General features: G+C 59.8%; 39 protein-coding genes and 1 tRNA gene (1 of these 40 cut by a window edge). 24 read left to right on the top strand and 16 right to left on the bottom strand.

Going from position 1 to position 57,671, the window contains the following annotated elements:
- Together ACMZ91_RS01910 and ACMZ91_RS01905 are read right to left on the bottom strand one after the other, a co-directional pair.
- On the bottom strand, window positions 1-20 hold the start of the coding sequence (locus ACMZ91_RS01910; protein WP_049462946.1) for a GNAT family N-acetyltransferase. It extends 424 nt beyond the left edge of the window; only the first 20 of its 444 coding nucleotides appear in the window; it begins with the start codon at window positions 18-20; the stop codon falls past the left edge of the window.
- A gap of 250 nt (window positions 21-270) precedes the next feature.
- A complete protein-coding gene (locus ACMZ91_RS01905; protein WP_049462947.1) occupies window positions 271-1,113 on the bottom strand; it encodes a DUF6216 family protein in 843 nt (280 codons plus the stop codon).
- Between the two features lie 889 nt (window positions 1,114-2,002).
- On the opposite strand from ACMZ91_RS01905, the gene ACMZ91_RS01900 reads away from it, so the two are divergent.
- Window positions 2,003-2,743 (top strand): hypothetical protein, encoded by a 741-nt coding sequence (locus ACMZ91_RS01900; RefSeq protein ID WP_279703442.1) that lies wholly within the window; start codon window positions 2,003-2,005, stop codon window positions 2,741-2,743.
- Between the two features lie 406 nt (window positions 2,744-3,149).
- On the opposite strand, the gene ACMZ91_RS01895 is transcribed toward ACMZ91_RS01900, so the two are convergent.
- The 3 genes from ACMZ91_RS01895 to ACMZ91_RS01885 form a co-directional block, all read right to left on the bottom strand.
- Window positions 3,150-3,488 carry a hypothetical protein gene (locus tag ACMZ91_RS01895; protein ID WP_279703441.1) on the bottom strand — a complete coding sequence of 113 codons (339 nt, stop codon included), beginning with the start codon at window positions 3,486-3,488 and terminating at the stop codon, window positions 3,150-3,152.
- Window positions 3,485-3,796 carry a hypothetical protein gene (locus ACMZ91_RS01890; protein WP_279703440.1) on the bottom strand — a complete coding sequence of 104 codons (312 nt, stop codon included), beginning with the start codon at window positions 3,794-3,796 and terminating at the stop codon, window positions 3,485-3,487. Before ACMZ91_RS01890 ends, ACMZ91_RS01895 begins: the two co-directional genes overlap by 4 nt.
- Before the next feature lie 73 nt (window positions 3,797-3,869).
- A complete protein-coding gene (locus tag ACMZ91_RS01885; protein ID WP_279703439.1) occupies window positions 3,870-4,643 on the bottom strand; it encodes a hypothetical protein in 774 nt (257 codons plus the stop codon).
- Window positions 4,644-4,754: 111 nt separating this feature from the next.
- Between ACMZ91_RS01885 and ACMZ91_RS01880 the strand changes: the two genes are divergently transcribed.
- From ACMZ91_RS01880 to ACMZ91_RS01870, 3 genes are all read left to right on the top strand, one after another.
- Complete coding sequence (locus ACMZ91_RS01880; protein WP_088429199.1) at window positions 4,755-5,096, top strand: helix-turn-helix domain-containing protein; 342 nt, start codon at window positions 4,755-4,757, stop codon at window positions 5,094-5,096.
- On the top strand, window positions 5,093-5,344 hold the full coding sequence (locus ACMZ91_RS01875; protein ID WP_088429173.1) for a hypothetical protein: 252 nt from the start codon (window positions 5,093-5,095) through the stop codon (window positions 5,342-5,344). The genes ACMZ91_RS01880 and ACMZ91_RS01875 overlap by 4 nt, the downstream gene beginning before the upstream one ends.
- A 71-nt stretch (window positions 5,345-5,415) precedes the next feature.
- Window positions 5,416-6,471 carry a DUF3800 domain-containing protein gene (locus ACMZ91_RS01870; protein ID WP_414577754.1) on the top strand — a complete coding sequence of 352 codons (1,056 nt, stop codon included), beginning with the start codon at window positions 5,416-5,418 and terminating at the stop codon, window positions 6,469-6,471.
- Here ACMZ91_RS01870 and ACMZ91_RS01865 read toward each other — a convergent pair.
- Both ACMZ91_RS01865 and ACMZ91_RS01860 read right to left on the bottom strand, forming a co-directional pair.
- Window positions 6,468-7,958, bottom strand: a complete 1,491-nt coding sequence (locus tag ACMZ91_RS01865; protein WP_279703435.1) for a hypothetical protein — start codon at window positions 7,956-7,958, stop codon at window positions 6,468-6,470. The two genes, ACMZ91_RS01870 and ACMZ91_RS01865, sit on opposite strands and share 4 nt — an antisense overlap.
- A 102-nt stretch (window positions 7,959-8,060) precedes the next feature.
- Window positions 8,061-9,452 carry a site-specific integrase gene (locus ACMZ91_RS01860; protein ID WP_279703434.1) on the bottom strand — a complete coding sequence of 464 codons (1,392 nt, stop codon included), beginning with the start codon at window positions 9,450-9,452 and terminating at the stop codon, window positions 8,061-8,063.
- A 459-nt stretch (window positions 9,453-9,911) separates the two neighbouring features.
- Between ACMZ91_RS01860 and ACMZ91_RS01855 the strand changes: the two genes are divergently transcribed.
- From ACMZ91_RS01855 to herA, 3 genes are all read left to right on the top strand, one after another.
- Complete coding sequence (locus tag ACMZ91_RS01855) at window positions 9,912-10,079, top strand: hypothetical protein (protein ID WP_167345306.1); 168 nt, start codon at window positions 9,912-9,914, stop codon at window positions 10,077-10,079.
- A gap of 373 nt (window positions 10,080-10,452) precedes the next feature.
- Window positions 10,453-11,754: an SIR2 family anti-phage-associated protein gene (locus ACMZ91_RS01850; RefSeq protein WP_279703433.1), complete on the top strand. Its 1,302-nt coding sequence runs from the start codon at window positions 10,453-10,455 to the stop codon at window positions 11,752-11,754.
- Window positions 11,751-13,520: an anti-phage-associated helicase HerA gene (herA, locus tag ACMZ91_RS01845; RefSeq protein ID WP_341775350.1), complete on the top strand. Its 1,770-nt coding sequence runs from the start codon at window positions 11,751-11,753 to the stop codon at window positions 13,518-13,520. The genes ACMZ91_RS01850 and herA overlap by 4 nt, the downstream gene beginning before the upstream one ends.
- Before the next feature lie 1,278 nt (window positions 13,521-14,798).
- Here herA and ACMZ91_RS01840 read toward each other — a convergent pair.
- Window positions 14,799-15,737, bottom strand: coding sequence for a hypothetical protein (locus ACMZ91_RS01840; RefSeq protein WP_279703431.1), 939 nt, complete (start codon window positions 15,735-15,737; stop codon window positions 14,799-14,801).
- Between the two features lie 251 nt (window positions 15,738-15,988).
- On the opposite strand from ACMZ91_RS01840, the gene ACMZ91_RS01835 reads away from it, so the two are divergent.
- On the top strand, window positions 15,989-17,518 hold the full coding sequence (locus ACMZ91_RS01835) for a MobA/MobL family protein (protein ID WP_049450266.1): 1,530 nt from the start codon (window positions 15,989-15,991) through the stop codon (window positions 17,516-17,518).
- 512 nt (window positions 17,519-18,030) lie between these two features.
- Here ACMZ91_RS01835 and ACMZ91_RS01830 read toward each other — a convergent pair.
- From ACMZ91_RS01830 to ACMZ91_RS01820, 3 genes are all read right to left on the bottom strand, one after another.
- On the bottom strand, window positions 18,031-18,804 hold the full coding sequence (locus tag ACMZ91_RS01830; protein ID WP_279703430.1) for an NYN domain-containing protein: 774 nt from the start codon (window positions 18,802-18,804) through the stop codon (window positions 18,031-18,033).
- An 11-nt stretch (window positions 18,805-18,815) separates the two neighbouring features.
- Window positions 18,816-20,312: a restriction endonuclease gene (locus tag ACMZ91_RS01825; protein ID WP_279703429.1), complete on the bottom strand. Its 1,497-nt coding sequence runs from the start codon at window positions 20,310-20,312 to the stop codon at window positions 18,816-18,818.
- A gap of 201 nt (window positions 20,313-20,513) precedes the next feature.
- Entirely contained in the window at window positions 20,514-21,989 is a 1,476-nt protein-coding gene (locus ACMZ91_RS01820; protein ID WP_279703428.1) for a DUF6538 domain-containing protein, read from the bottom strand.
- 273 nt (window positions 21,990-22,262) lie between these two features.
- On the opposite strand from ACMZ91_RS01820, the gene ACMZ91_RS01815 reads away from it, so the two are divergent.
- The 3 genes from ACMZ91_RS01815 to ACMZ91_RS01805 all read left to right on the top strand — a co-directional run bounded on the left by ACMZ91_RS01815 (window position 22,263) and on the right by ACMZ91_RS01805 (window position 32,439).
- Window positions 22,263-23,501 carry a tyrosine-type recombinase/integrase gene (locus ACMZ91_RS01815; protein ID WP_414577478.1) on the top strand — a complete coding sequence of 413 codons (1,239 nt, stop codon included), beginning with the start codon at window positions 22,263-22,265 and terminating at the stop codon, window positions 23,499-23,501.
- Entirely contained in the window at window positions 23,491-24,651 is a 1,161-nt protein-coding gene (locus tag ACMZ91_RS01810; protein WP_414577476.1) for a hypothetical protein, read from the top strand. Before ACMZ91_RS01815 ends, ACMZ91_RS01810 begins: the two co-directional genes overlap by 11 nt.
- A gap of 96 nt (window positions 24,652-24,747) precedes the next feature.
- On the top strand, window positions 24,748-32,439 hold the full coding sequence (locus ACMZ91_RS01805) for a UvrD-helicase domain-containing protein (RefSeq protein WP_414577474.1): 7,692 nt from the start codon (window positions 24,748-24,750) through the stop codon (window positions 32,437-32,439).
- 108 nt (window positions 32,440-32,547) lie between these two features.
- Here ACMZ91_RS01805 and ACMZ91_RS01800 read toward each other — a convergent pair whose 3' ends face one another.
- On the bottom strand, window positions 32,548-33,831 hold the full coding sequence (locus tag ACMZ91_RS01800) for a YagK/YfjJ domain-containing protein (protein ID WP_414577472.1): 1,284 nt from the start codon (window positions 33,829-33,831) through the stop codon (window positions 32,548-32,550).
- A 159-nt stretch (window positions 33,832-33,990) separates the two neighbouring features.
- Window positions 33,991-34,293 (bottom strand): helix-turn-helix transcriptional regulator, encoded by a 303-nt coding sequence (locus ACMZ91_RS01795; protein WP_414577470.1) that lies wholly within the window; start codon window positions 34,291-34,293, stop codon window positions 33,991-33,993.
- A 936-nt stretch (window positions 34,294-35,229) separates the two neighbouring features.
- Here ACMZ91_RS01795 and ACMZ91_RS01790 point away from each other — a divergent pair.
- The 11 genes from ACMZ91_RS01790 (at window position 35,230) to ACMZ91_RS01740 (ending at window position 52,944) form a co-directional block, all read left to right on the top strand.
- On the top strand, window positions 35,230-36,186 hold the full coding sequence (locus ACMZ91_RS01790) for a DUF932 domain-containing protein (RefSeq protein ID WP_414577468.1): 957 nt from the start codon (window positions 35,230-35,232) through the stop codon (window positions 36,184-36,186).
- A 72-nt stretch (window positions 36,187-36,258) separates the two neighbouring features.
- On the top strand, window positions 36,259-37,245 hold the full coding sequence (locus ACMZ91_RS01785) for a YqaJ viral recombinase family nuclease (protein WP_414577466.1): 987 nt from the start codon (window positions 36,259-36,261) through the stop codon (window positions 37,243-37,245).
- Window positions 37,246-37,256: 11 nt separating this feature from the next.
- A complete protein-coding gene (locus ACMZ91_RS01780) occupies window positions 37,257-38,153 on the top strand; it encodes a recombination directionality factor (RefSeq protein WP_414577464.1) in 897 nt (298 codons plus the stop codon).
- Between the two features lie 98 nt (window positions 38,154-38,251).
- The gene (gene radC, locus ACMZ91_RS01775) at window positions 38,252-38,749 is read left to right on the top strand and encodes a RadC family protein (protein ID WP_414577463.1); all 498 of its coding nucleotides are present in this window, start codon (window positions 38,252-38,254) and stop codon (window positions 38,747-38,749) included.
- A gap of 463 nt (window positions 38,750-39,212) precedes the next feature.
- Window positions 39,213-40,121: a WYL domain-containing transcriptional regulator gene (locus ACMZ91_RS01770; RefSeq protein WP_043033692.1), complete on the top strand. Its 909-nt coding sequence runs from the start codon at window positions 39,213-39,215 to the stop codon at window positions 40,119-40,121.
- Between the two features lie 12 nt (window positions 40,122-40,133).
- Window positions 40,134-43,367, top strand: coding sequence for a helicase-related protein (locus ACMZ91_RS01765; protein WP_414577461.1), 3,234 nt, complete (start codon window positions 40,134-40,136; stop codon window positions 43,365-43,367).
- 14 nt (window positions 43,368-43,381) lie between these two features.
- Window positions 43,382-45,169 (top strand): GmrSD restriction endonuclease domain-containing protein, encoded by a 1,788-nt coding sequence (locus ACMZ91_RS01760; protein WP_414577459.1) that lies wholly within the window; start codon window positions 43,382-43,384, stop codon window positions 45,167-45,169.
- Window positions 45,166-45,975 (top strand): DUF4391 domain-containing protein, encoded by an 810-nt coding sequence (locus ACMZ91_RS01755; RefSeq protein ID WP_043033689.1) that lies wholly within the window; start codon window positions 45,166-45,168, stop codon window positions 45,973-45,975. Before ACMZ91_RS01760 ends, ACMZ91_RS01755 begins: the two co-directional genes overlap by 4 nt.
- A 26-nt stretch (window positions 45,976-46,001) precedes the next feature.
- Window positions 46,002-47,987: a site-specific DNA-methyltransferase gene (locus ACMZ91_RS01750; protein ID WP_414577457.1), complete on the top strand. Its 1,986-nt coding sequence runs from the start codon at window positions 46,002-46,004 to the stop codon at window positions 47,985-47,987.
- Window positions 47,988-47,998: 11 nt separating this feature from the next.
- Window positions 47,999-51,004, top strand: coding sequence for a type III restriction-modification system endonuclease (locus ACMZ91_RS01745; RefSeq protein WP_414577455.1), 3,006 nt, complete (start codon window positions 47,999-48,001; stop codon window positions 51,002-51,004).
- A gap of 56 nt (window positions 51,005-51,060) precedes the next feature.
- Window positions 51,061-52,944 (top strand): ATP-dependent nuclease, encoded by a 1,884-nt coding sequence (locus ACMZ91_RS01740; protein ID WP_414577453.1) that lies wholly within the window; start codon window positions 51,061-51,063, stop codon window positions 52,942-52,944.
- A gap of 53 nt (window positions 52,945-52,997) precedes the next feature.
- On the opposite strand, the gene ACMZ91_RS01735 is transcribed toward ACMZ91_RS01740, so the two are convergent.
- The 3 genes from ACMZ91_RS01735 to ACMZ91_RS01725 all read right to left on the bottom strand — a co-directional run bounded on the left by ACMZ91_RS01735 (window position 52,998) and on the right by ACMZ91_RS01725 (window position 55,287).
- Entirely contained in the window at window positions 52,998-54,410 is a 1,413-nt protein-coding gene (locus ACMZ91_RS01735; RefSeq protein ID WP_414577483.1) for a YfjI family protein, read from the bottom strand.
- A gap of 50 nt (window positions 54,411-54,460) precedes the next feature.
- Complete coding sequence (locus ACMZ91_RS01730) at window positions 54,461-54,802, bottom strand: hypothetical protein (protein WP_049407008.1); 342 nt, start codon at window positions 54,800-54,802, stop codon at window positions 54,461-54,463.
- 392 nt (window positions 54,803-55,194) lie between these two features.
- Window positions 55,195-55,287: transfer RNA gene (locus ACMZ91_RS01725), tRNA-Ser, on the bottom strand.
- 144 nt (window positions 55,288-55,431) lie between these two features.
- Between ACMZ91_RS01725 and dnaX the strand changes: the two genes are divergently transcribed.
- Entirely contained in the window at window positions 55,432-57,486 is a 2,055-nt protein-coding gene (dnaX, locus tag ACMZ91_RS01720; RefSeq protein WP_414577451.1) for a DNA polymerase III subunit gamma/tau, read from the top strand.
- A 6-nt stretch (window positions 57,487-57,492) separates the two neighbouring features.
- On the top strand, window positions 57,493-57,671 hold a 179-nt coding region (locus tag ACMZ91_RS01715), incomplete at its 3' end, for a YbaB/EbfC family nucleoid-associated protein (protein WP_495497642.1).

The following is a 57,671-nucleotide window of genomic DNA, read 5'->3' as shown; positions in this document are numbered from 1 at the left end:
CGGTAGAGGCGGAGGTTCATGGGCCCACGATAGACGATCGTCAGTAGATCCACGCTACACGTGGATTCATGGGCCCGATGTCGTGCGTGTATACCTTACGCCGAAATACCGGTCAGATTCACTGGCTTGCCTTTTGCCTCCGACGTCCAACAGCATTCCCCTGTGAACTCATCCTTCGACTTGATACTTTTGCCATGAGTAGACCTGAATAATATCCAGTGATGGCGCCGGGGATTGGTGCTATTGCCTGGTCATAACAGAAGTTGTTTATCACTTGTTCTTTTCAATAGGCTTTGGGTCGGACTCTATCGTGTCTTTTTTGACTTCTTCCAAGAGGTCTCGAAGTTCTCTCTGGGCAAGCCACTCACGAAGAAGTGAAAAGCTCATAAATGCGTACCACGCAAAGATGGCTGCTGCTACAAGAAATGTGATTCGTTGCTCAGGTAGTTCTTTGGAGAAGTGCTTTTCAAGCGCTGGATCAGACCAAAGTTCGCAAAGAATTTTGCGGTCATCTTTATGAAAGCCAACTGGAGGCTCGGCAGCGTCTTGCTCTTTATCGCAAGAGGCTTTGTTGATTACGGCTCTGTCGCCGAAAGGTCGAACTGCGCGAGCGTCCTCTTGGGAGAGCCACAGCCAAGTGTCAGTGGCTTTCAACGAGACGAGCAGCTTGCTGCTCGCTGCCACTGCCGAGAAGCCAGCGGTCGAGAGTATCAGAACAAACAAGAGTATCCCTGGAAGAGCGAGCCATGCTCCGTGAGGCACCCGGCTGGGATTTAGGGAGAGAGTTTTTAAATTGAATGCCCAGCCAGATCTTCCTATCAGATCGAGCGGAATGTTGGTTCTGTCAGAGAATTGCGACAGGTTTTGCGCGTCGCGAATCGTCCTTGCTTTCACGCCGTGTGTCATTCTAAAGCTGACCAGCGCCGTTTGATCTGCAATGCTCTTCTTGATGATGGGATCTTCGATCTCATCCTTTGCGATAAAGAATCGCAGTAGGCGAACGTTGACCGGATGGAACGAGCCGACACGCCAGCAGATTATAAGTGCCGCTGCCGAGATGCCTAGGATGGACCCAATCGCAACATCGCGGGTCAAAAAACTAATCCAGTCCATGGAGTGCTTTCCTTCTAGTATTGGATGGTAGTACGTCCGCTGAGAGTGCCATCCGGTTCATGGGTGCGATGAAGCGTCAGGTCGTGCCGACCTGTTCCCTTGGCCAAAGGTTCGATGAGCGCGTCCACATCCTTACCTTAGTGGTGATCTCGTTCATTGGCAGCCCCGAACTGCGTTCAAGATCTCAGCATAGCGCGATGCCAAGATGATGCCTGCAAATGGGCTTGGCACAGATGCGTGGTTTACAGACTTCGTTTGATGCCCATCTGGTCCAGCTTGGCATGGAAATCGGAGGAGACTCGCCGGCGGAAGTGCCAATAGCCGGTGGGAGAGCGGAAGAGGTGATGGGAAATTCACATTGGATTGTGTCCCGATTTGTGTCCCGTCTGACGCTCCTCCAGAAAGGCAAAACCCCCGCGTTAACAGGGGTTTGCGTAATCTGGCGGAGAGAGTGGGGTTGTCGGGTGCATCCATGCCCCGATCCCGATGCGCGTTGCACCTCGGGACCCGCCTGCGGCGGTCCGGTTCTGCTCCTGCAGAACCGTCGAACCCCGGCGTGGCTTCTCACCACCCATCCCATCCGCCAGACAAACGCAAAAGGGCCACCCTGTGGGCGGCCTTTTTGCGTTTGTCTGGCGGAGAGAGGGGGATCGGATCGACCCACACCTAACCTCTTGACCCTGCAGCAGATCGCAAACCGGACGTGTGTCCTGTGTTGTGTCCCGCGATCTTATCACCCTAGTCCACATTCCTACTGGACAGATGGGTGTCTCGAACAAAAATCTCCAAGCAATCACGCTATTCTTAGCCTTAAGGATCACGGGTTACCGAAGCCCCGTCTCGCCGGCGACGGGGCGGCGTTTATTGGCCAACGGAAGGGGCGATAAAGTTGAGTAATGAACTGATTGCTGATTTTCAGAAAGAGCACTTCGATGGAAGCAGCTGTGTTGTCGAGGGGCTAACTTCTGAGGTCAAAGCGGCTCTGGGATGCGAGCTGGATGATGAACTGGTGGTAGCCCTTGTTGGTGCACCTACTGGTTCTCACATTAAGGTTAGGTTGAAACGTCAATGGACGGATGAGGAGATTCCGGATGGGGAGGAAGTCCCTGCTGGGATCGTCTTCGTCATAGCGAATGACCGATACTTTGATGAGCCCGCAGAGGTGGTTGTTTTTTTGGATGGGCTTGTCAACAGGATTGGCATTTACTTGAAGCTCATAGTGTTCAAAAATAACCCGAGCCTTAAAGGTATTGCGGGGCACATGATCCATGTAATGGTGGAGGCAGCCGGCAAGGTTCCTGGTTCATCTCGCCTGAAGCTATGGGCTGCTGGTGGTCTCTTATGGGAGGACATGGCACCAGGTTTGAGATGGGGTGGCTATGTTGCTTGGCCGAAATACGGTTTCGATTGCGTCATTCCCAGTCCCACTAGGGCTTTGTTCAAGCATTTCCCTTACTACCCGGCTGGACTCGACTCTTGCCGTTTGGTTTCGGAGCTGCTAGCATTGGATGGCGGAAGGGATTTCTGGAGGTTTGCTGGGGAGGGTTCTTACATGAACTTTGACCTCTCGCAAGGCTCTAAGTCTAGGTCCACGTTAGATAAGTTTCTACAAGGTTGGAGGAGCAAGTGATGGCTAAGAGAGGTCTCATAGCGCGACTTTTCAATCTCGATCAGTCTTCGCGCAAACAGAAGGTTTTGGTCAAGCTGCCTGTATTCAACGAGAAGCGGGCTAGGCAGGTCACCACTCCATCTGAAATAAAGAAGAGTCGTATCTACGCAAATGTCCCGCTCGGGATGGAATAAGAAAAGCTCCCGCAAGGGAGCTTTTTTATTGGCACCTGTTGAGGCTGTATGAGGTGTCTAGGCGAGATGGGGTTTGGGTGGCTGACTGTTGTGAAGAATTGCCTGGGTCTCAGTGCCTTCGCTCTGAGAAATCGCTGGTATAGCGCTCTGGTGCTTAGCTTGAAAGCTTCAGCTTGCCGTCTTATGGTTGGGCTTGTTTTGTGTCTGAGGTCGATCCTGCGCCCTGGTGGTAGTTACTGGGTAAGCTGTGCATACATCACGAACAGAAACATCGGCAGCCCGCTCAGGACTGCGAAGGCTCCAACCGCGCCCATCAGGGTCAGCACCGTCATGGCCCACCACTGCCACCAGGCGAACCCCTTATCCCTGGCCTGAGCCACGCGGGCCTCGGCCGGGTAGAGGCGTCCTACCTTTCGGGTTCCTCGCCGGGCCATAAGCGGCCCGACGACGAACCCGAAAGGTCCAGTGAGAAGCAGGGCTCCCGAATACCACCAGAAGAACCTGTCCCTGGGGGTCATCAACTTGCGCCGGGTGGGTGTGGTCTGGTCAAGCAGAGGAGGAGGCAGGCTCATTTGGCGTAGGCCCGCCACACCCCGTCTTCTTTGGCATACCTAAGATTTTTGCCAATGGGGACCGGAACCCGCCGGCCAGCAATGTCGAGCGTCACCTTTCCGCTGGTATCGCAGCGATATCCAGCGGCATCCTTGGCTTCAACGCATCCGTTGAGCTGGAACTCGGGGACATCGGAGATCTGCCCGGCCCCGCTTTGCTCGAGCAATGTGACCAGCGCTTTCTGGGCGTCGGCATTGGAGGGCGGGCCTCCGCAGGCTGAGAGGGTCAGGGCGATGGCCAGGCCGGCCAGAGGGAACCTTGCGTTCATGGGTCAATCCTTCGGATGTAGTGAGGGGCGGCGGTAGGCCGCCCTGGAGTGCTAAAGAAGCCAGCGAACTGGCTTACCGGTCTCGGTTGCCTTCCGCCCGGAAGCCGGCGATCCACATCCGCGAATCTTTGAAGGGCGTCAGCAGGCCGCTGGCCCCCGGGTGCAGATCCGATGTTTGGATGAAGCCGCTGACCCAAGCCACCCTCAGGGCAACGTCGACGGCCCGGTCGGACACACCTGGACGGCTCACGTTGACCACGAACGGCTGGCTAGCCGGGTTGGGGCCTGTGGACCGGCTGGCCCCGGTGTTGGGCTTGGCGGCAGGCACCCGAACGCCCATCAAGGTATCCCTGCCTTTCCACAGCGCGGCGCTGTTGAGCTCGGCGGTGTCGCCCAAGTCGTCGGTCTCCGTCAGGGCTGCATCGGCGCAGGTCCGGAAGGTCTCCGTGGTCGAGTCCGTAGCGCTAGTCCAAATCCGGGCCTCCACGGTCCAGCACGGCAGGGTGGTGCCCCATTCAAGGTAGGTCAAAGCGACCCGGGGCCACTCCAATCGGCCCTGCTGGGCGAGCTGGTGGTTATCGGATTTGAAGAGCCCGGGCAGCTTCCCTGCACCGCTGACCGGGGCGTAGATGGGCTGGTGGTTATTGGCTTGGCCAGCGGCAGCCCCGGTGGGCTTCACTCCAATCATCTGGCCGCCAGCGTCCTTCAAGCTCTTCCCCAGCTGCCTGAAGAAGCCGGGCTGTTGCGCCTGCTGGGTGGACTTGGTGGCTTCCTGGGCCGATGCAATCTGGCCACTCAGCGACAGCGCGGCTGCCAGAGCGGCGGCCATCCTTGTGGTGTCCTTCATTAGTTGCCCCTGTAGACCGCCACGCCGGCGGCATTTACGATAATCGCAGATGTGCAATCGGGTTCCAACAGTCAGACTTGGGAGGAGTTCAGCTTTGGTGCAAGAATCCGGATGCAGCCCAAAACGCCTACGACGGTCTATGGCAAGCGCCTGCGAAGCGCCAGGCTCGCCAAGCGTTGGACACAGGCCCAGCTGGCGGAGCGGATTGGAATGGTGGACTCCGTCTCGGGGGCGACCCGAGTGAGCCGCTACGAAACGGGTCAACATGACCCTGACCCGGCGACCTCTCAGGCATTAGCTAAAGCGCTAGGTCTTCCGGTCGCTTACTTCCATGCAACCTCAGATACGCTGGCCGAAGTGATTTTGTTGGTGTCCAGGCTGCCGGTCGCCAAGCAGAAGGAAGCCCTCCAGCGCCTGAAGGACATGTTGGCTAAATCGGAGGAAGGGCGTTGAAGAAGGTTATCTGGAAGCTGATGATCTTCTTCGCTTCATGCGGTTCGCTGCTTTCAGGCTTCTTTTGGTTCATGTCCGCCAGAATCCAGCGCGAGTTGATGGATGCTCCCGGTGCTCCCGAGCAGTTCTCAAAGACGATGTTGGTCTTGTCAGCTGACATGAACTACTGGGCCGCCCTTGGTGCTTTTTGCACAGGCGCGGCACTGGTCTTGTCCGCCATGTTTGAAGATTCGAACAGCAGCGATTGAGGCTTCTGCCGGGTCTTGAACCTCGACCATCAGTCAGCTTCCTATCCAAACGCGTCCATGGAAGAGACCGCATGTTTATCTACGTCGATGAATCCGGCACGTTCGTTTCTGCTGAGAAGAGCAACAGTTGGTGCGTCGTTGCTGGGTATGTCGTCCCAGAGGTGGCCAGGAAGCAGGTAGAGCACTCGCTGGCACTGCTCAAACGGCGCTTGGGGCGCGGTATCCAAGATGAGGTCAAACTGAAAGACCTGTCAGAAGCCAACCTGACGCGCTTCCTGGGCGAGCTTGGTAAGCTCGAAGCAACGCTCTTCGTCTCTGCGATTGACCTGGGTCATCAAGACCCCGAAGTGGTGGTGGCGCACCAAGCAAAGCAGGTCGAGAGCGTGAGAGCCAATCGTCCAAACATGCTCTATGAAGAGGGACGTGCTTCCATCGATGATCTGTCGGACAGGCTGGAACGTCTTTCTCCACAGCTCTACACCCAGATGGTGGCGCAAATCAGCCTGCTGGATCAGGTCTTTCGGGTAGCGACGCTTTATTACGTCCAACGCTTGCCGGCGACACTAAGCAGCTTCAAATGGCGCATGGATGAGAAGAACTCGGTTCGACCGATTTTCGAGCAGACGATTACTCATATGACCCCGGGCATCATCCAGGCAAAGTCTTTTCGAGACCCCGGTGTCTTCGTGGAGGGTTTCGACTACTCCCACTTCGATAGGAACTTTAGAAGTGCCCCCCAGGACATTCCAGCCTACCTCCAAGAAGCGGTTGATCATACGATCAAGTCCGCGGTGAACTTGGGAGCGGTCATGCGAGATTCCAAGTTCGTTCGCTCGCACGATGTTCCTGGCATTCAAGTGGCCGACCTGTTGGCGTCGGCCTGGCGCAGGGTGCTGAGGGGGAAGTTTGAGGACAACGAGGGCGTCGCGCGTCTTCTGGGGGTGATGACGGTTGAGGGGCAAACGCCCAATCCCTCCATCCACCTGATGACATTGGGCGAAGAGCAGTTGGCGGAAGGGACAGCGTATCGCGCGGCCCTGAATGCAAAACGGACCTGTAGGCCAATGGTCTACAAGAGAGCGGCCAAGGGCCGCAATAGCCCTAAGGCAAAGCCTTCAGGGGGTTAAGAGATGGAGGCCTTGGGGAATCGTGCTCTGAGCCTTCCCATGAAGTCGTGCCACTCCCGTTCAAACATTGAGGATGCTGCTCCCCCGTTGGAGAGCTTGGCCTCCTTCAAGAACTGCGGAAAGAGGTAGCCTTTGAAGCGTTGAGTCGACTTTTCCGTAAAGATGCGCAGTCCGTGCTGGCTGATCGAATCCACCAGTTGCGGAAGCGCGGCATAGCCTACGACGGCAAAGGGGTAGCGCTCTTGGATTCCGGCTTCCATGCCCCGTTCCTCGAGCTCGCTTTCCACCAGGGTCGAAAGCGCGTCAACGGACTTGTCGCCAAACAGCACCCAGTCTTCCAGGGTGACGACCAGGCAATAAATCGGTCCGTCTAGCACTTGGATGCCTGCTCGGCCCGACGTTGCATCAAGAATATTGCGATAGTTCTGGACGACTGCCTTGGCCAAACGCTTCAGGCCGGCCTCCAGATCGCCCGGGTTAGCCGCAAGCTTTGCCGGGATGGGAATGCGCATGGTCTTGCATTCCACAAACACGGTGGCGTTGGTATCCGTCAGCAGCCAGTCACTGCCTTGGTGCTGTGCCCCATTCACTACGTATGGGGCGGGACGCTCAGCCGCCGTTTCGCCCTGGATGAGGCCAAAGCAATCCCCTACCACCTCCTCAAATGCATCGCCGTAAGCTTGGGCGAAGCCGGCAGCGTCCGCGAGGTCATAAAAGAGCCCGGCGAGTAAGCGCTTCCCCAACAACTGTGGTCGCGGACAGGCAAGCTGATCTGGTGCGTCGGCGCGGAGCTGGATGAGCGGCCTTACGACAATGGGGTTGGGTGTGTAGTCCCACGAAGAATCATACCTAGCGTCCAGCTTGCATCGGTCGCGTAATAGCCTGGGCGTGCCAGTGATTGCTGCCACTCGGGCTGCGACCACCGAGGGACTCAGGCCAAGCTTGGCGAGCTGCGGGGCCAAGGGCACTTCGTAGCTGCTCATGAAGAGCGCTTGGGTAGCTCCGGCCAGCAGGAAGTAGTCCTCCGATGTCAGTCCCAGTGCGTTGAAAACAACGTTTGAAAGGCGACCCCGCTTGTAAAGTGACCAGTAGCGTCCAAAGTAGGCGGGGCCAAATCGATCAAAATGAGGCAGCTGTTGGTGGCCGATTCGGTGCATGGTTGTCCAGATATCCAGGTCACACCTTGCCTTAGAATCGCTGTAGCTACGGATGGCGTTGTGCAGCGTGCCTAGGTCTTGCCAGTTTCGCAGTGAACAGCGAGCGCCTTTTGAGGCTCCTGCGTGCTGAAGCACTTCTCTCAGGTAGAGATCCAGGTAGAACTCGAAGGTGTAGGCCTTGATCTGGTTCGGCAGCCCTGGCCGAGAGTGCTCATACTCGATGGGGAGTTGGTGCCCATAACCAACATGCAGGCTATAGGCCCAGATATGAACGATGGAGTCTCGCAAGCCGAAGTTGGCAGCGATCTTTGCGAGCTGATTGTAGGTCACGTTGGGGCCTCTTCCGATGAGGAGGCCCATTATCGGCCCTAACGCGGGCCTGGCGGATGCCCGTGCCGACCCGTCGCCTGGGGCCGCCGCTGCGCGAGGCTATCAAGGGTAGAACTTCCGAGGGTCCGACAACGCCGCCTTGAACTGCCCCGCTTGGTAGACCGGAAGTGCCACATCAGGGCGATACTTCTCCAGGACTGCGATCTGCTTCGTTCGTGCCTGCGCTGGCTTCTTGTGGAAATAGGCCTCGTGCAGCACAGGGACCCGCTTGCTGATGGAGTGGCCGGTGACCAGGGCAATGTCCTCGTCGGCCACCCCCATGTGATGCAGCTCCGTGGCAAGAGTATGCCGGAAAGCGTGGAACCCGACGCCTTTAGGAAAGCCGAGATCCTTCATGTATCGGCTGAACTGGTTGAGGACGCCTTGGCTGTAACGGGCGTTGGTGTCGCCATTGTCGCGTCGCACGCCGGCAGACAGGTGGGGGAAGAGGCGAGGATGGCCACAAGCTCGGATGTCCTCCACGAACGCCAGGAAACCAGCATCGAGCAGCGGTTGGGGAATGGGGAGCGTCCGAACGGCTGCTTTGCCTTTTAGGCTTTGGCGGCTCCGGTTCCTGTCTCTGTGGCTCAGGTCCGCGTCTACCGTCTTCTGGATCTTGATGCACCACACACCAGCCTCTTGGACGATGTCGTTCAACTTCAGCTGAGCGACTTCATTGATGCGCGCTCCCGTGTGGAGTCCAATCATCGGCACCCACCACCGGTGGGGCGCTTTCATGGCCCAGGCGATGAATGTGTTGGGGGCAAAGATGCGACGCAGATCTTCTTCGTCAAACAAACGCTCGGCCTTGTCGGGGTCAATGGCCAGGTCCTTCTTCGCCTCTGGGAAAAAGTGCATGGGGGAGCCCACAATGGCTTTTGCCTTGTCCAGCCGGCCAAAGAAGGTGACCAGGAACCGTCGATGCTTTTCTACGGTGGCCGGTGCGGGCGGCTGGACGCGGAGCGCCTTCCCCTGAGCCACCGCCTGCTCATACGTGAAGTTCCGATACTGAGGGTCCGACTGGAGAAGAGGTGGAGCCCAACGCATCAGTTCCCAGAGTCGGTAGATATGCACATGGTCGACCCGCGACACGGGAATATCCCCACAGGCCATAAGGAGCATCTTCAGTGACCGCGCCGTGGCCTCGATGGTGTTGCGTGTCAGGCCCATGCGCTCGCGATCAGCCAGGTAGTCCCGGATCTCGATAGACAGCAATCGGGCGGGTGCGGCGACGGGGAGAGGCTCAGGGTGGCGCGTGCCATTCTTTCCAAGGAGCGCTCGACGGGTCCGCTCGCAGGCGTCGTTGATGATCTCTTGAGCATGGATGGCTGCTTCTCGGCCAGTGACGATCATTTCACCGATGCGGACGCGGCCAATGCGCACGTTTGTCAGTTTGAGAGTGCCCGTCGGGTCTGCGAGGTAGGAGTTGAGGTGTTTCGAGGTGGGGGAGGTCACTGCGTTGCTTCCATCTGAAGGATGGAAGTACAGATACTGCGGGCCTAAAAATCGTCAACGAAAAATCGGCTTTTTATTCACGGCCTTAGGCATCGTCTGAGAGGTGCCATTTTGCACGTCTGACTAGCCAATCGTACCGCCCTAAAACACGGTGGCGTTTGCATTAGAATCAATAACTTGCGCTGGTCAGGTCAGCCCATTTTCGGAGTCATTACCGTACTGTTTAACTGGCATAAGCTAACAAAGGGTGCGATTCAACATGAACGCAGGATAAACGACTTTCGATTTTGTTAGTTTGTTAAGTGCAGTTAATCAGTTGGTGACACCTATCGAGGACTGGCAGTGGTTCGTCGCCGTGTCTAGGTATCGGACGCTTTACATTCTGTGATGGCGATCTCAGAATCGATGCGTCAGGAGGGACCTGACGAGTTTTCCCACATTCGACAGAAGGAGTTTGCGATGGCTGGTGGTAAGTATTGGTCCGGGCAGGAGTGCCCGAAGACTGCGACCTATGGGCAGTACAACGATGCAACGGGAACGTATGCGGGCAGCTCGAGCGATCGCCGCGTCGAAAAGGGCGAACGTTTCCCGCCCAGTCAGAACAACCATCACTTCGAAGAGAAGTGACGGATGGGGGGAGGGCTTACGCCCTCCCTCCTTCTTGTGTGGTTAGGAAAGCGAGGGCGCGCCTCCAAGGAGGGGAGTGGCTTTTTGAGTTCAGGAGAGACCGTGGCTGGGGGAGCAGATGACCATCTTTCGGGTATACGACATCATTTGGGACGTGGATGGCGCGTCGGTGATGCTTCCGTCCGAAGTCGAGATCGCCTGTGTTGATAGGGCTTCCCTGCCGGGCGCTCTATCAGACGCCTACGGGTGGCTGGTCACAGACTTCAAAGTAGTTTCGGCAGCAGGGGCCTAGGGTGCTTCCTACAGCTGCGCTTGAACGCTGCGGTCCGGCCTGTGCGCAGGGGAGGGCAGCGACACGGAAACAGGGGGCTTTATGGGTATTACTGCGTATCGCGGCGGAAAGCCGATCACGGACGAGCTTGAGCTGCAGGCTTACCTCGCATCTCTTTTGCGACTGGAGAACGTAGGCCTGCTGTTGGGGGCAGGGGCATCGTGCTCCGCGGGCGGGCAGACGATGAGGACGCTGTGGACATCCTTCCTGAGGGACAGTCCTGCCGATGCGGAATGGCTTCTGTCCCAGAAGTTCATCACCGAGGATGAGCGGAGATTGCCGCTTCCGCCACTTCCGGCTCTGTCTGCGGGAGCTACCACGGCATCGACAAATCCGTTTATCACAGGGCTCACTGCCAGCTTGCCCAACTTTGAAGTGCTGCTGGACAGGCTGGAGATAGCCATCCTTGAGTGGGAGCGCCAAGAGAGCTCGGAAATCACCCGAGCCCAAGCCGCTAGGGCAGCGCTTTTCAGATCTGTAGTTGGTGCCGCGAAGCTGAAGGAAGATTGGTGGACGTCTCCGTTAGGTGCTGATCTAGCCGAAGAGCTGGGAGCACATCGCTCCATACTTCAGAAGCTCACTGCTGCTCGTCAGCCTGGTCAACCGGCTCCTTGGATCTTCACAACCAACTACGACTTAGCCATTGAATGGGCAGCCGAATCGGTCGACCTTCAGGTCATTAATGGGTTCCTGGGCGTGCACAGCCGCCGCTTCTCACCCCAGAGCTTCGACCTCGGGTTCCGCAATGCCCAAGCCAAGGGCGAAGCCCGTTTCGGCGTCTACAACGTCTACTTGGCCAAGCTCCACGGCTCGCTGACCTGGAAAGAGGTTGACCACAGCTTGTATGAGGTGCCGGCGTCTGAAGCTTGGCGCGATATCGATGAGTTCTTGACAGGGTTCGCGGACAGGCTGAGCTACTTGGTCCTCCCCCGCGCTGCCAAGTATCTTCAGACCGTCGGCTATGTAATGGGCGAACTGCTGCGACGATTCGCGGAGTTCATGGCCCGCCCGCAGACGGCTCTGCTGATAAATGGCTATGGCTTCGGCGACGAGCACATCAACCGTCTCATCCGCTCTGCCCTGCTCAATCCCACTCTCCAGGTAGTCGTGTATTTGCCTGAGTTCAAGGGAGACCCCTCAGCGACGGACCTTCCGCAAACCGTGCGAAGACTCCTTGCTCTTCAGACGCCACGCCTGACCATCGTTGGTGGGGGAAGTAGGGCCTTCACCAGCGCCTTAGCAAATGATCTTCCAGACCCAACGGTCTACGATCAGGAGCTGGCAGATCTGCGCAGGCGACTGATGCCTGAGAAGCCAGATGGGACCGAGGACGACGAGCCATGAGGAGCCGCCAAGCCATAGGCTATGTTGTCCAAATCGATGGCGTGGATATCACTCTGAACCTGATGGATGTCCATCGGGGCCAGTTGGCTGCTCACGTCCATGGCGTCTCGGTCGTCACTGAAGTTGGCAGCCTTCTAGGGATTGAATCCGGTGGGCGGCTGCTGGTGATGAAGGTTCAATCCCTGTCGTTCGCTGAGCCCAAAGAGGTTCATCGGGTCGGACTTTCGGGGACTTCGGCTTCCTCCGAACCCTTGCGTCACCTTACGGGCTTGGTGGTTGGTCGACTGCGCCGCGATTCTGGACGACTAACGTTCGTATCGGATTCGCTTTCCTCGCCGGCGCTGGGTGCGGAGGCCTTCCCGCTAACAGACGACGAGCTCTCATCGATCCTGGGTGGTGACGCAGCCACGCCGGCGGACATCCACTTGGGGGATGACCTCCGAGGCGGCGGCCGTCTGACCATTGATCTACAGAGTTTAGTGTCCAGGCATGTGGCGGTGCTCGGCAGCTCAGGGCAAGGCAAGAGCTGCTTTACGGCTGCGGTGCTCCAGCAGATCGCGAAGATGCCTAAGGCGCGCGTCGTCATCTTCGATATCAACGGTGAATACGAAGACGCCTTCCCCGCCAGCAACTACCCTGCGAATGCCATCAAGGTCACTCGGATCGGTGGGTCGGATTCGGACAGCTACCGCATCCCCTACTACGCATTGGGTCGCCTTGGCCTGCAACGTCTTTTGTTGCCAAGTGACAAGACTCAACGGCCCGCCCTGACCTTTGCCTTGGACCATTTGAACAAGATTAAGTGGTTTGCGTCTTCTAAGGGTGCAGGCCTCGAGAGCGACACACAGGCTTCGCTCTTTGATGACTGTAGAGGCGACAGGGTGTTGGATGCTCAAGCCATTATTCAAGGCCTAAGAGCAGGAACGGCTCCCGTCGCCTCAGCATGGCCGCCCATGCAGGCGATGGGGCCGCTAATAGCAGATAGCCACGCCATTTCGCCAAGCAACAAAGGATTGGAGCGCAATGCCTGGAACTACGGCAACATCTCTCCCCTCATCACACGCATTGCCCGCTTCACTGACGATGACATGTTCAAAGATGTCGTTGACGTCGCGGGAGGCGCGGGCTGCGGCGGCCCACTCAGCTGGCGCAACGAGTCAAAGGCGGTCGTGGAACGACTATTTGGCGGTGATGAGGTCGACTGGCGGGTGCACATCGTTGACCTCCGACGTGTATCTCATGACCTGACCCCCTTTGTCCTGGGTGCTGTTTTGGAGCTCTATGCTTTCGAGCTGTTTAGCCGTGGCCAAGAGAACAAGCGGGAGACCCTGTTGGTGCTGGAGGAGGCGCACCACTACCTACGCCAGATGGGAACCGGCGACGAGGCCGTGAACAACGCCTTGGCATATGAGCGCCTAGCCAAAGAGGGGCGCAAGTTCGGACTGGCGCTCTGGTTGAGCACCCAGCGCCCATCGGAGATCTCTCCAACCGTGCTTTCGCAGTGCAACACCTGGGTGTCCTTCCGGCTGTCGTCGGAGAAGGACCTTTCGGCCATTCAGTCTGCTAGTGAGTGGGCGGACAAACGGGAGGTCCGGCGCATTGCTGGTCTAGCTCGTCAGAACGCCTTGGCCTTTGGTGGCAGCCTACAGATGGCTACCCTGATCCGGGCTCCGACTGCGGACCCGCTGCCTCGTTCGGAGGACGGGCGGTTCAACCAATGGGCTGATAGTCTCGACGACGGGCTCGACGTAAACGAATTCTTGTAGGGTGGCTAGGTCCAAGTGGCAGTAAGCATCAGAGGTAGGGCAACGTGGATCATTTCGAGGGGGTAGTTCTAGACTTCCTGCGGGCTGACCGCAGGCTTTTCGTCAATCCTCAGTGCTGCATCCAGTTGAATCCGGGCAGTAATCCGGACACCAGCGGGCCCCACTGGTATTGCGACGCAGTCGCTGTGAGTGTTCGAGACCGAGCGACCTACCTCTGCGAGATCTCCCACGCTGTGCGCCTGCCTGCGCTTTTGAACCGTCTGAAAAGCTGGGACCAACATTGGCTTGGATTGAAGGAGGCCTTAGCCAGGGACTGTGGTATCCCCCTCGATTGGAGGCTTCAGCCATGGCTATTCGTTCCCAATGACCGCGTGGATCGCTTGCGTTTGGGCGCACGTGCGCTATCACTGATGCCAGAGCCGCGGATAACGGCCTTGGAGGAGGTCCTCCCTTGGCGCTACCGATCTTGGGACCGTGGAGACTGTTTGGATTCTGGTCGTGACAGACTTCAATGTTAAAGCACCCAGCTTTGCTTTGCTCCAAGCTCCCATGGGCTGTTGGAAATGTGGCTTACCTACCCTAGTCACTGCCATCTGGGTCCCCCGTCTCACAGAGTTCGATGAGGAGGGCGAACTGGAGGTTGCCGATGCCGCCGTCCTGCAATATGTCGAGTCCTTGGACGCCGCTGTGGAGACGTTCGTAGACCAGGCCGCACCACTCCTGCGCATCGGACGGTCGCAGACTGCCGGCGTCAACTATTGGGCCAACCATTGTTCTCACTGTGATGCCCTTCAGGGAGACCATTTCGTGATGGGCGTGAATGGGCCTTTCTTTCTACAGTCCCGAGATGAGCTGTCTTCGCTGGCGGTCTTCCCTGGATGCACGGGCCTTAGAGCGACAGCCGGCTATTCGGAGTCGATATGGATGTCTTGGATTGGAGACCATTGAAGAAGATGTGTGTGCGGTTGGTATCTTGCCTAGAGACATTCGCGACCTAAAGCTTGCCGAGACTGGCTCAAGCTCTGCTTCCCGGTATTGACAACTAGTCTTCAACTGATAGGAATAGCTCCGGATTGAATCTTAGGGGCAGGCTGTGACGAGTGAGGAAGAAAGAGCTTTTGAGGCTGAGCTCGATCAGCTCATGGCTGAGCTGGAGCAATATTGCGAAGATCGCGATGGGGAGGATTGGTTTGTGGAAAACTGGCATCCCAGATACATGCGCATCCTTATCCGCAGAAAGAAAGCTCGAGAGGGATTGCCTGCTCAAAGCTAAAGGCCTCATGAGTAGTCGAAACCGGAAGGCTTTGGGTGTCTATAATCTGAATACTCCCAGCGGTCTGCGGACATTATTTTTGCGCCCTGTTGGGGCTCCTGCTTGGGGATTGGAGGTTGTCCGTGACGTTTGGATGGTTGTCCCGTCTTCATGGCTTTGATCTTGCTGGAAAGAACGTCAATGAACTCGGTGATGCCTTGAGTGGTCGTGGGCTGATGAATGAAGCCCTTATCCGAAAGGATGATGGCGTTGATTTCCTCGACTTTGGGGCTCAGAGCCTGGAGATACGCCGTGAAATCCTCCGGCAGAAGGCCCAGTGGCACCCAGGCGCTTTCACTGGGTTCTCTAGATTTGATCGCTATCCCGAGTCGCTTTGAGTAGATCTCTGATAAGAACCCTGAGTTGCATTCTGTGAAAATGACGGAAGACTGGTTGGCTTGCTGCTCGGAGAGGGACAGCGAAAATAGAGAGTTGGCTCCCCTCGCTCCCCGGCCGACGAACATTGGTGCGTCCATGCCTACGGCATTTAAGTAGCCCGTCAGGGTTGTGCTCAAATAAGGCTGGATAGAAAGGGTTCCTTCTTTTTCGTTCCAGAAAACAAAGTGGTGACCTAGGAGAGATCTAAGGACATTCGGGGCAGCTTCTGGAAGGGGAGGCATTCGTCCCAAGTTTATTGCTAGTTCAATGATGGAGGTAAATGCCTTCTTCTTGAATTGATGCTTTCCATCCACCAATTCCTTGGTCCATTCGGATTTAAACTGAGTTGGTGTTGGTTTGGCCTCTATTAGGAAGAAGCGGTCCGCTGCTGTAAGCAGGCAGTCTCCGAGCTTCGACTCTGCATTTCCCGAAAGGTTAAGGGCTGGCATTGGAATCGACTTGTCGCGCATCAGCCACTGCATGTCCCTAATGGCGAGCACCACAGAGACTTCCCATAGTCCTGCCATGTTTTCTTTTCCTTGAAATGTAGGGTAGTTCAACGGTATCCGATCTTCCGCTCTAGATACAACGTCGAGCTGTGCTATCGGTCTTGTGAAGCACATGAATCCCCCGGCAGATTGAACGGGGAGCAAGAGCGCACTTAGGCATCCCGGCGGATGCGCGCGCCAAGGGCTTCGCCCCTGGGACCCCAAGCCTCTGCGAGGCTTGCCAACGGCAAAAGCTGGTCCATAAAGAACCTGTTTTCACAGGAGTCTTTATGGCCATCTTCCACACATCAGTCAAAACCTTCAGCCGAGGCAAGGGCCAGTCCGCCGTCGCCGCAGCCGCCTACCGGGGCGGTCTACTGCTGTCCGATTTCGCGACCGGGCAACAGCACGACTACCGCCGTAGGAGCGGCGTTGTCGAAACCTTTTGCCTCGCGCCGCCAGATGCACCCGACTGGGCGCTGGTGCCCGGCGAGCTTTGGGCCGTGGCCGAAGCCGCCGAGCGCCGTAAGGACGCTACGGTGGCTCGCGAGTTCGAGCTGTCGTTGCCCCATGAGCTTTCGGACGAACAGCGCGCACACTTGGCGTTCTCCATTGCCGAGGCGTTGGTAGACCGCTACCAGTTCGCCATCCAAGCCAGCATTCACTCTCCTGGAACCCCGGACGGGCTCAACCATCACGTGCACCTGCTTGCCAGCACCAGGCGCATTGGTCCGGATGGGTTTGGACAGAAAACGCGCGAGCTCGATGGGGGCGTGTCGGGGAAAGTGCAGGTTCAATGGGTCCGGGAAATGGTCGCTGAAACGACCAACGCACATCTTGAAGCCGCTGGCCTGACGGTCACGATTGACCACCGCAGCTTGGCAGAGCAGGCTCGGGCGGCGTCGGACCGGGGAGACGAACTCCAGGCGGTGGCATTGTCTCGAGAGCCGACCAAGCACCTGGGCAAGGCGGCTGCCGCGCTGTCCCGAAAGGGCATGGACAGCCGGCTGGTAGCAGAGAATGACGCCATTGAGGCCGGCAACGCCGAACATCTGGACCATCTCACCATTCAAGCTGGGCGTGAGGGCAGGGCCGTGCCCATGCATCCGTCAGTCGGTCATGGCCAAGGTGGCCGGCCGTCCTCCATGCGGGGCTTGGCTCCTGGCTTGGAGATTCGAGGCGTGTCCGGAATGCGGCTGCCTCAGGTCTTGGGCCGCCAGCACGAAGCGAACGAAGATCAGCGGCCCATCAGCCTCGCCGAGCGCGTGGCTCAGGCCCTGCGAGACCTTCAGGACATCGCGCGCGCCAGGGCAGACCTGGCGACCCAGCGCATCCGTGCTGGTCTCGAATGGGCTCAAGCCGAACTTGGGCGGGCTGGGGAGACCGTCCCGTTACGGCAGTGGATCACCAAGGCGGTTCTCCAGGTCCGGGCACTGCGAGCGGCAATCCTGGGGCGTGCCTTGCGATTGGTGTCGCTGGGCAGGGCTGAACGCCTACATCACCTGGCTCAGCACGAATGGGAGCGCTTCAACACCGACTACCCCATGGGAACCAACGGCTACTCGCGCCCCGAATGGACGCAGCGCCGGGAGCGCCGCCTGTCTGCGCTGGAGCAACGGACCAAGGAGCTGGAGAAGGCGCGGTCGCGGGGCTCCGCCGAGGCATTGGCGGAGGTCGATGCGGATGTTCTTCGTAGAGCGACCGAACTGGAGGCCATGCCTTCGCCGTCACAGTTCGTCCTTGAGTGCCAGACCATGGCTCCGGTTGTCGCCGACTCCCCGGTGCCAGTTTTGAAGCCACGGCCACCCACCCTCCATTGAACGAAAGAGCCCCGCAGATGCGGGGCTTTGCCTTTCAGTGAATCGTCGGTCCAGAAGGCTTTCGAGGAGCCGGCGCGGGAGCCAGCCCGCGTGCCTTGCGCCATTCGTCGGGCGAAATGAACGTTGGCGGCACCTGATCTCGGCTTACAGTCGCCGCCCGTGGGGCAGGTCGCGCCCCGGCGCTGGGCACATAGGCTTGCTGCGCTTGTCCGGCAGGTGATGCTGCGAACCGGCGCATCAGAGCGGCGGCTACATCCAGAGCGTGTTGAATATCGGCTTCGCGTTCGGCGACGTCTCTGGTCCCGCTTTGCGCCATGAGGGCGGGCAGAAGGCGGCTGGCGATGCGAAGTTCTACGTTGGCAGGCATTGGATCTCTGAAGCTCTCAGTATGAAGGGTCTTCACATCGAAGCACTTCGTCCCAGTTTGGCAAGAGACGGAATCTGCGCTGGTTCACAAATATTGAAGTTGACTCTCAATGCCTAGGGATGACAGAAGCCTGCCGGTAACAAAGTCATGCAGCTGTCGATTCGGGTTGTGGTGCCAGTCTGACTAGCCAATGCCCGCCGGGCGCTTGTGTGGCTGTCAGCAGGTCATATGTCTGGATCATGTCCAGGAGGCCGGAGTGGCCGTAGGCCTTCGGCGAGAAGGATGGGTCAGTCCGCTTCAGATAGTGGCCGAGTGTCCCTAGCACCACTTCCCCGTCCGTGGTCCCATCGGCTAGTAAGGCAACCGCGTCGACAAGGAAGCGAGGGCGGCGTTTGGGAATCGGCTTGGCCACTTCGGCTTTGCTGGGCGCGACTTTAGCAGTCGGAGCAGGCGACTCTTCGCAGGTCGCATTCGACTCCGTTGGTTGCCACTCAAAAAACTGGTCGCAGGCGTTACGCAACGCCTCTGGCGTCTTAGCTTCACCCACGATGCAAACCGTGGCTCCTCGTTCTCGAAGCTTACGACACAGGTAGGCGAAGTCAGAGTCACTGGTGACCAAACAGAAGGTGTCTGCGCGCTGGTCGAACATGGCTTCTAAGGCGTCCAGCGCCAACGCGATGTCCGCCGTGTTCTTGCCAGCGGCGTATTGGTATTGCAGGCATGGGGTAAACGCTTGCCGGACGAGTGTTTCCTGCCAACGCTTGGTCAGCGTGGAGTGGTTGCCGTAACCCCTCCGAACCACCACCCGGCCGAACTGCGCTCCCATCAGTAGGGCATGGTCAACGATCTCAGGGCTTACATTGTCGCAATCGACCAACACAGCCACTTTGCTATCGTGAGCGGCGGATCCGTTTGCCATTTTGTTGGTCCTTACGCTGCGATACGTGCATCAAGGCCTGCATGCTCCCTTAAGAGGTAGAGCAGGCCGCCTCCATCGATCAACTCGATGGGCTTATCCTTTGCGAACTCGAACGCCGCAGTGCCGTAGCCGCTGGTGCAAACTAGGATGCCTTTGCTGGCACCTTCGTTGAGCATGGTTCCGTAGAGGTCCCGAACCGCGCTGACGCCAACTGTGTCCTTATAGCGCTTGGCTTGAATGACGACCTTTCCACCAAGCACCGGCCGGGTGTCGAAGGCCACCGCATCCACGCCGCCGTCGCGGGAGCTGCGTGTCAGCTTTGTATCCAACCCCATTTGACTAAAGAGATTCGATACCAGCGCTTCGAACTCACCAGGGGTCAGCTCCAGCAGGTTGGGCCGCGACTCCAGGCCCGAGAGCACGTCTGTCTGGGCAATGAAGCGCTTATCGACCATGTTGAACTCAACAATCGGCTTGATGGCTTGTAGCTCATCCGGCCGGCTGGATACCTGAGCGCCCAAGTTTCGGAGGCATGGGATCTTTTCTACTCGGTCCAGCCGTAGTTGCAGGAAGGAGGCCTTGGTCGCGCGGACCGAGACCACAGGGACGCGGACCTCTTGCCCAGTGGTGGGGTCGTGTGCATCGACCACGCCATTGAAGGTCACCAACGCTAAGGCATCCGCTTGGTCGGCTTCAAACACCTCGTGCAGTGTGCGCAAGGTGATCGAGGCGATGATGTCCTGGTAGAGCGCTTTGATGTCGCTTGCCTTACGCGCCTTCGCGTCGATAGCATCCCGGGTCTTGACGTAGCGGTAGTCGGCCTCCGTGGGAACGACCGAAAGCTCTGGAACGTCGTATTCGATGATCAGTTCCTTGGACGCGTCCGCATACGCGAGCTTGTATCGCTGGGGAAAGCCTTGGGTCGGGTATTCCGAGCGTGCCAAGACCATGTCGTTGTAGGCCACGATGGCATCAGGCTCATGGGCCAAGTAGGCGCGTTGGAACTCGTCAACTTCCCCGTTTCGGCGGGCCACGTCGGCCTCGTAGAGGGCGCGAGCAGCCTCGTGTTGAGCACGCAGGTCAGCCAGCTTCTGCTTCTTTAGCGTCTCTGCCCGTTGGAACTGGTCGAGGATTTGCTGGTGGGCCTGTTGCGCCGCCGCCAATGCAGCCGCGTGCTTCTTCCCGGCTCCCGGCCAAAAGCGGGCAAGGCCCGTCGGTGGGACGATCTCGGCAGCGGCTGGTGCGAAGCCGGGCACCAACTCCTTCGGCACCTCAAAGGTGGGGTGGGGGGCGGTGTGACGAAGGCTGTCAAAGCGGATGGTGTCGTTCACCGACAGGGTGTGCACCAGCAACCCCTCGAGCTCCTCCAGGCGGTCCTTCAACTCGGCGTTGAGATCGTCGACCTCGCCCTGTCGATCTTCTAGGTATCCCGCTTTGGCTTGGCGAGCGGCTTCCCGTTCCGACAGCTCGTAGGCGCGAATCTCTCGCAACAACTGTGCGGCCGCCATGCGCTCTTGGCGCTCCAACTGCCTCTGTTGAGTGGCTAGCATCCTCTGTTGGCGTTTAGTCTCCCGCTCTGCCGCCGCCGCTGCCCGGCCGGCTGCCCGCAAAAACCCTTCTAAGCCGCTTCGCCGTCCCATACATCCTCCTGATGTTGAAAAGCTAAAAAGACAAACCGCTTCACCCGCCGTCGCGGGGTGTTTAGCGCTTTAACCGGTCAGGAGACTCCTGAGGACCGGCAGATTCAACCCATACGAAAGCACCGCCAGCCCCGGCGAGACGCCTTTAAGCCCTTCCAGCTTCTCCCGAGCCGTGAAGCTGCGGCTGTAGGTGGCATGGTGCTCGTCGTCCAGCTCATGGCCCACCAGTTGGGCCCGGAGCTCGGAGACCACGCCAGCGCCTTGGAGCTCCTGAATCAGCGTTTTTCGGAGGGAGTGGAAGCCGCGCTTGGCTTCCGGCCAGTTTGCCCCGACCTGTTCCAAGTGACGGCCAAAGGCCTTGGTGATCCAGTTGCCCGCCCCATTTTTGGCGTTCGCCTTGGCGGCAGGGAAGAGACGTGGGGCCTTTTCAGCCCGCAGGCTCCCCACCCAATCCAGGAAACCCAGCTCAATGAGGTCAGGATGCACGGGGATAGTGCGCAGGCTGACCTCGGTCTTGACCTTCTGGTGCTCCCCCTCGTCAGAAATGCGAATGCAGGGCAGACCATCCACCGTCACCACGTCTTCGACCAGCAACTGGCCAACCTCTGACGCCCGGGCACCCGTGTAGAGGCCCAGCAACGAGGCCCAACGGGCGGACAGGGCCAGGTCTTGGAACGCGGCCGGTGCGAACAGCGCTTGGACCTGATGACTTTCATAGGCTTTGAAGCCGAACTTCTTCCGCGCCCGCTTCTCCCTAGTGGAGTAAGTGATATGGCCGGCCGCTGGGTTGTCGCCTTTGGGGTAGTGGCCGGATGCAATCGCCCATTCGAAAAACCCTCCGCGGCCGCCGACATAACTTTGCTTGTTCGTAAGGGTGGGGGTGGCTGCGCCCCCGTCTCGCATGAACTGATACCAGCGGGCCAAGTCGGACCGGGTGACCGAGTGGAGTTTGGCCTTTTCCCCCAGGAAGGACACCAGTGCCTCGATGGCGGTCTTTTTAATGGTGAACGTTTTGGGGAGGCAGCCGGGCTGGATGCTGGCCAGCCAAGCGTCGCGGGCCTTGCCCAGGGTGATGGTCTCCACAGCGGGCTTGGTTACCCTACGGGCCACGGGCATGGGCGGCACACCCTCTCGGATCAACTCGCTCAGCTCACTGGGCTGAGAGGCAGAGAGCTCCATCAACTGCTGATAGAGCCTGACATCGTCCGGCGTATCGATTTGCCAGTGCTCAGTCACCGTGCCATCGGCCGCCTTGGTCCGATTCAAGATCAACTGCTGTAGCGGGTCGCCGTCGGTCAAGCGCCTGAGCAGCGCGTCGATGTCCTCTTCCTTGATTCCCATGCGTTGCTCCCTCAACACGTCGAAGGCTTGAGCATACCGCGCCGCCAGTTGCAGGGCGCGCAGCTGGGCCACGGCCAGTTCGGACGTGCGCAGGGTGCGCTTGAAGATGCGTCGGCCAACGATGGCCTGGAGATCGGTGGGGACCCGTTGCCGGAAAGACCAGAGCCCTGAGGGCGCGCGAACGAGATGGTGTGGGATGCGCATCGAGAGATGTGTCCCGATTTGTGTCCCGCCGAAGGTCACTCCAGAAAAGCAAAAACCCCTGCGTAAACAGGGGTTTGCGTAATCTGGCGGAGAGAGGGGCTGCTCGGGCGATGCCCAACGGGGCCCAGCCGATCTCAACCTTTGAAAATTTTAGCACGCGGTTCAGCAACTTAGCTACAGCTGCGTACCAATCGACCCCAACGACACCTAAAGGAAGCAAACATCAAATGGCATACTGGATGGCATACCGGAAACAGGGGGCCGAGGAAGGACATGGGATTGATCACGGATGCAAAGGCTCGCAGCCTGAGCCCTGGCGGTCAGGCTGTCCCGCACGGAGGCATAACTGGCCTGACGCTGCATCCGTCGCCCTCACAGAAGGGGCAGGGTAAGTGGGTGCTGCGCTACGTCAGTCCTGCCACGGGCAAGCGACGCAACGCCGGCTTGGGTGCCTACCCCGAAGTTGGGATTGCTCTGGTGGGTAAACTGGCGCGAGAAATGCGCGAGCAGATCGCGAGTGGGCAGGATCCGTTGGAGGTTAAGGCGGCTGACCACGCTAAGCCGAAGACACCGACCTTTCAGGAAGCAGCGGAGCTACTCCACGCGGAACTAAAGCCCGGGTGGAAGAATCCCAAGCACGCACAGCAGTGGCTTAATACGCTGACTGAGTACGCGTTTCCACGGATTGGCTCCCTTCCCATCGACCAGTTGCAACCGCGGCACGTTGCGGATGTCCTCCGCCCCATCTGGCTCGACAAGGCAGAGACGGCAAGTCGCGTGAAGCAACGGCTACACGCGGTAATGGCGTGGGGTTGGGCGCACGGATTTAACCAAGCCAACCCGGTCGATGTCGTAACACATCTGCTTCCGCTGCAGCCGGGAAAGTCTGTCCGGCAGGAGCATCAGCCAGCAATGCCCTGGGCGAAGCTTCCATCGTTCGTGAAAGCAGAACTTGCAGGAGCTGGCGAGTACGAAGTCACGCGAAATGCTTTGCTGTTCCTGATCCTGAATGCCAGTCGTTCCGGCGAGGTGCGCGGGATGACGTGGGCGGAAGTGAACCTTCGCGCGAAGCTGTGGACGATTCCTGCTGCTCGCATGAAGGCCAAACAGCCTCATCGAGTGCCATTGTCGGAACAGTCCGTCAAGCTGCTCAAGCGCCAGGAAGGCCATCACGACGAACTTGTCTTTCCCTCTGTGCAGGCTCGTTCGGTCATGTCGGACATGACGCTCACAGCCTTGTTGCGGAGAGCGAACGCACCGAGCGACACGCCTGGGCGTCTTGCGACCGCCCACGGGTTCCGCTCGAGCTTCCGCGACTGGTGCAGCGAGCAAGGCTATGCCCGTGACCTGGCAGAGCGGGCGTTGGCGCATACGGTCAAGGACAAGGTCGAGGCCGCCTACCACCGCACAGATCTCTTGGAGCAACGTCGTCCGATGATGCAGGCCTGGGCCGACTTTGTTCACCCACCTGCAAAGAAGCCCAAGAAGGATGCCTCGCAGCATGACGCCTGAATCGCCAGCCATTCGAGTTCGGCCCTTAGCCAGCATGCTTGACGGGAACGACCCTGTTGAGTTCGTTCACAGGCTCCTTGAGGCTGGATACGACAGGTTCTACGTCAAGGTCCCGAAGGGATTTCGGGTCAGCCTTCTCTCCATTGACCCCTTTCCTCCTGGGTACCAGCTTCTGTGGCCCCAGAAGTCAACCCAAGGTCCCGTGCGGGCTGATGGCAATCAGGCCCAGATACGGTATTTGCAGCTCGATACATCGCAGTTGCGTGACGTTCTCGAATATCCCCCCATCGCATTGCACCAATTCAGTGCGGGAGGTCTGGAATCCGCGTTGACGCACGATGGCATTCCTTCAATCGATTTCAAGTATCGAAAGGGTTTGCTGGGTGTCCTCTTGCCCACCGAGCGGGCCATCGCCGACAAGGTGCCAACCGAGTTTGATGCCAGCTCGGGTGCTCCTGTGGTCGTGAAGACGTTGAATCGCATCAGAAGCCAGTATTCGTACATTCTTCACGGGGTCAGTTTCAAGGATGTTTTCGTTGAGGCGCCCGCACTTAGTGACGCCTTGGAAAGCACGCCGACTGCTAAGGATGTGCTTGTGCCAGCCTGTGGAGATGCGCCGGATGACCCCTATGGGCTGAAAGATTCGTCGTCATTGGTATACGAGATCCTCCGCAAAGCCTATCGAAATCGAGGGAGGGCGCGCAGTGAGATCGATGCGCCATCGCTTGCGGCAGAATTTCGAGAGTTGAATGCCGGCTACAAGAAGAATCCCAAGCCTTTCAACGACGGTCGGCATGAGTTCGCGGCGACGCTCGCCAACCCCGGCTACAACTATTCGTCCGAGGGCCTTGGGGAGATTGATCTTCCCGAAGAGGCCGTAGAGGTTCCGGCGGATACATTCCTCGATCAGGATTTCATCAATCACAAGCTCAGAAAACTCCTATATGCCGCCTGCCGTTGGAGTGGTGCTAAGGAACCAGGACTCGGCGGCGATCGGGAAAAATTGGTGGATCTCTTGGTTGGTCTTGGCTTCTTTGACCGGGAAGACAGTGATCAGGTGCAGTCGTTGGTTTACTTCATCACCGGTGAAAAGTACCGGCGCAACAAGCACAAGAGCGACTTTAGGCACATCCGCAGCGATCGAGGGTGACGCCAAGCCGGGGATGGGTAACGCGCACACCCGGTCAGTTTCCATTTCGCCAAGACTTTGGGAGACGCGTGTGTGCCAGCAAGGGGATGAACAATCATGAGCACGCTGGCCGACCAGCTGAAGACATTGGGCTTACAGCCGACCGAGCGAGAGGTTGTGGACACTAGGAAGACCAATTCCAAGACCGGTGGTCGGCCGCTAGGATCTGGTAAGAAGCCACAATCTGATGAGGGAATGCTCTTCTTGAAGTTGCCACGCTTCGGAACTGTGGCCAGGCTCGACGAAGAACGGGGCTTCGGCTTCATCTCTGGTGGCGCGCGCGAGGACGTGTTCTTCCACTTCAGGGGATATCCGGGCCGGCTACCTGACGGAAAACAGCTTCCCCCTGTGGGATCGCAGGTGCTTTTCATTACGGGCAGCGACCCACGGCGTCCACACGAGCCCAAGAAGGGTGCAGTCTTGTGGGCGCCCGTCGAAATCTCTTCAGCTTCGCTAGGGAATGCGCCCACGGATCAGACATCTGTGGACGCTTTGCGGCGCAAGCGCCTAGGTGAGTTGCCGCGGGATGCGCTGTGGGGCCTGTTTGAAACAGCGTGGTACGCGAAGCCGTGGGGTGGAAATGCGCCGGCACCCACCGACCTGGAAGACGAGGTACTGGGACAGGTCGTCTGCGAACGTCTGGCCGAGATGTCGCCGGCTGATCTGGAAGCACATCAGGTCAGTAGCCGGCTGGCGAAGTCGCACTACCAGTTTGCTGCCTGCCTGTCGCCAGGCAGCCCGGCTTGCGCGTTCACGCGGATGCTGGAAGTGTTCGAGCCAGCACAGCTGGCCGTGCTGGGGACACCAGACCCCTCGTGGATTCAACGCCAGAGGCTTTCTCCGGACGCCCGCTCCCGCCTCCTTGAATGGCACCTGCTCAGCCGGGCCTTGTCGGAACCGCGTGGCAACTGGGAGTCCTGTTTCCCAGGAGCCGAGGCATCCGAGGTCGAGCTGGCAACGCGTTTCCTGGCCTACGACATCCCGCGGGATGCGTTCATCGATGCTTGGCTGGACAGGATCGTGCGTAACGGATTGCTGTCCGAAGTACAGGCTGAAGCGTGGGCGGACCGTAATCTCGATCTATCGGTTTCGCTGTTTCATCGACTTCCAGCCGCGCGCCAGGTTTCTCTGGTGTCAGGGTGGCGGAAGAATCCGGCAGGCCTGGACAAGCAACTCCAACAGGAACCATCACGTGCAAGGACGCTGCTTACCGCTGCGTCACTGGCGTTTGACCTGGAAACCGACGGTAAGCGCATCTGGGAAATCGGCTGCGCACGCAACGGACAGGCCAGCCTTCTTCACGATGAGCGTAGCGGGACCGACCTGGATGTGGCCATGGCCGACCTGGGGCAGCGAGTCCACGCTGCGCCATTGGTGGTAGGTCACAATGCCCTGGCATGGGACTGGCCGATTGTTGCCCGCCACATCGCGCCGACTACGGTGCCATTGATCTGGGATACGTTGCTCATCGGGTACCTTCTGGAGCCGCAGGCGGCGTCGCACGCGCTCGGTGGGCGGCATCATGCGGACCGGGATGCACTTGACACTTTGCAGCTGTTCAAGCGACAGCTAGAGGGCCTGCCTGAAGATATTGCACGCAGGGTGTTGATCGGCGAGTTCACCGATTCTGCCCGACTGCTGGATGCGGTCATTGAGGCCCAGCGGGGCGTCCGCGATTTTGCCCGCGAGTTCCCGGGCTTCATGACCGCGGAGGGAACCTCGCCTGCAAAGCTGGTCGTCGTGCCCGAGAGCAGGCTCGGGGAGATCGACTGGGTTCCGGGCGCGTCGGTGGTCTCGGCGGACCCCAGCGAAGGGCTGGCGGCCGAGTGGCGGGAAGTTGACGTTGCCTTGCTTAAGAAGGCCCTGCCGGCAGACGCCGCGTCCGACCCGGCTGCTCGGGTCCTGGTGGCTGTTGGGGAGCTGGCTGCCGCGCAGGGCATCGCGCTGCGGCGGAACATGATTCCGGTCTGGCTGCTTGAACGTGACGCCAGCCTGCGGTCGGCGGTCGACATGGTGTGCGTAGTGCCGAAGGCCGGTTCGGGCTGGCGTATCGCGTCGTTGCCCGCCAGCGTTGACTGGTGGGCCAGCAGGGATCCATCGTCATGCGTGGTGACCGGGCTCAGCGATGATGTTCTCGTGCTCGATCGACGGAAGGTTGCGCAAAGCGATGTTGCGCAGACGCTGGGTGAAATGCCCGCAGCGCCATTCATGCGTATCGGTGAAACCGGATCTGCGTTGCGATGGTTGCTCGTCGACCGTGCCGCACACGTGCTCGACTCCCGAGGAGGTCTGGCTGCATTCACGACGTTCCCCGTCAGCGATGCGGCGATCGTTCGTGCCGAGGGCGCGCCGGTTCCGTCATGCCGTCCGAAGGTTGCAACGCGGCGCCATCACGTGTTGCATCCGCGGGCCGAGGACCAGGGCAGCTACTGGGCCGAGGTGCTTCGTACGTTTAAAGAAGTGGCGACGTTTGGAGCGGGAACCGTTCCGATTCTCCTGATTGCGAGTACCCAAAGCGAGGCGCTGCGTGATCTGTTGACAGTTGGGCTGGCGGAGATCGGGCTTGGCGAGGTGAAACCGGAACACCGCAGCCAACGTGAACACATGCTTCGCGCCTCGAGTGGTGGCCTCGCGCTGGTCGACGTGGTCGACCAGTGGCCCGTCTGGCAATCGCTTGCCCAGTCGGCAGGCGTGGTGCTGCAACCTGTGGTCGAGGCACTGCCGATCGAGGAGTGGCATGCCTGTGCGGAGACGCGCACTGCCGCGCAGGCAGGTTGTGATTCTGGGCAAAAGACCGAGAAGGCGGGCGGCGCCACCGTCGTTAGTGGCGCTGCTGTACTTGAGTCTGCGCCTGCCTTGTTGCGGGCCCGGTTGCATGGATGGATGGCCGATGTGGGGCTGTCAGCGTCGCAGCTCCCCACCATCCTTATTGATCCGCGCGTGGGCGACATGGCCAAGGGGCTGTCGAACTTGGCGGACTCGTTCCAGCTTGTGGAGACGCCATTCCTGGCTGAGCAGGCGCAACGGTTGGAGCTTGTGTTGTCGCCGTTCAAGCTGGTGCGAGAGGTGGCTCCTTCCGGCATCGAGGCTATGGAACGCTTCCTGGTGGCGAACTGGCAGCCTCGAAGCGGGGGCGGTGGGAATCGCGTCACCGGCTTCAAGCCGTCGCAGAAGATTGCGATGGAAGCCATCTGCGAACGCTCCGCTAATGTTCTCGTCTCGTTGCCGACGGGCGAGGGCAAGTCGGTGCTGTTTCAAGTTCCCGCGCTCTGCCGTGGCCTACGCAATAGACGGCTGACATTGGTCATCTCGCCGTTGAAGGCCTTGATGCGGGATCAGGTGGAGCGCCTGCGGGAGCAGGGTTTCTCCGAGTCAGTCGACTATCTGAGCGGTGATCGACCGCCCAGCGAGATCGCCGAAGTGATCCAGGGCGTACTCGATCATCGCATCGTGCTGCTGTATGTCGCGCCAGAGCGGACACGCAGCAGTGTTTTCCTCGATGTGCTTCACAAACGCATGCAAGCTGACAAAGGCTTGGAGCATGTAGTTGTGGATGAAACCCATTGCGTGAATCAGTGGGGATACGAGTTCAGGCCGGACTACTTTCATGCGCTGAATCTGTTGCTGCGCATGTGTCGTGCAATGGATTTGAGTGAGCCGACGCCTTTCCTGTTGCTGTCGGCAACGATCACCGCGTCCGACAGGGTCCGTTTGCAGGCCGTCATGTCCGGAGATTCCGGAGAGACGGGATCTCCACTGCCGCTCTTGGCAAGGCCGGACTCGTTCTCCAATCCATTGCGAACGCATATTGCCGTTGAGCCGCGTCGTGTGCGTGGCATGCTCAACGACCGGCGGAACTTTGACAAGGCACTGGCGGAGCGTCTGCCTCACATCGAAGAAGCCGTATCGGCGGCACGGCGCAACCGGGCGTCGACGGGTCAACGTAGTGCCGTCATAGTTTTTGTATCCAGCCGATACCACGCGGAGGTCGTGGCGCAGCGGCTTGCCCGGGCCACCAGCGGTCAGGTCGACTACTACCATGCGGGCTTGGATGCAGGCTCGCGGGAAGAGATCTACACGCGCTTTCTTGACGGTGACCTTGATGTCCTCGTGGCGACGAAGGCCTTCGGCATGGGCATGGATATTCCGGACATCCATTGGGTCGTGCACCTTGCACCGCCGGGATACCTCGAGGACTACCTGCAGGAGGTTGGCCGGATCGGGCGCGGGGAGCGGGAGCGTAAGAATGCGCAGCTCGAAAAGCTTTCCGCCACGCTGCTATTCTCGGATCAGGACTTCGAGTCGATCCGGGGTTTGCGGGCGCGCAGCGCCCTATCCCTTCCAATCATCCGGGATCTCCACGAAAAGGTGTGCGAGCACGCATACCAGGTGGATGGCCAGCAGCTCGCGATCGTTCCTGCCGAGGGCTACGGCACGCCACAGAACCCCGTGGGGCAAAGTCCGGCCGCCAGACGCGCGGCCGCGACGCGAGTCAGAATGGGGCTGTACTGGCTCGAACGGGCCGAACGCGTCCGCCTGTGCGGTTCCGTCCCGGATCTGATTGAGGTGACTGCCTACCCGTCCTCGCTTGAGCGGATATCCCAGGAGGATGGTTTGGCTGCTGAAGTAGCCGGTTTGATTCTTAAAATTGGTTCGGTGGACACTTCGCTTGCAGGTGCATCCCTTGGAGGCGGCTCCGTTTTTGGCGCTTCTCCGACCCCGGCAGGACTTCTCGGCGGCACTATCGACGTGCTCGGACGGCTGTTTTCCAGCTTGTCCGACACGGTGGGCATGCTGTTCGATGGCTCGGCAAGAACTCCGGCGCGGTCGCTTCCAAGCCCACGTCCCGCACACGCCGGGTTGTCGAGCGGTGAGGCCGCCACGGCAAAGACGGTGATTCTCAATCTCTCCCAGATCAAGCTGCGCAGCAGTGCGATCAAGTCGATGGGAGATGTGCTGGCAGTCCTAGGCGACCTCGAAAAGCGTGGGGCTGTATCGCTGGATCGCGAGATTGACGTTGTTCCGCGCAAGCTTGCATCTGAGCCATCCACCAAGATCAGCGAGCTCTTCCAGTACGTCGATGGCGGAGTAGCCGAACTCATACGCCGGCTCGCGAAGAACGGGCGAATCGAGTTCAATCCGTTTGAGATGGTCGAGGACGTAGAGGGGCCGCGGGTCGGCGATGACAAGCGCCGGATGTATGAAAGATTGTTCATTAACGGCTTCAGAAGCCTTGCGCGTGCATCCGGAGTCAAGCTTCGCCAGCTGGTTCGGGCCGACGATAAAGTCATCTGGGAGGCAGTGCTTCCGCGGTCGTCATGGTCCAAAGCAGATTCCAGACGGCAACGTTTCCTGCAGGGGGCGAAGTCCCTGTTCGCGGCTGTCGCAAACCAGAGATCGATCCCGATTTCGAAACTTGTGGATCAGCTACGTGCCGGAAGCCATGACGGCCGTTTCCGCGAATCCGACTTGAACAAAGTGGCCGCGCTCTTGTCGGCAATGAGCCTTGTCAGCATTTCGCCGGAGTTGGTTCCGCTGTCACATGTCGTAGCAGTATCCAATGTCGATGGCAGGCTTGAGGATCAGGCGGATATCTGGGACGAGCTCAGGCAGGTCAATGAACTTGCAGAGGCACGAAATCTGGCAATGGAGGTGTTCGCAAACGTGAACACGGATGCCCACCCGGTCTTCATCGAAGGGTATTTCGATGCCGCTGATGGCCCTGCGATCAAGCAGTTCCTTGATTCGCAACTGGGTGAAATAGTCAGCGAGGATCGGGACGGCCCCTCCACCTTGCTCTTGGAGATGCAGGAGAAGCTCCGCGCCACGAAAGCGATTGAGTTCTTCGAGAGATTCAGGGGCTCGGAAGAATCAGCGCAATGGGAGGTGGCCAAGGCGCCGTTTGATCAGCACATCATGGTCAACGCGGGTCCCGGGGCTGGCAAGACCTTTGTCCTTGTAGGAAGAATCGCGCACCTGATCCGGGAGCAGAACATCGATCCCTCGCAAATCATCGTGCTTGCGTTCAATCGCGCAGTCGTCTTTGAGATCAGGCGACGGATTCGCGAGCTGTTCAAGTCGCTGGGCTATGCAGCCTACGCGGGGCGTCTGCGGGTCTCGACCTTCCACTCGCTGGCTATGCGGAGCCTGGCGCGGGAGGGGGTTGAGATTACTAGAGACAGTGTGCAAACCCTGCTTTCTGTTTTTTCCAGTCGGCTGTCGAAAGATCCTTCGTTCGCCCAGAGGGTAGCCGGCGGCGCACGTTGTGTCCTTGTGGACGAATTCCAGGACGTGACGGATGACGTGTATCAGGTCATCAAGTATCTCCACTCCGGCAGCGGGTCTAGGGCAGGGGTCATGGTGATTGGTGACGACGACCAGGACATCCTGCGCTGGCAGCGGAAGAATGATGGTAGTGCTCACCAGTTCTCCGAGAAGTACTTTGATCAGTTTACGCACGATTTCTGGGGAGGAAGTTTCCAGGAGTTCCTGCTGGGCGTGAATTTCCGATCTGGCGAGAGCATTGTCGAACGCAGCCAGTTGATGATCTCAGGGTTCTTCGAGCGCACGAGCCGCTCCCGGCGTCTGAAGTCCTCCCGGTTGAGATCACGTGCGGGAGCCAGGGAAGGGGCGTGCCAGGCGATCGAGTGGAGCGGTCGAACGTGGGGCGAGGCGGTAGAAGGCACTGCAGCTTTGCTAAAGGACCTGACCGGCCGCGAAGGCGAATCGACCGCCGTGCTCTGTCGTTCGAATGCTGAGGTCGCTGAAGCGCACAGACTGTTGAGCCAGGCGCTGCCGAAATTGAGGGTGCAGGGGGGCGCCAATCTGCGCGTAGCCCAGCTGCGGCACGTGGCGCTCTGGTTGGACCATCTTCGGGAGGCTGCTGCCAAAGGCGACGCCGCACTTTCAGAGGATTTGCGGCGAGAGATCTTCAACCGGACGGTGCAAGCTGGAGGTGTTCCGGAATACTCCAGGCCGGCTACGTCCGACGTCACGCTGGACGATCTGTGGGAGCTGTGCTGCCGCGAGCGTTCATTCCCCCATCTTTCCTCGCTCGTTCAGTTTGTCGATGAATTGAGAACCGATGAACTCGTGCGGTTGCTGGGGACGGTCGATGAAGCGTCAACGGCAGTAGTTTCGACACTGCACAAGGTGAAGGGGCTTGAGTTCGACAACGTAGTAATTCTGCCGTCGATGATTCAGTTCGGCGTTGCAGGGTGGGATCGACTGGGACCGGATCTCCAAGGCGATGCCGCGGAAGAGGCGCGGCTGCTGTATGTGGGAATGACCCGGGCCAAGAGGAATCTGACGTACTACCGCGGTGATCGCGAGCGAAGCTGGGGAAGGAAGGATCCTGTGCCGTATGACGGCCTGCGCACAGACGGCCAGGTGTTGATCGGTTCAATGGAGGATGTCTCGCTCGGTTGGGCCATGCAACGCAACGCATTCAACCCAACTCCGGATGAGTGTCAGCGCTATATCGAGACTGAAGTCGCGATAGGTGATCCAATCGTGCTTGGCGGGCGGGGGGGCGGTGCGTTCAAGTCCTTCATGCATCGAGGGAGTTCAGGACAATTGACACAGGTCGGCTTTCTTGCGAAGCAACATGTAGTCGGCGGACCGAATGCTTCGCTGAAAGTCAGCGCGGTCCTGCGGTTCCGGCCGGACTCAATCGACGAGACGCTGGCAGACTGTGTTCGTGATCGTGGCTGGGGGTACATTGTGCTTGTTTCGGGGCGCCTCCGCTGAGGTTCGCTAGATTCCTAGCAGCGTAACCACGGCTCCTGCGTGCTCCCCGGGGCGTGTCAAGAGAAAGGGCCGGCAAGCCGGCCCTTCGTCTGGAAGCAAGATTTGAGGTCACTTTTTCAGCAACTCTCGATCAATGACTGAGGTGTCCAGGCCGCTGCTCCTGGGCGCGCCACGGCCGCTGTGACCCTTCGGCATGATTCCCTTGCGCAGGTTGCGGATCCCCTTCTTGCTCGCGGTGTCGGCGTCCTCGTCGCCTGCCAGGGACTTCGGCGGGCTGGGTTTGAGCTGCGTGGTTTCCTTGCATAGGTACTCGATCGCCAGGCGCAAGCCGCGCAGCTTGTCAGTGTCCGTCGGATGGATCAGACCCAGGCAGTTGAAACGGTACTGGTCCGTCCTGGTGTAGCAGTTGAAATAGCTCGCCTTGGCCTTCTTGCCCGTCTCGCCGACATCCACCCCATCCTCGTACTCTCCATGGCCGCAGCGGCGGACCCAGTCCTCTCCGACCATGCGGGTCAGATTGGCCGCATCACGGTGCTTGTGCCCGTCCAGGACAATGAGGACGTGAAAGTGGATGCCACGATCGATCCCGTCCTCGCGCTTGCTGATGTAACCGAGGACGTCGGGAACGATTCGATTTTCGCGCAGAGCACGCAGGAACCTCGCGTAGTGGCCATCCGCTTCGCGAGTGTAGCCCCAGCCCTTGAACGCCGGGCGGAAGTAGAGATCAACCCGTAGGATCAGCAGCTGCGAACGACGCTGGAACTGGGCTGCCAGATACTCGCAGCAGCTGGTGATGTTCTTCTCTTCGTTGCGCTTGTAATTGTCGACTTCGTCCTTGTAGGCCTGGCTCCGACATGATGCGCGGATGGAAGCAGCCGCGTTCTCGAGAATCTCACGCGTTCGTGGATTACTCAGTACCGGATCGCCGTTACGGGTGTGAGCCCAGAGCTCAGGCGAACACGGGCCGACGACCTTCAGCATAACGGTTAGGGGAGGATTAAAGCGGTGGTGCTTGTAGTACTCCGCACTGTGTTGGTTGTAGCCCTTGCATACGTTGAAGATTGCCTTGCCGATCTGGGTTAGCTGATAGCGCGGCTGCCCCCTTCGATCGTGCACAACTTCAACCGGCTGGTCATCGCTCCGGGCGATGGCGTCGACGAGTTTCTCTGCTCGGAGCAGCCAGTAGATGAAGTCGTGTTCCTGCCCGACATAGGTCTTTCCGTAGCGTTGACTGGTTTTACGTACGAAGAGGTGGTGGTCCTGCTCTGCCGGGGGCATCAGCGGAGCCTTGGACTTGGGGGCAATGGGAAGGTCGGGCATCTGCTCAAGGAGCAGGTCACAGTCGAAGGCGACTGCCTGGGTGTATGAGGTGGACTGATCGATCTCATTCATGTGAATGCTTCTCTGTATCTGCTGATTGATTTAATTAATAGGATAGAAACCGGAATTCGAGCGGGATCGAGGGCCCCGCTTCTCCCAGCCTTGAAAATAAAAACCCCAAGCGCGTTGGGGTTTTTGTGTGATGACTTGCTACGTCGACTTAGTGAGCTGTTACATGCGGCGGGCACCCTCCATGCGGCTTTCCAGCCACTCGTCGATGACGTATTCGATCCAGCCCTTGGCGGAACTGCGCGAACCGCCAGCGCCCAGCGGAACGGGGCGCGGGAACGTCTCGTCGTGCCAGCGGCTCGACGGGTTCAGGCGGTTATCGATGGTGCTCTCGGAGCACGAGAGCTTCTTCGCCAGGTCCTTCTTACGCAGAACTCGCTTGGAGCGCGTCAGTGGGGGCGCGATGCCCTTGGCATCGGTGTTCGAATGGGGCGTGTGGGTTGAACAGTTGTAGTGAAGGCTCATAACGCGATCTCGGTGCAGCGACAGGCCCTTTGCCTGCCTGCGGCCACGATGCGCGTTTTCTGGGGCGATGAATAAGGAGCGGAAAACTGAGATCGGGTGGAAAAAAGGTGGGGAAAATTGATCGCCGCGCGGGCATCTCTGACCGCCGTTTGTTGCCGAGCGCGGGATCAGGGAGGCCAAACCTGGGGAGGAACCAACGTGACGACCCAATCCGACCCAAGTGATTGTGGTTCCGCGCTGACAGCGCCGGACAGTCGTAGCCGAGCCAACACTAGGTTCGGGTTCTCGACCTCGCCGGTCCTGGCCGGCCGGACGGCAGAACGGCTCAATGTCGGGGTCCTGTGGGCCGTGGCTTGTCCGCACAGCCTCGCTCTGCCCGGGTGGTTTCCAGTAAAGCGGCTTCTCCGTGGGAGATACCTATGGCGGGGTCCCCCGGCGAGTTTTAGGCAGTTTTCGGTCGGAGGATCGATGGCCATGCCGATCAGCAGGAGTGCTATTACATCGGCGTTCGTGCATGCAGGCCATGCGGCCTCCCTCGGTTAGGAGGGCGAATTTCAACCGGGCACGCCGGGTCAGCGAGAGAATTGCAGAAGAGTTACGCGGCGAAGGAGCGAGGCTTTCGGCTGCGCTTGGCCTTGGGCGCGTCTCGCATTGTCGCGATTCAAAATTCTCTCAAACCCTTAATACCCACTTGAAGCGGGAGATCCTCGCTTCACGTCTGAGCGCTACGTCCCAAGCGCTTACGGCAAGGTCAGAGCCATGCGCGATGACACCAAGGAGACGATTGTTCAGCTTGTAACGCTGGCCGCTGTAATTCTGGTGAGCCTGCTGACCAAGCGGGACATTCGCTTTCCCTGAGCCAGTGTCCTGGCAGCAGAAGGCCCGCCTTTACCGGCGGGCCTTCTGCTTTTGTGCCGTCAACCGAATGGAGTTCCCATGCATCTAGTTCAATCGATGGCCTACGCCGGCGAGAAGCCGTGGCACGGCCTGGGCAACAAGCTGGCACGCCACCAGCCGATCGACGTCTGGAGGGAGCAGGCCGGGATGGACTGGGAGGTCGAAGAGTCCGAGGTGCGCTACATCACCGGCAACAACAACGTCGGCGTGATCAACGCCTTCCCCGGGCAGAAGGTGCTGTATCGCTCGGACACTAAAGCGCCGCTGGCGGTCGTCAGCGAGCGCTTCAAGGTGGTGCAGCCCGGGGAGATATTGGAGTTCTACCGTGACCTGACAGCACACAGTGGCTTCGAGCTTGAGACTGCCGGCGTGCTCCGGGAGGGCCGCAAGTTCTGGGCATTGGCTAAGACCGGGCAAAGCACGGCTCTCAAGGGGCGGGACCGCGTGGACGGGTACCTGCTGCTGGCCACGGCGTGTGACGGGACGCTCGCTACCACCGCCCAGTTCACATCGGTGCGCGTGGTCTGCAACAACACGTTGCGGATCGCATTGGGGGGCGCCAGCGGTGCGATCAAGGTGCCGCACCGCAGCCATTTCGACGCGGACACGGTGAAACGGCAGCTGGGCATCACCGTCTCGGCCTGGGATGGTTTTGTCGCCCGGATGAAGGCGCTCGCCGAATGCCCGGTGGATCCAGACTCGGTGGAGGGCCTGTTGCGTCGCGTGCTGACCTACCCGGTTGCAGAGGGCAAGGCGACCGTGGTCAACGAGCAGGCATTGGCGAACGCCCGGGCTTTGTACGAAGGCGGTGGACGTGGGGCGATTCTGGCCTCCAGCCGAGGCACCGCCTGGGGCCTGCTCAATAGCGTTACAGAGTTCGTAGACCACCACCGCCGCGCACGTAGTGACGACCACCGTCGAGACGCGGCGTGGTTTGGGCAAGGTGCGCAAATCAAGCAGAAGGCCTGGGAAAGCGTCTTGGAACTGGTGTCCTGAGGTTCCCGTCCTTGACCAACACGTCATAACGCCCGGCCATCTGGCCGGGCGTTTTCATTTGGGAGATTGCACATGAAGAAGCAGAACGCGCTGCGCCTGGTCGATACGCGCACGCTGGACCGCGGGCAGTGGCTTGAGGTGCGCCGTGGTGGCATCGGCAGCTCCGATGCGGCCACGGCCGTTGGTTTGAACCCTTACAAGAGCCAGCTGGAGCTGTGGCTGGAGAAGACCGGGCGGCAGCCGGCCAGCGACGATCAGCCGGGCATGGACGATCCGCGCTACTGGGGCACTTTGCTGGAGCCGTATGTGGCCGTGGCCTACCAGCAGAGGACGGGCCGCAAGGTTCGCAAGCTCAACGCCGTCCTCCAGCATCCGACCCTTGCGTTCATGCTCGCCAACATCGACCGCGAGGTCGTGGGCGATCCGGACGTCCAGATCCTGGAGTGCAAGACCGCGGGGGAATTCGGGTCGCGCTTGTGGAAGGACGGGGTGCCCGAGTACGTCCAGCTGCAGGTCCAGCACCAGTTGGCAGTTACAGGCAAGCATGCCGCGGACGTGGCAGTTCTGCTCTGCGGCCAGGACCTGCAGATCCACCGGATCGTCCGGGACGAAGACATCATCGCCCGCCTGGTGGTGCTGGAGGCCCGCTTCTGGGAGTGCGTCGAGACCGACACGCCGCCGGCCGCGGACGGTAGCGAGTCGGCCGCCCGGGCCCTGCGCCATCTGTACCCCGGTAACGACACCAGTCTGGATTTCACAGGCGATGTGGCGCTTTGCCAGGTCTTCGACGAGCTGGCCGGGCTGCGCTCGGAGCTCGACGCCCAGCAGCAACGGGCCGAAACGCTCAAGCAGGCAATCCAGCAGACCATGGGCGATGCATCCAAAGCGATCTTCGCCAATGGCTCGGTCACCTACCGGCGGGCTAAGGACGGCACGTCGTTCGACGCCAAGCGGCTGACCGCCGAGCGCCCCGACATTGCGGCCCGGTACTCGGTCGTGCGTCCCGGAGCGCGCCGGTTCGTTCTGGCCGTCCACACCGACACCCCCAACCAACCTTAGAGGGCGACACCATGTTGAAGGGACTTGTGATTACCCCGCCAGTGGTCGGGCGGATTTCCATCGGGCGCGTTGTCGAGCGCAACGGCAAGCGCCTGCCGGAGAAGGATGACCAGTTCACCCTGACCAGCCAGATCCAGAACCGGGACGGCTGGATCCTGCATCCCCTGGACGAGGTGCTGCGCCAGGCCGCAGGGGGCAAGCTACGCTCGATTCCCGTCCAGCTGATGTTCAACGACCCGAGCCTGAACCTCCGGGCCGACTACTCGTTGTTCGATCGCGCCACGGGGCGCCCGTTGTGCGTCGGTAATGGCGAGACCTGTCGGCGGACCACCCAGGAGGGGATCGCCTCGCTGCCGTGTCCGGGTCCCACGGGCTGCCCTTACGCGGCCGGCGACTGCAAGGCCTACGCGCGTCTCAACGTCCTGGTGGGCGATGCCGACGAGGACGCGCTGGGGAGCTTCGTGCTGCGGACGACCTCCTTCAACACGATCCGGACGCTGGCGGCCCGAATGCAGTACTACGCCGCCGTTTCGAGCGGGTTGTTGGCCTGCATGCAACTGGAGCTGAAGCTGCGGGGCAAGTCAACGACGATGAGCCACTGCGCCCCGATCTACTACGTGGATCTGGCGGTGCGCTCCGGCATGACGCTGGAACAGGCCATTGCCGATGCCCGCGAGCTGGACGCGCGGCGACGCGCGGCCGGGGTCGACCAGGGCGCGTTGGACGAGGCGGCCCGACGTGGATTCGCCAACGGGGCGTTCGAAGAGCTGGAGGAGGACGTGCCGGCCCTCGTGGAGGAGTTCTATCCCGATGCCGAGCAGGGCGAGCCTGGTCGGGCGCAGCCGGCCCCGCCGCCGGCCCTGCGCGCGCGCCTGCAGGAGAAAGTCGCCCGACTCGGGACCGGCTGACACGGCTGCCACACCAGGTGCTGCGACCACAGGCGCCAATCATTGACGACCACCGAAGGGCGCGCGAGCGCCCTTTTCGGCTTACTGGAGATCACGAAATGACAGACGAACCGGTGCTGGGCCTCTACGTGCGCAGCAGTACCAAACACTATGCCCCCGCGGACGCCGAGGCCGTCTTGGCCGCGGCCAAGCAGATCGTCGACGCCAAGATGCAACGGGGCACTTGCTTCAGCGACCCCAAGATCGCCGCTGAGTTCTTCCTGGCCAAGTTGGGCGGGGCAGAACGCGAAGTGTTCGCTGCAGTGATGCTGGATTCCCGGCATCGCCTGATCCGTTACACGGAGCTGTTCTACGGCTCCATAGACGGGGCCGAGGTGCATCCCCGGGAAGTCGTGAAACAGGCCCTGCGCCTAAACGCAGCCGCGGTCATCCTGGCTCACAACCATCCGTCAGGTGACCCGGAACCGTCTGCCGCAGACCGGGTCGTTACGGCGAGGCTCAAGCAAGCGTTGGCGTTGGTTGATGTACGAGTTATTGACCACGTCATCGTGGGTGGACGTCAGACGGTGAGCTTGGCAGAGAGAGGGTGGCTGTAGCTGCCTTCTCCCGACAGCCGGGCGGCCAGCAAGCGATGTTAGGTAGGCGTCGAAAGGTGCGCGTGCTGAGAACCCCAGATGGACGCCACGGTGTCCATCTGCGGGAGTTCCGCATTTTTTTTGGCTCTGCTCGGCACAACGGGCGATGCCGTCGATTGCGCCCACGCCAGTTCACTCTCTCTCAGAATCCCGGGTACTTGCGCCAGATCCGCTGGTTCAGATCTTCGTTGTACCTGTATTCGCCGATCTCCCAGTCCTTGACGCGTAGATCGCCAGGGCCTCCTCAGTGATCCGGCCCTAGCCCAGTCGGGTCTCAGGCATATCGGAGCCGCCTCGGCTTATGGTTGTCAAAATGCGACATATGAGTGAGTTACAATAGATTCATGTACATACTACTATCGCAGACCATAGACTGTCATAAATAGCTCCTACAAGCATTCGCTGACCGAACGAGCTAGCCAGGATGTCAAACGAAAAGCTTGCAGATCTCACCCAGCCACAGCGCGACCGGCTCGCGTTCGTGGAGCTGCGCGTGCGCTTCATTGGGGAGATGCGTCGCCAGGACTTGGTCACGCGATTTGGCATTCAGTCCGCGGCGGCATCCAGGGACTTGGCTCTGTACAAAGAGCTGGCTCCCGGCAACATCGACTACGACGCCAAGGGCAAGTCCTACGTGCTGGGGCCTAGCTTTCAGCCCGTCTTCGACTTCCCGCCAGAGCGGGTGCTCTCATGGCTGACTCAGGGCTTCGGTGATGGCGAGCCAATGCGGCTCAAGGCATGGGTCGCCAGTGAAAGTCCGTCCCGGCTCACCCATCCTGACTTGGACATCCTGGCGCATGTGACCCGGGCAATCCATCAGGAAGGCCCGCTGAGCATCGAGTACCACTCCATCTCAAGCGGTCGCACGGAGCGCGAGATCGTTCCGTTTGCGCTGATCGACAACGGCCTGCGCTGGCACGTTCGCGCCTTCGATCGCAAGTCCCAGGACTTCCGGGACTTCGTCATCACCCGGATCAAACGTCCCGTCATCCTCAAGGACCAGTCAGTGGCTCCCCATGAGATGAGCGATCAAGACATTCAGTGGACCCGGATCGTCGAACTGGAGCTGGTGCCCCATCCAGATCAGCCCCGGCCCGAAATCACGGAAATGGACTACGGCATGCAGGGTGGCGCGCTGCACATGAAGCTGCGGGCCGCCACGGCCGGCTACATCCTGCGCAAGTGGAGTGTGGACTGTTCCCCTGACCATAGTTTGCGCGGCCCGGAGTACCGGCTTTGGTTGAAGGACCATCTCGCCATCTACGGCGTGCGCAATGCAGTGCTGGCGCCGGGGTATGCATCACCGAGTGCAGAAACGTCGATTGCTGGCTGAACGGAAACGACCATGAAGCTGATCCAAAACACCGGAACACAACGCGTCATCGACTTGATGAGGCCTCACCTCAAGCACGGCAACCGACTCAACTGTGTAACGCCTTCTTTTTCGCTCTACGCCTTTTCAGAAATCCGGGAGGCGTTGTCCGCTCTGGATCGAGTTCAATTGATCGTGCCTCCTGATAACGAGGCACTTGAACTCTTGGGTACGGAGGGCGACCGCGCTGCGCGTAATCGTCTGCAGGCACGCTGGTTGGCCAATCAATGCGCGAAATGGATCATTGAGAAAGTGGAGCTTCGGCGGGCATCAAAAGGGGTGCCGCAGGGAGCTGCCGTTATGCGTGGGCCGGACGGGGCTCCTGCGCAAGTGATTCTGGGTTCTTTTGCCTTCAACACGTCTGGCCTTGGCCTGACGCCGGGCAACCCGCTGAACCTGATCCAGGCATCAGAAACGGCCGACGAAGCCGCGCAGCTCGCCCAATGGTTTGATCACCAGTGGTCAGGCTTGCATGGTGCTGATGCCACCGACTCCAAAGGCCCGCGCAACGAGAGCGAGTCCATCCTTGAAGCACTGCAGGCCCTGGGTGAGCACCGCGATCCCTTCACCATCTACACCTTGATGCTGCATCGCCTGTTTCAGGGCAGCGGCGACGAGATGGACGAGGAGCGCATCGTCAAGTCCGCCACCGGCATTCGCAATACCGTGGTGTGGAAGAAGCTATTCAAGTTCCAGCGCGATGGTGTGGTGGGTGCCATCGACAAGCTGAGCCGCTTTGGTGGTTGCATCATCGCCGACAGCGTGGGGCTGGGCAAAACCTTCGAAGCCCTGGCCATCATCAAGTATCACGAGCTGCGCAACGACCGCGTGCTGGTGCTGGCGCCCAAACGCCTGCGCGACAACTGGACGCTTTACAAGGCCAACGACAAGCGCAACATCCTTGCAGCTGATCGGTTCAACTACGACGTGCTCAACCACACCGACCTGTCGCGTGATGGCGGCCTGTCGGGCGACATCGACCTGTCTCATGTGAACTGGGGCAACTACGACCTGGTCGTGATCGACGAGTCGCACAACTTCCGCAACAAGGCCACGCACAAGGGCAAGGAATCGCGCTACGACCGCCTGATGCGACGCATCATCCGTGAAGGCGTCAAAACCCGCGTGCTGATGCTCTCCGCCACACCGGTGAACAATCGCTTGGCCGACCTGCGCAACCAGATTGCCTTTGCCACCGAAGGCGACGACACCGCCCTGTTGGAACACGGCATCGCCAGCATCGAGGCCACGACCCGCAAGGCGCAGGCGCAGTTCAACCGCTGGCTGGCGCTGGACGAAGCTGAAAAGACTCCCAGTCAGTTGGTGGAGATGCTGGGCTTTGACTACTTCACCCTGCTGGACCATCTCACCATTGCCCGCTCCAGGCGGCATGTGGAGAAGTACTACGGCACCAGCGAGACCGGCCGCTTCCCCGACCGACTGCCGCCCATCAACATCAAGGCTGACGTAGACCTTGCGGGCGAGTTCCGTGCCATCCGCGACATCAACCAGGAGATCCGTCGGCTCACCCTTGCCAGCTACGCGCCGCTGCGCTATGTGCTGCCCCACAAGCAGGCGGCCTACGACGCCAAGTACAGCACCCAGGTGCGTGGCGGCGAAGGTTTCTTCCGCCAGGCGGATCGTGAAGAAAGCCTGATCCACCTGCTGCGCGTGAACGTGCTCAAACGCATGGAAAGCTGTGTGTCGGCCTTCACCCTGACCGTACAGCGCCAACTCAAGGATGTAGAGAACACGCTGGCACGCATCGAATCCCATGCCGAAGCGCTGGAGGAAATTGACATTGCCGACGTCGATATCGACGACCCGGCGTTCGAGGCCTTGCTGGTCGGCCGCAAGGTTAAGGTGCTGCTGGGCGACGTGGACCTGATCCGCTGGAAACAGGATTTGTTGGAAGACCGCAATCGTCTGGCCACCCTGCTGGCGGCAGCGCGTCAAGTGGATGCCGCGCGCGATGCCAAGCTGGCAGCCTTGCGCGACATGATTGCTCGCAAATGCGCCCAGCCCATCAACACCCACGATGGCAAAGCCAACCGCAAGATCATCGTGTTCACCGCCTTCTCCGACACGGCGCACTATCTCTACGCCCAACTTGCCCCCTGGGCCAGGGATACGCTGGGTGTGCATTCGGCGGTCGTTACAGGCAGCGCCGGCATTCAAACCACCATGCCGGGCTTAAGTAAGCGCATGGGCGACGTGCTCTCGGCCTTCGCGCCGCGCGCTAAAGAGCGCCCGCAAGACCTGGCGGATGAAGGCGAAATCGACCTGCTGATCGCCACCGACTGCATCTCCGAAGGGCAGAACCTCCAAGACTGCGACTGGCTGATCAACTACGACATTCACTGGAACCCGGTGCGCATCATCCAGCGCTTCGGGCGTATCGACCGCATCGGATCGCCCAATCAGCGCATCCAGCTCGTGAACTTCTGGCCCAACATGGAGCTGGAGGAATACATCAACCTGGAGCAGCGCGTCAGCGGCCGCATGGTGCTGCTCGATGTCTCGGCCACTGGCGAAGAAAACCTGATCGAGCAGCAATCCGGCAACGCCATGAACGACCTGGAGTACCGGCGCAAGCAACTGCTCAAGCTGCAGGACACGGTGATCGACATGGAAGACCTGTCGACTGGCGTGGCGATCACCGACCTCACCCTGACCGACTTCCGCATCGACCTGGCGCAGTTCCTGAAAGCACACCCTGGCAAGCTGGACACCCAGCCGCTGGGTGCTTATGCGGTCACCACCACGCTGGATGCCGACATTCCGCCCGGCGTGATCTTCTGCCTGCAAGCCTGCGGCCCGGCAGCAAAGTCCGCAACAACGTCCGACTACCCGCTGGCGCCGCACTACCTGGTGCATGTCGGCGATGACAGCACCGTGTTGCTGCCGTACCCGCAGGCCAAGCGCATCCTGGATCGCCTCAAGCGCCTGGCGCTCGGGCGCGAACGGCCAGATGACAGTGCCTGCGCACGTTTCGACAAGGCAACCAAAGGCGGCGAAGACATGCGCCACGCCCAGAAGCTGCTCGCTGCGGCGGTGGCCTCCGTCGCCGGGAAGCAAGAGGAACGGGCCGTGGCCAGCCTTTTCACGCCCGGTGGCACGCACGCCATGAAAGGCGAGTTCGCCGGCAGCGGCGACTTTGAGGTGGTGGCATTCCTCGTTGTGTTGCCCGATCAGCCAAGTATTTGATTACAAGGACCAGCATGAGCTTTCGCACCGCCGAACCCGCATTGAAAGATGTCCTCGATGGAATCGCATCGGGGCAAATCCAGCTTCCTGACTTCCAACGCGGTTGGGTGTGGGATGACAACCATATTCGGTCATTGATCGCAAGCCTCTCGCTCTCCTACCCGATTGGCGCAGTCATGTTTCTGGAAGCAGGCGGCGTGCCATTCAAGCCCCGCTTGTTTGCCGGTGTAAACCTGCAGCCTGCGCCTGCTCCTAAGACCCTCGTGCTTGATGGTCAGCAACGCCTGACCTCCATGTACCTGGCGCTGCGCAGCGGCCAGCCAGTGCAGACACGCACGGAGAAAGGCGCGGATATTCGTCGTCTTTATTTCCTCGACATGAGCAAATGCCTGGATGAATCGGCGGACCGTGAAGATGCCGTACTCTCGGTGCCAGAGACGCTGCAAGTCACGTCGGATTTCGGCCGAAAGGTCGATTTGGACGTCAGTACGCCAGACCAGCAGTACAGCCAGCGGCTCTTTCCCGTGGCATTGTTGTTCGACATCCAAGGGTTCATGGCCTGGGAAAGCGGCTTCAGCGCACACCATCAGTTCGCAGCGGAAGCCATGCAGTTCATGCAGCGGTTTCGCAACGAAATCTGGCTGCGCTTCCAACAGTTCAAGGTGCCCGCCATCGAACTGACCCAGGACACGCCACGCGAAGCCGTGTGCCAAGTCTTCGAGAAGGTCAATACAGGTGGTGTCACCCTGACCGTGTTCGAGTTGATGACCGCCACCTTCGCAGCGGATGAATTCAACCTGCGTGATGATTGGGAGGCGCGGCAGGAGCGACTAACCGCCAAGCACGATGTACTCACGGCAGTGGATGGCACCAGCTTTCTCACCGCAGTCACGCTGCTGGCCAGTTATCAAAGGCACAAAGTGCTTGGCACATCCGTCAGTTGCAAGCGCGCCGACGTGCTGAAGTTGCCGCTGGCGGACTTCAAGGCGCTGGAATCCGATTTAGAGAAAGGCTTCAAGCGGGCTGCCGAATTGCTGGCTGAGGAAAAAATCTTCGATGACCGAAGCCTGCCGTATGCCACGCAGCTCGTTCCGTTGTCTGCCATCTGTGCGCATCTGGCAGACCGCACAACGCAACATGGCGTCAAGCAAAAGCTGCTGCGCTGGTACTGGAGCGGTGTTCTTGGCGAACTGTACGGCGGCGCCAACGAAACCCGTTTCGGCATGGACATCCAGGACGTGGTCGCCTGGGTCGAAGGGGGCAGCGAACCGCGCACGGCGCGCGACGCCAACTTTGCGCCGACGCGCCTGCTGTCCCTGCAAAGCCGCCTCGCAGCCGCCTACAAGGGGCTGGCCGCCTTGCTCATGAAACACGGTGGTCGGGATTTCGTCAGCGGTACGCCGATCGACCTCAACACCTACTTCAACAACGCTATCGACATCCACCATGTGTTCCCCCGTGCCTGGTGCGAAAAGCAGAAGTTGCCCAAGGAGAAATGGAACAGCGTGGTCAACAAGGCCCCTCTGGCTGCTGGCACCAATCGTTTTATCAGCGGCGATGCGCCCAGCGTTTACCTCGCCCGCATTCAGAAAGCCAAGCAGGTGGCCCCCGATAGCCTGGACGAGTTTCTGCTCTCACACGTGATTCCGGTGCCTGCGCTGCGCTCGGATGACTTCGATGCGTTTGTCCGCCAACGCGCCACTGCACTGTTGAAGCTGATCGAGCAGGCCATGGGCAAAGCCATTGCCGGGCGCGACAGCGAAGAAACGGTCAAAGCATTCGGAGCGGCACTGTCGCCATGAGCAGGTCGGATGTCGTCAGTGCCCTGTGTCTTCCCGATAGCGCGCGGGTGGATCAGCGCGTGCCCAAGAAGCTGTTGCTGGAGAACGCTGCGCCCACCGCGTCTGACAAGCGCTTGATCTCCGATGCGATTGAAGACATCCAGTGGCTGGCCGCCCTGAAGCCCAACACCATCGGCGTGCCCGAATACCGCGATACGCAGCGCGAATACCTGGAGGTCGCGGTGCTGGCCGCCACCTTGCGCGGAGCCATCAAGCCAGCCAGCCTTTCACGCCTTGCAGAACTGGTGCATCGGGCCGTGCCTTACCCGGTGCTGTTGCTGCTGGATGAAAAACGGGCTGAAGGGCCAACACTGACCCTCTCGCTGGCGCATAAGCGCTGGGCGCAGAACGAGGCGGGCAAGATCGTGCTCGACGGTGACGTGGTGTCGGCCTCGCTGTTTCAAGCAGCCGATGGCACACCTGGAGTTGATGCGAAGGCTGCTTTCCACATCGAGCGGAATTTCATGCAGTCGCTTGCGATTGCGCGTCAGCCCCAGGCTTCGCTACATGCCCTCTATGAAGGTTGGATCGAATGCATGCAGGCCCTGCACGCAGCGCGAAGGACGGGAATCTATCAAACCGCTGCAACACCCGAACAGACCGCGGCGCGACGACAGGCATTGATCGATTGCCAGCGGCTGGAAGGCGAAATCAGTCGCCTGCGGGCCGAGGCGGCCAAAGAAAAACAACTGGCGCGCCAGGTGGAACTGAACCTGACGCTCAAGCGCATCCAGTCCGAACTGGCCGCTGCACAACAACAGCTTTGAAGATTGAACGAATGACGGAGAAGACCATGGAAAAACTCACGGCAGCCAGCCCAGAAGCCCAATCCGCCGACCTGGTGGCGGGCAATATCGAACAGCTCAAGGCGCTGTTCCCGGAACTGCTCACGGAAGGCAAAGACGGCGTGGCCGTGAATGTGGACGTGCTCAAGGCGCTGGTGGGCGATGCCACCGTCACCGATGCCGACGAGAAGTACGGCCTCAACTGGCATGGCAAACGCCGCGCCCGCCAACTGGCGCTCACGCCCAGCACGGGCACGCTGCGCCCCTGCCCGGAAGACAGCGTGGATTGGGAGTCCACCCAGAACCTGATGATCGAGGGCGACAACCTTGAAGTGCTCAAGCTGCTGCAAAAAAGCTATGCCGGCAAGGTTAAGCTGATTTATATCGACCCGCCGTACAACACCGGCAAGGATTTTGTGTACCCGGACAATTTTCAGGACAACATCAAGAACTATCTGGAACTGACCGGACAGGTAAAAGGTGGGCAGAGAATTAGCAGCAATACCGAGGCCAGCGGGCGGTTTCATACCGACTGGCTGAATATGATGTATCCGCGACTTAAGCTGGCAAAAAATCTTCTTCTCGATAGTGGATTAATAATTATCTCCATTGACTCTTCTGAAGCCACTAACTTGCGGCTAATTATGGACGAAGTTTTTGGTCAAGAGAACTTCATCGGCTTACTGCCGACTATCATGAATCTGAAAGGCAATAACGATGCCTTCGCTTTCGCGGATACTCATGAATTTACAATTGTTTATGCTCGGAATAAGGAAAAATGTGTGGTTTTTCAACTTCCAGTGTCAGAGGAATCGCTAGATGATTGGCTGGAAGATGAGCGTGGCCTCTACAAGCGCGCTGACACTTTAAGGCGGACAGGGCAGGATGCATCGAGGGAGCGCCGTCCTAACGGGTGGTTTCCAGTCTTTATTGACGAAAAGGGTGAAGTCTACGCGACGCTTGATGATGAGCCTCGCTCGGGTTCAGATTTAATTCTATGGCCAGTTTCAGAGGCAGGCGAAGAGCTCTCTTGGACGTGGAGCAAAAAGAAAATTAACGATGAAAACTTTAACTTGATTGTTGTTGAAGGTAGGTCAGGAAAGAATATCTACAAAAAACAACGAGCCACTCTCGGCGACCTCCCGACCAGCAAGCCCAAATCGATTCTCTACAAGCCTGAGTACAGTAGTAGTAATGGAACGGCCGAAATTTCATCGTTGCTGGGAAGCAATGTGTTCGATAGCCCTCCAAAACCTCGCTCATTAATTCGTGACTTTGTAACAATTGGTGCGTCTCCTCAAGACATCATTCTTGATTTCTTTGCTGGAACTGGAACAACTGGTCATGCAGTAATGGCACAGAATTTCTTAGATGAAGGAAACCGTAGATTTATTCTTGTTCAACTCCCCCAGTATCTCGATCCGGAGGATAAGGGGCAGAAAAATGCAGCCGAATTCTGCGACCAGATCACCAAGCCTCGTTCTATCGCAGAACTCACTAAAGAGCGCTTACGCCGCGCAGGCACCAAGATTAAGACTGAAAGCTCTGGCTGGCAGGGCGACACCGGCTTCCGCGTCTTCAAGCTCGACACCTCCAATATCCGCGTCTGGAATCCCCAACCAGACGATCTGGAAGCCACACTATTCGACCATCAGGATCATCTGCTCGAAGGTCGCAGCGAGGCTGATGTGCTTTACGAACTGCTGCTCAAGTTGGGGCTGGATCTGTGTGTGCCCATCGAACAGCGCAATATCGAAGGCCTTCACGTCCATGCCATTGGCGGCGGCGTGCTGCTGGCGTGCCTGGCTGAGACCATCACCCGCGAACAGGTAGAGCCGCTCGCCCAGGGCATCATCGGCTGGCACAAGGAGTTGGCCCCTGCCGGTGACACCACCTGCGTGTTCCGCGACAGCGCCTTTGCCGATGACGTGGCCAAGACCAACCTCGCCGCCATTCTGGAACAGTACGGCATCCAGAACGTGCGCAGCTTGTAAGGGGGCTTGCCATGAAACTGCACTTCGAACCCAACCTCGACTACCAGATGCAGGCCATCGAGGCTGTATGCGATCTTTTCCGTGGTCAGGAGGTCTGCCGCACCGAATTCACGGTGACCATGAAATTGCCCGATGACGTGCAGATGTCACTGGGCGTGGCGCAGTCCGACCTTGGCGTTGGCAACCGCTTGACGCTGCTCGACGACGAGCTGCTCAAGAATCTGGCTGACATCCAGTTGCGCGGTGGCTTACCGCCTTCCGGCTCGCTGACGTCCGGCGACTTCACGGTGGAAATGGAGACCGGCACCGGCAAGACCTATGTGTACCTGCGCTCGATCTTCGAGCTGAACAAGCGCTACGGCTTCACCAAGTTCGTGATCGTGGTGCCGTCGGTAGCGATCAAGGAAGGCGTTTACAAAACCCTGCAAATCACCGAGGAGCACTTCAAGGGGATCTACGCGGGTGTGCCCTTCGATTACTTCCTGTACGACTCGGCCAAGCCCGGGCCGGTGCGCAACTTCGCCACCAGCGCCAACATCCAGATCATGGTGGTGACGGTGGGTGCTATCAACAAGAAGGATGTGAACAACCTCTACAAAGAGAGCGAGAAAACCGGCGGCGAGAAGCCCATCGACCTGATCAAGGCAACCCGGCCGATCATCATCGTGGATGAACCGCAAAGCGTGGACGGCGGCCTGGAAGGTCGTGGCAAGGAAGCACTGGACGCCATGAACCCGCTCTGCACGCTGCGCTACTCCGCCACCCATGTGGACAAGCACCACATGGTGTTCCGCCTGAATGCCGTGGATGCGTACGAGCGCAAGCTGGTTAAGCAGATCGAGGTGGCATCGGCCACGGTTGAGGATGCGCACAACAAGCCTTTCGTGCGCCTGGTGAAGGTGGAAAACAAGCGCGGCCGCATCAGCGCCAAGATCGAGCTGGAGAAACAAGCCGCCACTGGCGTGCAGCGGGTGGAGGTGACGGTCAGCGATGGCGACGACCTTCAGCAGAGCGCCGATGGCCGCGCGATCTATGCCGATTTTCGGGTGGGCGAGATCAATACGGCCAAGGGCGAAGAGTTCATGGAACTGCGCTACCCCGGCGGCGAAGTGTTCTTGCAGCCTGGCCAAGCCCACGGTGATGTGGATGCGCTGGCCGTGCAACGCGAGATGATCCGCCGCACGATCAAGGAGCACCTGGACAAGGAAAAGCACCTGCGCCCATTGGGGATCAAGGTGCTCAGCCTGTTCTTCATCGACGCGGTGGACAAGTACCGTCAGTACGATGCGGACGGCCAGCCGGTCAAGGGCGTGTATGCGCAGATGTTCGAGGAGGAATATCGCCGTGCCGCCAAGTTGCCGGCCTACCAGAGCTTGTTTGCCGAGATCGATCTGGCGTCCGCCGCCGAAGAGGTGCACAACGGCTATTTCTCCATCGACAAGAAGGGCGGCTGGACCGACACCGCCGAGAACAATGCGGGTAACCGGGAGAACGCCGAGCGCGCCTACAACCTGATCATGAAGGAGAAGGAGAAGCTGCTGTCCTTCAGCACGCCGCTGAAGTTTATCTTCTCCCACTCCGCGCTCAAGGAAGGCTGGGACAACCCCAACGTGTTCCAGATTTGCACCTTACGCGACATTCAGACCGAGCGCGAGCGTCGCCAGACCATTGGTCGCGGCCTGCGCCTGTGCGTCAACCAGGATGGCGAGCGGGTACGCGGCTTCGAGGTCAACACCCTGACAGTGGTGGCCACGGAAAACTACGAACAGTTTGCCGAAAACCTGCAAAAGGAAATCGAGAAAGACACGGGCATCCGCTTTGGCATCGTGGAGCCGCACCAATTTGCCGCCATTGCCGTGACCGGCGCTGATGGGCATGCCGCACCGCTAGGCATGGAGCAATCGAAGGCACTGTGGGAGCACCTGAAAGCCGCCGGCCATATCGATGTCAAGGGCAAGGTGCAGGATTCACTGAAAACAGCGCTGAAGAACGGCACCTTGGAGCTGCCAGCCGAGTTTGATGCACAGAAAGCCCAGATTTCCGAAGTGCTGCGCAAGGTGTCGGGCCGGCTCGACATCAAGAATGCCGATGAACGCAGGCAAGTGCCGCTGCGCAAGGGCAAAGATGGCAAGGCCGTTTATCTGAGTGACGAGTTCAAGACACTGTGGGACCGCATCAAGCACCAAACAACGTACCGCGTGCAGTTCGATAACGCCAAGCTGGTGACGGATTGCATCGCAGCGTTGCAGAAGGCTCCGGTGATTGCCAAAGCGCGGCTGCAATGGCGCAAGGCCGACATCTCTATCGGCAAGGCCGGTGTCGCCGCGACGGAGAAAGCGGGCGCGGCGACCGTGGTGCTGGACGAGGCGGATATCGAGCTGCCGGATTTGCTGACCGACCTGCAGGATCGCACCCAGCTCACCCGGCGCACCATCGTCGTCATCCTGACGGGAAGCGGCCGCCTGGACGACTTCAAGCGCAATCCGCAGCAGTTCATCGAATTGACCGCCGAAACTATCAACCGCTGCAAGCGCTTGGCCCTGGTCGATGGCATCAAGTACCAGAAGCTCGGCGACCAGCATGTCTATGCGCAGGAGCTGTTCGAGAAGGAGGAGCTCACCGGCTATCTCAAGAACATGCTGCTGGATACCCAGAAGTCGATCTACGAGCACGTGGTGTACGACTCGACCACAGAGCGGGACTTCGCCGATGGGCTGGAGAAGAACGACGCCATCAAGCTCTATGTCAAGCTGCCAGGCTGGTTCAAAGTGCCCACGCCGCTGGGTACCTACAACCCCGACTGGGCCGTGTTGGTGGAAGAAGACGGCACCCAGCACCTGTACTTTGTGGTGGAAACCAAGAGCAGCCTGTTTACCGACGATTTGCGCGACAAGGAAAGCGCCAAGATCGAATGCGGCAAGGCGCATTTCACTGCGCTGGGGGTTGGTGAGAACCCTGCACGGTATGTGGTTGCGCGCTCGGTTGGCGATCTTTTGACCGAGGCGGCAAAAGGATAGGTTCTGTCGCTGTCACGGCGAGAGACGACACAAAACACAAGGAGCAGAAGCCCGAAATGAAGATCCAATCCGTTCGCATCCGAAACTTTCGCACGTTGAAAGACGTGACGATTCCGTTCGATTCCGTCACGACCTTCATTGGGCCGAACGGTGCCGGCAAGTCAACGGTGCTTCGTGCGCTCGACTGGTTCTTCAACGGCAAACCTGGGGCGCTGACGGAGAAGGATTGCTCTTTTGGGGCGACTGACGAAGACATCGAGGTTCAGGTCACCTTTGCAGACCTCACCGAGAAGGATCGCGAGGCACTTGGCAAGTACGCACCGGAAGGAGTCGCCACGTTCACCGCATGGAAGCGCCGATCCCCTGATGGCGCCGATGTGCTCTCCGCCAATGCAAAGGGATTCCCGGCTTTCAATGCCATCAAGGCGGCAGGCGGTGCGACTGCGAAGAAAGAGCTGTATGCCACTCTCCGGCGCGAGCGACCGGAGCTTGATCTTCCTGCGGCGAATACTGGTCCAGCCGTTGATCAGGCAATGACAACTTGGGAGGCGGCTCACACTGATCAATTGCTCGATGCGCTCGAGGCTTTGCAAACCAATTTCTTCGGTTTCAACAGTGGCGGCAAGATGAGCGGACTATTTGACTTCGTGTTGGTGACGGCCGACCTTCGGGCAAGTGAGGAGTCGATCGATGGCAAGGCAAGCATCATCGGCCGAATCCTGGAGCGCTCGATTGACCGAACTGCTGCTGATGAGGCGATCGCGGAAATCGTTGCGGAGTCACGGGCAAAGCAGCAACTGGTCTATGAGGAGAAGTTCAAGGAGCAGCTTGGAACCATCACGACGCAGCTCAACGAGGTTGTCACAACCTATGCGCCAGGCCGGGCAATCATGGTTTCTCCGGCTGAAGTGGAACTCAAGGCACCTCGCACGACGTTCGACGTGGCCGTGCTCGACGGCACCACCGAGACTGCGGTGGAGCGGCAGGGACACGGCTTTCAGCGCACGCTGCTGATTTCGGCTCTGCAACTCTTGGCGCAGTCGGGCGCAGCCTCGGCCGAGGGAGTCATCTGTCTGGCGATCGAGGAGCCAGAACTTTTCCAGCACCCGATCCAGGCGCAGACTTTTGCGAAGGTGCTCAGGTCGCTCGCCGAAGACGCTGGCAAGCGCATCCAGGTGACCTATGCGACGCATAGCCCCTACTTCCTGGAGGCTCGACATTTCCATCAAATCAGACGGCTGACGAGATCCGCTGACGAAGTCCCGGTGGTGACGGTCCACTTTGCCACGGTTGAGGATGTGAAGGCCAGGCTGAATAGAACAGTAGATGGCGATGTGGTCGATCGCAGGCTCGACCACAACGTGGCTGACCAGCTTGCGATAGCGCTCTTCGCGAATCGGGCATTTCTTGTGGAGGGGACAACCGAATCTGCTGTGTTCTACGGTATTGGAGATAGAACCTCTCCGGGTAGCCTTGAAGCAGCCGGCATCTCGATTGTTCCTGTGGGGAGCAAGGCATCGATGCCCCTTGCGCATGCGATTCTGAAGTCTATTGGTGTGCCAGTCTATGCCCTGTTTGATGCTGACGGCGGATTTGAAGCGAGAGCCAAGGCCAAGAATAGAGACAAAGATGGCATAGATCGTGAGCGTAACAATCATGCGGCGGAGAACCGCAAGTTGATGCGGTACTTTGGCTTGCCTGAAGAGGACTTTCCGCTCACCACCATTTCTGACGTCGCGGCCATATTTGATGACCACCTGGAATCATTCCTTTCGGAAAACTGGAGGGAGTGGATGGTCGCTTGCAGAAGTGTTGAGGATGCTGCCGGGATAAGCCTCTCTAAGAACCAGCTAGCTTACCGATCGGCAACGCTTCGGTCGGATGGGGTAGTGCCTGAAATGCTTCTGCAGATATTGGCTAAGGTGAGGTGTACAGCCTAGTAAGAAAAATGCCCGGCGGCTGCCGGGCATTTTTTGTGTTCGATGTGTAACGGTCATCGCCAGGTAATGTTGCGCGATCGAGAGAACATCTTCATGCAATTGATGAACGTGGTCTTGCCGCCGCATAGCTCGATCAGGCCACGTTGCTCCATCCGCAGAAGGGCAGCACGCAAGCGATTGCTTGGAAGGCCTAGCAACAGCCCTATGTGCTCCGTGGGAACCTCCTTGTAGTCGATAGAGAAGCGGTGGGCCGCCAGGTGTTCGATGACGGCCTCCACGTCGTCCTCTTGTTGGGGCAGAGGTGGTGGTGGGACGAACACCAGCTCATACTGGGCGGCGTGCCAGAAAACAAGATCCCAGGCACGCTCGAGACATGAGATCGAAACGTAGTGGGTCTGGCTTTCCCAGACGTGGAAGACTGCAGCCAAGCGAGCGGTCAGGTTGAGCATCTTCGAGACGAAGTCGGTGATGTGCGCGAGTTGTCCGAACTTTAGATTTTGAGTGATGCGGCACAACTCTTCCCAATAGCCTAGCGCGTCAGGTGCGAACGCCAGTTCGATGGGGGCAATGCCACCGGCCTCCTGGTTGTCCTGGTGCAGGTCGTAAAGCTCCTTGAGCGCCTCGTGGAGATTCGAAAGAGCCTCGTCATCGTCGCCCGCGGGTGCGTATCGATTACCCATAGGCGACGGCTGGGCGACACAGACGAGGAAACGAGCGAAGAAGCCGAGCCTGACGGTCTTGTGCTCGGTGTACTCATTGCGCTTGCATCGGGGACGGAACGGCTCGATCGCGGCGGACTGCGCCAGCAAGCCGAACGTGCCACGTGGTTGACTGGCATAGAGATGCTTCTTCTTCTCTCGACGAAATTCCAGCGGCTTGCCGTCGATCAGATCAACCAGATCCGACACGTGGCGCATCAAGCTGGAGCTCAGCAGCTTGTCACCTTCATCGGTAAGGAAATCGACTGCTTCGTACTCGCCATCCAGCTGGTGAAGCAGGCTTTCCAGGTCAAGGTTGCTCGCGAGGCGCGGACGGTGTTTGGGGACCGCCGCGGCCGTGCGGTGCAGCTCGGCCAGCGTCGCAAGAAGTTCCTGCGCGGGCTCCTGCTTGCGCAGGCAGCGCGCGATCTCGGCCTTTAGGAGTTTGATATGGAACTTTTGCTCGGTCGACGCGGCGCTCGCTTCGGCCCGCGCGACCTCATACCGAGCGAAGCTGTCTCGAGTGTGGTCCCTGAGCGGCTGGATCATGCACTCGTGTACAGGGCTTTTACTTCCACCAACATCGGCAATACATAGCGTGTTGACGCCGATGGGAATGGGTGTCCAGTTGGGCGGCGACACAACGTAGAGAGGAGCAACCGCGGAGGATAGGACCGATAGTAGGTGTGTCCGGACCAGGGCGGGGCAGGCTTCCGTGACCCTGGCGCAAACTGCCCTCGCGGCAGCTGCGGCCAGCGGCGGGAGCATGCCGAAATTGTAGTCGGGTGCCTGGGAGGTCGTGAGCGGGGCAAGCATGTTCACGCCGCGGCCCCCTCGAGACAGCCGCTGAGCGCGGCTGCGAGCGGATGGAGGGAGCCCTCGTTCGCCGGCGGATCCTCTTCGCCATTGGCGGGCGCATCCGATTCAGCCTTGCCCAGTCGGCCGCGCAGCTCCTTGAGCTTCGCGGGGTAGAACTTCTCTCGCAGACCCAAGGCATTGATCAGGTCAATCAACTCCTTGTCGCTGATGCCGTCCGCCTTCGCGGTCAGGATCATCGGCTTGATAAGCGTAAGGAGCCGTTCGGTATCTTTCTTGTCTTTGAGTGCCTGGTACGCCGCAGTGAACTGCGCGGCCATTTCGTTAACGGTGCCGAGTGGCATGTGCTTGTCCTCGATCGGGACAGCCGGGATGGCCGTCCTCAGGGGACATGCTGGGCAGGTACGAGGAAATTGAATAAGGAGCGGATTTCGGCAAGTGATCCAGAAACCTCTCCGGAAATTCCTGTCGAGCGGGGCCAGGCCATTGTCAGCAAAAGGTCAGTAAGGCGGCCGCGGCAAAGCCCGGTAGGCCAAGTGCATCAGGCTGGAGTCGGGCACGTTTCGCATGAAGTCAGTGGGTGGTGCAGCCGTCATGGGTTTCCGCTGCTTCGCGATGCACAGCGCGGCGCAAAGAGCCCCAACCACAGGCAACTCGCTGTGGCATACTGGATGGCATACTGGGCCGGGCAGAAAAGAAAAAAGCCCCTTAAAATCAGGGGCTTAGTTCGAATATCTGGCGGAGAGAGGGGGATTCGAACCCCCGAAGCGCGGTTTAGACGCTTACACACTTTCCAGGCGTGCTCCTTCAACCACTCGGACACCTCTCCGGATCCCTGCCATCGGCAAACGCCTCAGCAGGGGCGCAGATTCTAGCGGGCCGCGCGGCACTTCACAAGCACCCCGGTCAGGAACCTGCGAAGGACGTGCCGGAGGCGAGGGGGCTGGACAGGCATGGCACAATGGAACATCCGATGGAAAACGGTGGCCTGATGTCCTATCTCGTCCTTGCCCGCAAGTGGCGTCCGAAGCGTTTTGCCGAGCTGGTGGGCCAGGAACACGTGGTCCGTGCGCTCAGCAACGCGCTGGACAGCGGCCGGGTCCACCATGCGTTCCTGTTCACCGGTACCCGCGGCGTGGGCAAGACCACCATCGCGCGCATCTTCGCCAAGTCGCTGAACTGCGAGCAGGGCACCAGCGCAGACCCATGCGGCCAGTGCGCGGCCTGCCTGGACATCGACGCTGGCCGCTACATCGACCTGCTGGAAATCGACGCCGCGTCCAACACCGGTGTGGATGACGTGCGCGAGGTGATCGAGAACGCGCAGTACATGCCCTCGCGTGGCAAGTACAAGGTCTACCTGATCGACGAAGTGCACATGCTGTCCAAGGCGGCGTTCAACGCGCTGCTGAAGACGCTGGAAGAGCCGCCGGAGCACGTGAAGTTCCTGCTGGCCACCACCGACCCGCAGAAGCTGCCGGTCACCGTGCTCAGCCGCTGCCTGCAGTTCAACCTCAAGCGCCTGGACGAGGATCAGATCCAGGGCCAGATGACCCGCATCCTGGCGGCTGAGGAAATCGAGGCCGACGGCAGCGCCATCGTGCAGCTGGCCAAGGCCGCCGACGGCAGCCTGCGTGACGGCCTGTCGCTGCTGGACCAGGCGATCGCCTACGCCGGCGGCGCGCTGCGCGAGGACGTGGTGCGCACCATGCTGGGCACGGTCGACCGCACCCAGGTGGCAGCGATGCTCGATGCGCTGGCCGAAGGCGATGGTCCGCGCCTGTTGCAGGTGGTGGCTGCGCTGGCGGAGTTCTCGCCGGACTGGAGCGGCGTACTGGAAGCGCTGGCCGAAGGCCTGCATCGCATCCAGGTGCAGCAGCTGGTACCGGGTGCCGCAGCGGCTGCCGAAGGCCTGGATGCGACGGTGTTCGCCGAACGCCTGCGTCCGGAAGTGGTGCAGCTCTGGTATCAGATGGCCTTGAACGGCCGTCGTGACCTGCCGCTGGCGCCTAGCCCGCGCGCGGGCTTTGAAATGGCTGTGCTGCGCATGCTGGCGTTCCGCCCGGCCGCGGCGGTCCCGCCGGTGCCGAAGTCGGTGGATGGTGCAGGCAATGCGCCGGGTGGCAATGCTGCCGGTGGTGGCAGCGGTACGGGTACCCACGAAGCGACACCGGTTGCTGCCGCCACTTCGGCAAGCCCGGCCGTAGTAGCCCAGGTGGCCGCTCCGGCGCAGGCCGCGCCGCGCGAACCTGAACCCGAACCTGAGCCGGCCCCACGACCCGAACCGGACCCGACCCCGGAGCCCGAGCCGGTTCCGGTGGAAGAGCCCGTGTCACCGCCGCCGGTGAAGGCCGAAGCAGCGGCACCGGCATCCGTTGAAGCCGAAGCGGGCGACGACCTGCCGCCGTGGGCCACCGACGAAGCCGAGGCGCGTGACAAGGCGCTGGCGGCCGAGATGGCTGGGCCGGACGCTGCCATGGTGGCGCCCTGGCATGAACCGCCAGCTCCCGTCGCGGCTCCCAGCGAGCCTGCGCCGCCCGAGCGCCCGTTCAGCACTGAAGGCATTGCAATCGCGCCGGCCGAGCCGGCCCCGGCACGTGATGCCGTGCCGCAGGAAGGTGTCAGCGATCTGGCCAGCGCCGAGGATTGGCTGGATCTGGTCGCCAACAGTGGCCTGAGCGGCCCGTCGCGGCAGTTGGCCGCCAACGCCGCCTTCATCAGTTGCCAGCACGGGACCTTGAAACTGGGTCTTTCGCCCGGATTTGAATATCTGCGCTCGGAGCGCGCGCTGGCCGCCCTGGGCGAGATGCTGGAGAAGGCCCTCGGCCAGGCGCCGAAGATCGTGGTCGAGACCGTGGAAACCGAACACGTTCCGGCCGAGACCCTGCACCAGCGTGCCGATCGCCAGCGTGGCGAGCGGCAGCAGGTGGCAGAGGCTGTTTTCATGGACGATCCGGAAGTGCAGGTGCTGATCCAACAGCACGGCGCCCGGGTTGTTTCCGATTCCATCCGTTCTTTTGACGAGTAAGACACTATGCGCGGCAACATCGCCCAACTGATGCAGCAGGCCCAGAAGATGCAGGAAAACCTGCAGAAGGCCCAGGAAGAAATCGCCAAGATCGAAGTGACCGGCAGCGCCGGTGGCGGCATGGTCAGCGTGACCCTGACCGGCGCCAAGGAATGCCGCAAGGTGCGCATCGACCCGTCGCTGGC

This window comes from Stenotrophomonas sp. FR024 (assembly GCF_047500745.2).
In the GTDB taxonomy this organism is placed as follows: Bacteria; Pseudomonadota; Gammaproteobacteria; order Xanthomonadales; family Xanthomonadaceae; genus Stenotrophomonas; species Stenotrophomonas maltophilia_A.
This window is presented reverse-complemented; position numbering and strand designations above follow the sequence as displayed.

What these genes read in the sequence shown, in the direction of transcription:
- ACMZ91_RS01890 (WP_279703440.1), bottom strand. Translation starts at nt 3,796, where the DNA reads ATGAACGCAAGGTTCCCTCTGGCCGGCCTGGCCATCGCCCTGACCCTC.
- ACMZ91_RS01730 (WP_049407008.1), bottom strand. Translation starts at nt 54,802, where the DNA reads ATGCCACTCGGCACCGTTAACGAAATGGCCGCGCAGTTCACTGCGGCG.
- ACMZ91_RS01810 (WP_414577476.1), top strand. Translation starts at nt 23,491, where the DNA reads ATGACGCCTGAATCGCCAGCCATTCGAGTTCGGCCCTTAGCCAGCATG.
- ACMZ91_RS01870 (WP_414577754.1), top strand. Translation starts at nt 5,416, where the DNA reads ATGTTTATCTACGTCGATGAATCCGGCACGTTCGTTTCTGCTGAGAAG.
- ACMZ91_RS01780 (WP_414577464.1), top strand. Translation starts at nt 37,257, where the DNA reads ATGTTGAAGGGACTTGTGATTACCCCGCCAGTGGTCGGGCGGATTTCC.
- ACMZ91_RS01880 (WP_088429199.1), top strand. Translation starts at nt 4,755, where the DNA reads ATGCAGCCCAAAACGCCTACGACGGTCTATGGCAAGCGCCTGCGAAGC.
- ACMZ91_RS01905 (WP_049462947.1), bottom strand. Translation starts at nt 1,113, where the DNA reads ATGGACTGGATTAGTTTTTTGACCCGCGATGTTGCGATTGGGTCCATC.
- ACMZ91_RS01760 (WP_414577459.1), top strand. Translation starts at nt 43,382, where the DNA reads ATGAGCTTTCGCACCGCCGAACCCGCATTGAAAGATGTCCTCGATGGA.
- ACMZ91_RS01885 (WP_279703439.1), bottom strand. Translation starts at nt 4,643, where the DNA reads ATGAAGGACACCACAAGGATGGCCGCCGCTCTGGCAGCCGCGCTGTCG.
- ACMZ91_RS01800 (WP_414577472.1), bottom strand. Translation starts at nt 33,831, where the DNA reads ATGAATGAGATCGATCAGTCCACCTCATACACCCAGGCAGTCGCCTTC.
- ACMZ91_RS01835 (WP_049450266.1), top strand. Translation starts at nt 15,989, where the DNA reads ATGGCCATCTTCCACACATCAGTCAAAACCTTCAGCCGAGGCAAGGGC.
- ACMZ91_RS01895 (WP_279703441.1), bottom strand. Translation starts at nt 3,488, where the DNA reads ATGAGCCTGCCTCCTCCTCTGCTTGACCAGACCACACCCACCCGGCGC.
- ACMZ91_RS01740 (WP_414577453.1), top strand. Translation starts at nt 51,061, where the DNA reads ATGAAGATCCAATCCGTTCGCATCCGAAACTTTCGCACGTTGAAAGAC.
- ACMZ91_RS01790 (WP_414577468.1), top strand. Translation starts at nt 35,230, where the DNA reads ATGCATCTAGTTCAATCGATGGCCTACGCCGGCGAGAAGCCGTGGCAC.
- ACMZ91_RS01755 (WP_043033689.1), top strand. Translation starts at nt 45,166, where the DNA reads ATGAGCAGGTCGGATGTCGTCAGTGCCCTGTGTCTTCCCGATAGCGCG.
- ACMZ91_RS01830 (WP_279703430.1), bottom strand. Translation starts at nt 18,804, where the DNA reads ATGGCAAACGGATCCGCCGCTCACGATAGCAAAGTGGCTGTGTTGGTC.
- ACMZ91_RS01785 (WP_414577466.1), top strand. Translation starts at nt 36,259, where the DNA reads ATGAAGAAGCAGAACGCGCTGCGCCTGGTCGATACGCGCACGCTGGAC.
- ACMZ91_RS01855 (WP_167345306.1), top strand. Translation starts at nt 9,912, where the DNA reads ATGGCTGGTGGTAAGTATTGGTCCGGGCAGGAGTGCCCGAAGACTGCG.
- ACMZ91_RS01735 (WP_414577483.1), bottom strand. Translation starts at nt 54,410, where the DNA reads ATGCTCCCGCCGCTGGCCGCAGCTGCCGCGAGGGCAGTTTGCGCCAGG.
- ACMZ91_RS01815 (WP_414577478.1), top strand. Translation starts at nt 22,263, where the DNA reads ATGGGATTGATCACGGATGCAAAGGCTCGCAGCCTGAGCCCTGGCGGT.
- ACMZ91_RS01825 (WP_279703429.1), bottom strand. Translation starts at nt 20,312, where the DNA reads ATGGCGGCCGCACAGTTGTTGCGAGAGATTCGCGCCTACGAGCTGTCG.
- ACMZ91_RS01745 (WP_414577455.1), top strand. Translation starts at nt 47,999, where the DNA reads ATGAAACTGCACTTCGAACCCAACCTCGACTACCAGATGCAGGCCATC.
- radC (WP_414577463.1), top strand. Translation starts at nt 38,252, where the DNA reads ATGACAGACGAACCGGTGCTGGGCCTCTACGTGCGCAGCAGTACCAAA.
- dnaX (WP_414577451.1), top strand. Translation starts at nt 55,432, where the DNA reads ATGGAAAACGGTGGCCTGATGTCCTATCTCGTCCTTGCCCGCAAGTGG.
- ACMZ91_RS01805 (WP_414577474.1), top strand. Translation starts at nt 24,748, where the DNA reads ATGAGCACGCTGGCCGACCAGCTGAAGACATTGGGCTTACAGCCGACC.
- ACMZ91_RS01820 (WP_279703428.1), bottom strand. Translation starts at nt 21,989, where the DNA reads ATGCGCATCCCACACCATCTCGTTCGCGCGCCCTCAGGGCTCTGGTCT.
- ACMZ91_RS01840 (WP_279703431.1), bottom strand. Translation starts at nt 15,737, where the DNA reads ATGGCAGGACTATGGGAAGTCTCTGTGGTGCTCGCCATTAGGGACATG.
- ACMZ91_RS01795 (WP_414577470.1), bottom strand. Translation starts at nt 34,293, where the DNA reads ATGAGCCTTCACTACAACTGTTCAACCCACACGCCCCATTCGAACACC.
- herA (WP_341775350.1), top strand. Translation starts at nt 11,751, where the DNA reads ATGAGGAGCCGCCAAGCCATAGGCTATGTTGTCCAAATCGATGGCGTG.
- ACMZ91_RS01850 (WP_279703433.1), top strand. Translation starts at nt 10,453, where the DNA reads ATGGGTATTACTGCGTATCGCGGCGGAAAGCCGATCACGGACGAGCTT.
- ACMZ91_RS01750 (WP_414577457.1), top strand. Translation starts at nt 46,002, where the DNA reads ATGGAAAAACTCACGGCAGCCAGCCCAGAAGCCCAATCCGCCGACCTG.
- ACMZ91_RS01770 (WP_043033692.1), top strand. Translation starts at nt 39,213, where the DNA reads ATGTCAAACGAAAAGCTTGCAGATCTCACCCAGCCACAGCGCGACCGG.
- ACMZ91_RS01765 (WP_414577461.1), top strand. Translation starts at nt 40,134, where the DNA reads ATGAAGCTGATCCAAAACACCGGAACACAACGCGTCATCGACTTGATG.